40 protein-coding genes and 8 tRNA genes are annotated in these 42,811 nt (G+C 34.4%); 11 read left to right on the forward strand and 37 right to left on the reverse strand.

All coding sequences use genetic code 11. The annotated features are described in order from the left end of the window. Positions 1 to 383: 383 nt before the first annotated feature. Positions 384 to 2,426 (forward strand): heavy metal translocating P-type ATPase, encoded by a 2,043-nt coding sequence (locus tag KRR19_RS10880; RefSeq protein ID WP_216733625.1) that lies wholly within the window; start codon positions 384 to 386, stop codon positions 2,424 to 2,426. A gap of 445 nt (positions 2,427 to 2,871) precedes the next feature. Then, complete coding sequence (locus tag KRR19_RS10885) at positions 2,872 to 3,474, forward strand: hypothetical protein (RefSeq protein WP_070626277.1); 603 nt, start codon at positions 2,872 to 2,874, stop codon at positions 3,472 to 3,474. A 266-nt stretch (positions 3,475 to 3,740) separates the two neighbouring features. Here KRR19_RS10885 and KRR19_RS12385 read toward each other — a convergent pair whose 3' ends face one another. The 13 genes from KRR19_RS12385 to KRR19_RS10945 all read right to left on the reverse strand — a co-directional run bounded on the left by KRR19_RS12385 (position 3,741) and on the right by KRR19_RS10945 (position 7,227). After that, positions 3,741 to 3,791, reverse strand: coding sequence for a hypothetical protein (locus KRR19_RS12385; protein ID WP_371099750.1), 51 nt, complete (start codon positions 3,789 to 3,791; stop codon positions 3,741 to 3,743). 34 nt (positions 3,792 to 3,825) lie between these two features. Beyond that, entirely contained in the window at positions 3,826 to 3,966 is a 141-nt protein-coding gene (locus tag KRR19_RS12390; RefSeq protein WP_372514647.1) for a type II toxin-antitoxin system YoeB family toxin, read from the reverse strand. 41 nt (positions 3,967 to 4,007) lie between these two features. Continuing rightward, positions 4,008 to 4,166: a hypothetical protein gene (locus KRR19_RS10895; protein WP_242543508.1), complete on the reverse strand. Its 159-nt coding sequence runs from the start codon at positions 4,164 to 4,166 to the stop codon at positions 4,008 to 4,010. A 291-nt stretch (positions 4,167 to 4,457) separates the two neighbouring features. Continuing rightward, positions 4,458 to 4,546 (reverse strand) — tRNA-Ser (locus tag KRR19_RS10900). Positions 4,547 to 4,594: 48 nt separating this feature from the next. Further along, positions 4,595 to 4,666: transfer RNA gene (locus KRR19_RS10905), tRNA-Glu, on the reverse strand. 1 nt (position 4,667) lies between these two features. Further along, a tRNA-Asn gene (locus KRR19_RS10910) sits at positions 4,668 to 4,742 on the reverse strand. A 13-nt stretch (positions 4,743 to 4,755) separates the two neighbouring features. Continuing rightward, positions 4,756 to 4,829: transfer RNA gene (locus tag KRR19_RS10915), tRNA-Gly, on the reverse strand. Positions 4,830 to 4,840: 11 nt separating this feature from the next. Continuing rightward, a tRNA-His gene (locus KRR19_RS10920) sits at positions 4,841 to 4,916 on the reverse strand. 23 nt (positions 4,917 to 4,939) lie between these two features. Then, a tRNA-Phe gene (locus KRR19_RS10925) sits at positions 4,940 to 5,012 on the reverse strand. An 11-nt stretch (positions 5,013 to 5,023) separates the two neighbouring features. After that, positions 5,024 to 5,099, reverse strand: a tRNA-Asp gene (locus tag KRR19_RS10930). Between the two features lie 19 nt (positions 5,100 to 5,118). Beyond that, positions 5,119 to 5,192: transfer RNA gene (locus tag KRR19_RS10935), tRNA-Met, on the reverse strand. Positions 5,193 to 5,603: 411 nt separating this feature from the next. After that, entirely contained in the window at positions 5,604 to 6,137 is a 534-nt protein-coding gene (locus KRR19_RS10940; RefSeq protein WP_002481268.1) for a transcription repressor NadR, read from the reverse strand. Further along, complete coding sequence (locus tag KRR19_RS10945) at positions 6,109 to 7,227, reverse strand: cysteine desulfurase family protein (RefSeq protein ID WP_105978484.1); 1,119 nt, start codon at positions 7,225 to 7,227, stop codon at positions 6,109 to 6,111. Before KRR19_RS10945 ends, KRR19_RS10940 begins: the two co-directional genes overlap by 29 nt. A gap of 103 nt (positions 7,228 to 7,330) precedes the next feature. Between KRR19_RS10945 and KRR19_RS10950 the strand changes: the two genes are divergently transcribed. From KRR19_RS10950 to nadA, 3 genes are read left to right on the forward strand one after another with little or no spacing between them, the layout of a single operon-like run. Further along, a complete protein-coding gene (locus tag KRR19_RS10950; RefSeq protein WP_156666677.1) occupies positions 7,331 to 8,905 on the forward strand; it encodes an L-aspartate oxidase in 1,575 nt (524 codons plus the stop codon). Further along, a complete protein-coding gene (nadC, locus tag KRR19_RS10955; protein ID WP_023016248.1) occupies positions 8,856 to 9,689 on the forward strand; it encodes a carboxylating nicotinate-nucleotide diphosphorylase in 834 nt (277 codons plus the stop codon). Before KRR19_RS10950 ends, nadC begins: the two co-directional genes overlap by 50 nt. After that, positions 9,690 to 10,790: a quinolinate synthase NadA gene (gene nadA, locus KRR19_RS10960; RefSeq protein ID WP_216733626.1), complete on the forward strand. Its 1,101-nt coding sequence runs from the start codon at positions 9,690 to 9,692 to the stop codon at positions 10,788 to 10,790. A 63-nt stretch (positions 10,791 to 10,853) separates the two neighbouring features. Here the strand turns inward: nadA and KRR19_RS10965 are convergent, their stop codons facing one another. From KRR19_RS10965 to hemE, 4 genes are all read right to left on the reverse strand, one after another. Beyond that, on the reverse strand, positions 10,854 to 11,411 hold the full coding sequence (locus tag KRR19_RS10965) for an RBBP9/YdeN family alpha/beta hydrolase (protein ID WP_060804845.1): 558 nt from the start codon (positions 11,409 to 11,411) through the stop codon (positions 10,854 to 10,856). A 272-nt stretch (positions 11,412 to 11,683) separates the two neighbouring features. Continuing rightward, positions 11,684 to 13,081: a protoporphyrinogen oxidase gene (hemY, locus tag KRR19_RS10970; protein ID WP_207021387.1), complete on the reverse strand. Its 1,398-nt coding sequence runs from the start codon at positions 13,079 to 13,081 to the stop codon at positions 11,684 to 11,686. Then, entirely contained in the window at positions 13,074 to 14,030 is a 957-nt protein-coding gene (gene hemH, locus KRR19_RS10975; RefSeq protein ID WP_002481275.1) for a ferrochelatase, read from the reverse strand. Before hemH ends, hemY begins: the two co-directional genes overlap by 8 nt. Positions 14,031 to 14,067: 37 nt before the next feature. Further along, on the reverse strand, positions 14,068 to 15,108 hold the full coding sequence (hemE, locus tag KRR19_RS10980; protein WP_105966662.1) for a uroporphyrinogen decarboxylase: 1,041 nt from the start codon (positions 15,106 to 15,108) through the stop codon (positions 14,068 to 14,070). 333 nt (positions 15,109 to 15,441) lie between these two features. On the opposite strand from hemE, the gene KRR19_RS10985 reads away from it, so the two are divergent. After that, positions 15,442 to 15,945, forward strand: a complete 504-nt coding sequence (locus KRR19_RS10985; protein WP_002481277.1) for a hypothetical protein — start codon at positions 15,442 to 15,444, stop codon at positions 15,943 to 15,945. Between the two features lie 76 nt (positions 15,946 to 16,021). Here the strand turns inward: KRR19_RS10985 and ecsB are convergent, their stop codons facing one another. After that, positions 16,022 to 17,248, reverse strand: coding sequence for an ABC transporter permease EcsB (gene ecsB / locus KRR19_RS10990; RefSeq protein ID WP_216733627.1), 1,227 nt, complete (start codon positions 17,246 to 17,248; stop codon positions 16,022 to 16,024). Further along, entirely contained in the window at positions 17,245 to 17,982 is a 738-nt protein-coding gene (ecsA, locus tag KRR19_RS10995; RefSeq protein WP_156666682.1) for an ABC transporter ATP-binding protein EcsA, read from the reverse strand. Before ecsA ends, ecsB begins: the two co-directional genes overlap by 4 nt. 136 nt (positions 17,983 to 18,118) lie before the next feature. On the opposite strand from ecsA, the gene KRR19_RS11000 reads away from it, so the two are divergent. From KRR19_RS11000 to prsA, 4 genes are all read left to right on the forward strand, one after another. After that, on the forward strand, positions 18,119 to 18,544 hold the full coding sequence (locus KRR19_RS11000; protein WP_023016253.1) for an HIT family protein: 426 nt from the start codon (positions 18,119 to 18,121) through the stop codon (positions 18,542 to 18,544). Between the two features lie 67 nt (positions 18,545 to 18,611). Continuing rightward, the gene (locus KRR19_RS11005) at positions 18,612 to 19,082 is read left to right on the forward strand and encodes a YtxH domain-containing protein (RefSeq protein ID WP_002481281.1); all 471 of its coding nucleotides are present in this window, start codon (positions 18,612 to 18,614) and stop codon (positions 19,080 to 19,082) included. A gap of 252 nt (positions 19,083 to 19,334) precedes the next feature. Beyond that, the gene (locus KRR19_RS11010) at positions 19,335 to 19,901 is read left to right on the forward strand and encodes a DUF3267 domain-containing protein (protein WP_002481282.1); all 567 of its coding nucleotides are present in this window, start codon (positions 19,335 to 19,337) and stop codon (positions 19,899 to 19,901) included. Positions 19,902 to 20,059: 158 nt separating this feature from the next. After that, positions 20,060 to 21,019 (forward strand): peptidylprolyl isomerase PrsA, encoded by a 960-nt coding sequence (gene prsA / locus KRR19_RS11015; RefSeq protein WP_156666684.1) that lies wholly within the window; start codon positions 20,060 to 20,062, stop codon positions 21,017 to 21,019. A 67-nt stretch (positions 21,020 to 21,086) separates the two neighbouring features. Here prsA and yhaM read toward each other — a convergent pair whose 3' ends face one another. The 9 genes from yhaM to KRR19_RS11060 all read right to left on the reverse strand — a co-directional run bounded on the left by yhaM (position 21,087) and on the right by KRR19_RS11060 (position 32,194). Then, positions 21,087 to 22,028, reverse strand: a complete 942-nt coding sequence (gene yhaM, locus KRR19_RS11020) for a 3'-5' exoribonuclease YhaM (protein ID WP_023016255.1) — start codon at positions 22,026 to 22,028, stop codon at positions 21,087 to 21,089. After that, complete coding sequence (locus tag KRR19_RS11025; protein ID WP_156666685.1) at positions 22,025 to 24,961, reverse strand: AAA family ATPase; 2,937 nt, start codon at positions 24,959 to 24,961, stop codon at positions 22,025 to 22,027. The genes yhaM and KRR19_RS11025 overlap by 4 nt, the downstream gene beginning before the upstream one ends. Next, positions 24,958 to 26,148 (reverse strand): metallophosphoesterase family protein, encoded by a 1,191-nt coding sequence (locus KRR19_RS11030; RefSeq protein ID WP_216733628.1) that lies wholly within the window; start codon positions 26,146 to 26,148, stop codon positions 24,958 to 24,960. The genes KRR19_RS11025 and KRR19_RS11030 overlap by 4 nt, the downstream gene beginning before the upstream one ends. A 183-nt stretch (positions 26,149 to 26,331) precedes the next feature. After that, positions 26,332 to 26,685 (reverse strand): YlbF/YmcA family competence regulator, encoded by a 354-nt coding sequence (locus KRR19_RS11035; protein ID WP_002481287.1) that lies wholly within the window; start codon positions 26,683 to 26,685, stop codon positions 26,332 to 26,334. A 131-nt stretch (positions 26,686 to 26,816) separates the two neighbouring features. Next, positions 26,817 to 27,947, reverse strand: coding sequence for a DUF445 domain-containing protein (locus KRR19_RS11040; protein ID WP_216733629.1), 1,131 nt, complete (start codon positions 27,945 to 27,947; stop codon positions 26,817 to 26,819). Positions 27,948 to 28,145: 198 nt separating this feature from the next. Further along, positions 28,146 to 28,610, reverse strand: a complete 465-nt coding sequence (gene xdrA, locus KRR19_RS11045) for an XRE family transcriptional regulator XdrA (RefSeq protein WP_002481289.1) — start codon at positions 28,608 to 28,610, stop codon at positions 28,146 to 28,148. A 408-nt stretch (positions 28,611 to 29,018) separates the two neighbouring features. Beyond that, the gene (locus KRR19_RS11050) at positions 29,019 to 30,293 is read right to left on the reverse strand and encodes a dicarboxylate/amino acid:cation symporter (RefSeq protein WP_002481290.1); all 1,275 of its coding nucleotides are present in this window, start codon (positions 30,291 to 30,293) and stop codon (positions 29,019 to 29,021) included. A 145-nt stretch (positions 30,294 to 30,438) separates the two neighbouring features. Then, on the reverse strand, positions 30,439 to 31,065 hold the full coding sequence (locus KRR19_RS11055; protein ID WP_023016258.1) for a response regulator: 627 nt from the start codon (positions 31,063 to 31,065) through the stop codon (positions 30,439 to 30,441). Then, on the reverse strand, positions 31,040 to 32,194 hold the full coding sequence (locus KRR19_RS11060) for a GAF domain-containing sensor histidine kinase (RefSeq protein ID WP_216733630.1): 1,155 nt from the start codon (positions 32,192 to 32,194) through the stop codon (positions 31,040 to 31,042). Before KRR19_RS11060 ends, KRR19_RS11055 begins: the two co-directional genes overlap by 26 nt. Before the next feature lie 136 nt (positions 32,195 to 32,330). On the opposite strand from KRR19_RS11060, the gene KRR19_RS11065 reads away from it, so the two are divergent. Beyond that, positions 32,331 to 33,158: an RluA family pseudouridine synthase gene (locus KRR19_RS11065; RefSeq protein ID WP_216733631.1), complete on the forward strand. Its 828-nt coding sequence runs from the start codon at positions 32,331 to 32,333 to the stop codon at positions 33,156 to 33,158. A 64-nt stretch (positions 33,159 to 33,222) separates the two neighbouring features. Here KRR19_RS11065 and fumC read toward each other — a convergent pair whose 3' ends face one another. From fumC to KRR19_RS11110, 9 genes are all read right to left on the reverse strand, one after another. Further along, entirely contained in the window at positions 33,223 to 34,611 is a 1,389-nt protein-coding gene (gene fumC / locus KRR19_RS11070) for a class II fumarate hydratase (protein WP_023016261.1), read from the reverse strand. A gap of 158 nt (positions 34,612 to 34,769) precedes the next feature. Continuing rightward, complete coding sequence (locus tag KRR19_RS11075; protein WP_002481295.1) at positions 34,770 to 35,183, reverse strand: hypothetical protein; 414 nt, start codon at positions 35,181 to 35,183, stop codon at positions 34,770 to 34,772. Between the two features lie 132 nt (positions 35,184 to 35,315). Continuing rightward, positions 35,316 to 35,915 carry a 6-phosphogluconolactonase gene (locus KRR19_RS11080; protein ID WP_002481296.1) on the reverse strand — a complete coding sequence of 200 codons (600 nt, stop codon included), beginning with the start codon at positions 35,913 to 35,915 and terminating at the stop codon, positions 35,316 to 35,318. A gap of 156 nt (positions 35,916 to 36,071) precedes the next feature. After that, positions 36,072 to 36,542: a tRNA (uridine(34)/cytosine(34)/5-carboxymethylaminomethyluridine(34)-2'-O)-methyltransferase TrmL gene (gene trmL, locus KRR19_RS11085; RefSeq protein ID WP_002481297.1), complete on the reverse strand. Its 471-nt coding sequence runs from the start codon at positions 36,540 to 36,542 to the stop codon at positions 36,072 to 36,074. Positions 36,543 to 36,547: 5 nt separating this feature from the next. Continuing rightward, on the reverse strand, positions 36,548 to 37,672 hold the full coding sequence (gene queG, locus KRR19_RS11090; RefSeq protein ID WP_216733632.1) for a tRNA epoxyqueuosine(34) reductase QueG: 1,125 nt from the start codon (positions 37,670 to 37,672) through the stop codon (positions 36,548 to 36,550). Positions 37,673 to 37,794: 122 nt separating this feature from the next. After that, positions 37,795 to 38,547 (reverse strand): acetylglutamate kinase, encoded by a 753-nt coding sequence (gene argB / locus KRR19_RS11095; RefSeq protein WP_156666842.1) that lies wholly within the window; start codon positions 38,545 to 38,547, stop codon positions 37,795 to 37,797. Between the two features lie 294 nt (positions 38,548 to 38,841). Continuing rightward, positions 38,842 to 39,564, reverse strand: a complete 723-nt coding sequence (locus KRR19_RS11100; protein WP_156666843.1) for an amino acid ABC transporter ATP-binding protein — start codon at positions 39,562 to 39,564, stop codon at positions 38,842 to 38,844. Further along, positions 39,557 to 41,032, reverse strand: coding sequence for an ABC transporter substrate-binding protein/permease (locus KRR19_RS11105; RefSeq protein WP_023016265.1), 1,476 nt, complete (start codon positions 41,030 to 41,032; stop codon positions 39,557 to 39,559). The genes KRR19_RS11100 and KRR19_RS11105 overlap by 8 nt, the downstream gene beginning before the upstream one ends. Before the next feature lie 148 nt (positions 41,033 to 41,180). Next, positions 41,181 to 42,239, reverse strand: coding sequence for a PTS sugar transporter subunit IIC (locus tag KRR19_RS11110; RefSeq protein WP_002481302.1), 1,059 nt, complete (start codon positions 42,237 to 42,239; stop codon positions 41,181 to 41,183). Positions 42,240 to 42,811 lie beyond the last annotated feature (572 nt).

Here is a 42,811-nt window from a genome sequence, read left to right on the forward strand (position 1 = left end):
GCTTACATAAGAGTCCGTGAGGACTTCTATTATAAAGATTTTTATACATATTTTCGAAAATTTCATAAAAAAAATAAACTACCGTTACACTTTTTCAAGTTATAACGGTAGTTTGTCTACGGTCTGGCATCCACTTCATATCGGAGTGGATGTTTTTATTTCTTTAACTATCTACTACTTAGCATTATATGAACCTATATAGCTCATAACAAAATAAGCAAACGCTCTTTGAATGAACATAATTGCTATTGATTGAAACGTAATTCTGAGTGGATGATTGCTTAGCGAAAAAGAAACATAATTGCATATACTCTATACCCCTATACCGTATATGTTATACTAAAGTTGTATTTACTATATCAATATATTTAGGAGGTATTATTTTGTCGAATCATGAACATACACATAAAAATGGACAACATAAACACCATGAGCATACGACTGATAACGGTCACGATCATCACATGCATCATCATGGGAATTTTAAGCGTAAATTCTTTATTTCTTTAATTTTCACGATACCGATTATTATTTTATCACCTATGATGGGTATTCAATTACCATTTCAAGTTACTTTTTCTGGATCAGACTGGATTGTTTTAATTCTATCGACCATTTTATTCTTTTATGGTGGTATGCCCTTCTTATCAGGCGCTAAGGATGAAATCGCTTCTAAAAAACCAGGCATGATGACATTAGTAGCACTTGGTATTTCAGTAGCTTATTTCTATAGTTTATATGCATTTTACATGAATAACTTTAGTGATTCATCGTCGCATACAATGGATTTCTTCTGGGAGTTAGCAACTTTAATTATAATTATGTTATTAGGCCACTGGATTGAGATGAACGCAGTAGGCAGTGCTAGTAGTGCCCTTAAAAAAATGGCCGAACTACTCCCCAATACTGCAGTTAAGGTAACTGAGGATGGTCAACGTCAAAAACTTAAAATCTCGGATATTCATAATGGTGATATTGTAGAAATCAAAGCAGGTGAAAGTATTCCAACAGACGGAGTAATTGTTGAAGGTAAAACATCGATTGATGAATCATTAGTTACTGGAGAATCTAAAAAAGTTCTAAAAAACAAGAACGATAAAGTTATCGGTGGTTCAATGAATGGTTCTGGCACAATTCAAGTTAAAGTAACTGCAACTGGAGAAGATGGCTATTTATCTCAAGTTATGGGGTTAGTAAGCCAAGCTCAAAATGATAAATCAGATGCTGAACTTCTTTCTGATAAAGTCGCAGGGTACTTATTTTATTTTGCAGTAATTAGTGGATTAATTGCGTTTATTGTTTGGATACTGATACAAAACGATATTGATTTTGCGCTTGAACGCTTAGTAACTGTATTGGTCATTGCTTGTCCGCACGCTTTAGGTTTAGCTATACCCTTAGTTACAGCACGTTCTACTTCTATAAGTGCACATAATGGATTAATTATAAAAAATAGAGAATCTGTAGAAATCGCACAACACATCGATTATATTATGATGGATAAAACAGGTACATTAACTGAAGGAAATTTTTCAGTTAACCATTATGAAAGTTTTACTGACGAATTTAGTCATAAAGAAATATTAAGTTTGTTTGCTTCATTAGAAAGCAGCTCTGAACATCCGCTCGCTGTTGGAATTGTCGAATATGCAAAAGAAGAAAACATTTCTTATTCATATCCTGAAGATGTTAATAATATTTCAGGTGTGGGATTAGAAGGCAGTGTTGATGGTAAAGAAATTAAAATTGTAAATGCCTCATATTTAGATAAAAAGGATTTGAAGTATAATAAAAAACAATTTAAAGAACTTGCTCAGCAAGGTAACTCTATTAGTTATTTAATTTATGAACAACAAGTGATTGGCATTATCGCCCTAGGAGATCAAATCAAAGAAAGTTCAAAACAAATGGTCTCAGATTTAATAGCGAAAAACATCACACCAGTTATGCTTACAGGAGATAATCATGAAGTAGCACAAGCAGTGGCTAAAGAATTGGGAATTAAAGATGTTCATGCGCAATTAATGCCTGAAGATAAAGAAAGAATCATAAAAGATTATCAGAAAAAAGGCAGTAAAGTAATGATGGTCGGCGATGGCATTAATGATGCGCCAAGTTTAGTCAGAGCAGACATCGGAATGGCAATCGGTGCAGGTACAGACGTAGCTGTTGAATCAGGTGATGTCATACTTGTCAAAAGTAATCCTTCTGATATTATTAACTTCCTTACCCTATCAAAAAATACAATGCGGAAAATGGTTCAAAACTTATGGTGGGGTGCTGGATATAACATCATTGCAGTACCTCTTGCAGCTGGTGTACTAGCATTTATGGGCATAATACTCTCACCTGCTGTCGGAGCAATACTCATGTCTTTAAGTACAATTATCGTTGCGATTAATGCTTTCACATTAAAATTAAAATAAATGATTCAATGAGATATAACCACTTTCATCAACAATTTATGAAAGTGGTTATTTTTAGTAAATGCCTATTTATTTGTACTATTGACCAGTTACAAAGGGAAAGGGACTTTTCACAAAAATAAAAAAGCCAAATGATTATGCATCAATTGGCTACTACTTTTAAAAATTCAACTTAAGTAGGCATGAACTCTCCTCTTTATAAATCTTCAACTTTAAACTGGCATGAACTCTCCTTTTTGAATCATTCAACTTAAATAGGCATGAATACTCCTACTTTTATTCACATGTGTTGTATTCAAATGCATTATACACTAAGCGTTATTTTCGACACAAGAAATTTTATAATGATAACAAATAATAGTTCACATTAAAATTGATTTAGTTGATTCCTTTTAACTTAAAAGGGTATTAAACAACTAAATACATAGAAAAGGATGAACCAATCATGAAAAAGTTAATTATACCGTTATTTAGTTCCCTATTACTATTAACTGCTTGTGGTAATAGTGATGAAAGTAATAAAGAAACTGCGAAAAACGAAACTAAAACACATGAAAAAGAGAATAAAAATAAGGAAAAAAAACAGAAGAAGAAAAATGAACAAAATAATAATCAAGAAAAACAAGAAAATAGTGAATCTACAGAACAAGTTAATGAAGATTCTGTAAACGATCAAGCAAATATTGAAAATTCTTTCACACAACAAAATGTTAATGAACAAAACCAACAAAAAGTAGATTCAAATCAAGAGCACTATCAAAGCAACACACAAGAACCAACATATGAAGAGCAAATGCGTGCCAATGCAGAAGTAGCTAAACAACATGGATATACCGGAATACCTAATGGTGATATGGGGGCTACTGAAGAAATGAATGAATTTTTGCAAAATCAAAATAATAATCATGAAACAGAAAGTAAACCAAGTAATTGGATTCAGGATCAAATAGACTGGAATAATGCAACTGAGTCGGAAAAAGAACAAATTAGAAAAAACGATGCTGAAAAATATGGAGTTGAATATAATCCTGAAGATTATATTGAATAGCATTGTATAAATGTTATCTGTATAATCTACCTCAAATCATACAAAGATAAAACCATTCAAGCTTCTTGTATTTCAAGTGCTTGAATGGTTTTTAATAAAAAGAATTCAAAAATGTGAACTAATTACAAACTGCAATAAAAGAAAGTCATATAAAAAGATATAACCCTAATAACATAAAAATGTTTTAGATAAAAAATTAATTAGACAATTTTAGTACGGCGCACTTTAACAAAGATTTTCTACTGTTACTTCAACATTAATATATTTCATTCATAATGATATTTACAAGAAGCAACTAATATAGATTCATTAGTCACTTGATAAACTAATCTATATTCTTGTGTAATTCGTCTACTCTACCAACCAGTGAATTGTCCTTTTAACAATTCCTTCTAACATGCCATCTCTTTCAATGCTCTTAATCAAAACAATGATTTTCTTCCCTACTTTTTTATCTTGAACTAGCCAGTTCTTATAATCTTCAGATGTAATTACTTATCGATCCATACTTGTACCACTTTACCTTTTTCTAGTTATTCCATTGATTGTTTTAAATATGCTGTATTGGCAGAGTTCTGTTGTAAATAGAGAATTTCTATGTTTGTACTATGATCTGACCCAGAAACCAAAACACCGTTATTGTTATTTGGTGTAGTAGTATTAGCTTCATCATTTTTGTTTGGTTGATTCATTGAATGTAATTCATTAAACATGGTTATCACCACTGCTATCAAAGAAAACTTATACTTATATTGCATATATTATAATAGTATTTCTTTATAACTATAATATCCAAAAACAATGTCATGAGCTTTTTAAAACAGTCTGCATATGTCCATTTTAATAAATACTATTCTTAAAAAAGATTCTCAACCAAAAAAACTCTAACCCCTTGATATCCAAGAAGTTAGAGAAAAACAAAGCATCTATATTGAGTTAAAACGTAAGTTATAATTAATTTCAATTTAGTCTTATGATAATAACGGAGAGTGAGGGATTCGAACCCTCGAGACGCTTGTGGCGCCTACACACTTTCCAGGCGTGCTCCTTCGGCCAACTCGGACAACTCTCCATGTATACAAATTAAAAAATCAGAAACGATAATTCGTTTCTGATTGAATGACTCCTACGGGACTCGAACCCGTGTTACCGCCGTGAAAGGGCGGTGTCTTAACCGCTTGACCAAGGAGCCGTGGCTCCACAGGTAGGACTCGAACCTACGACCGATCGGTTAACAGCCGATAGCTCTACCACTGAGCTACTGTGGAATAATAAGTAATTTGGAGCGGGTGATGGGAATCGAACCCACAACATCAGCTTGGAAGGCTGAGGTTTTGCCATTAAACTACACCCGCATTAACGATTATGGGGCGGCTGATGGGAATCGAACCCACGAATGTCGGAACCACAATCCGATGTGTTAACCACTTCACCACAACCGCCAGACAAATAATAAAAATAAGAATGGTTCAGGACAGAGTCGAACTGCCGACACATGGAGCTTCAATCCATTGCTCTACCAACTGAGCTACTGAACCTTAATTAATAATGGCGGTCCCGACGGGAATCGAACCCGCGATCTCCTGCGTGACAGGCAGGCGTGTTAACCGCTACACTACGGGACCCCTTGAAAAAAGATATGTATTGCGGGAGGCGGATTTGAACCACCGACCTTCGGGTTATGAGCCCGACGAGCTACCGAACTGCTCCATCCCGCGGTAATATTATTAATCTTGCGACTTACCTATTCATCATATCACAATTTGTTAACCAATGTCAAACCTTTTTTAACAATTTGTGAATTTTATTTTCAAAACGTTAAAGTTGTTTCGAATTTGTTATCTCTTTTTTCAAGACAATACCTAGTATATCGACTTCCCTATCTTGCGTCAACCAGTTTCTGTTAGAAATAAGTGTAATAAATATATAATTGTTATAAATTTTTATTTTTAGAGTGCAAATGGTCTCTTTTTATTTACAAATCAGTGATGCTTAAGCTTTCCTTTTGTAAATTTCTTTAAGGTTACAGTAGATATTGCGTTATTTTATATCCCCTCTTAATAAAAATTCAGCAACTTAAAACGCGAATCATGCTTCAAGTTTTAAGTTACTGATTATTAATTTTATATTTAAACCATTTCTTCGCTTTCTGCGAGAAAGCCATTTCGGTTCAAATCATCTATCGCATTATCTAAGATCTTTTCAGTGTCTGCAGATAATGTATGCAGATGAATACCATCTGTTAATTTCGCTAACATTGTACCTTTAAAGCGTGTCATTTCTTCTACAAACGCTTGAATATCTTCTTCAGTTTCAATCATCAATTCAGCACGGATACTGCCATATACGGGATGCTCAACAGAAACATCATCAATCATTGCGCCATTTTCAACGATAAGTTTTAATTCTTCTTCCATCTCATCATAATCATGTTGGCACATTACCACACGTTTACAGCTTTTTCCTTGAGGTTCAATGTCCATAAAGTAACCCTTGCTTGTTGAACTGATCGCATATTCTTTCGTTTTTAAGTGTGAGATATCTTTCACGATAATTTGTCGCGAGACACCAAAACGTTCACTCAGTTCTGAACCTTTAATGGGTCGTGTCGAACTTTGTAAGAGTTCAACGATTTCAGTTCGTCGCTGATCCGCTTGACTCATGGGCAGCCACTCCTTCTAATATCTTATCTATTTCATTAAAACATGTATCAATTTCACCTAATGTTGAATTGCTTGAAAATGAAATACGTACATATTGATCCGCTTCATGTTCTGTTTGTTTAATCTTCTCAATTAAACCCTCACTCAATAATAAACCATGACCGCATGCTGTACCAGTTGAGATACATATATTACGGCTAGATAAAGATTGCATAATATATTGACCTTCAAATTGCGGTGTTAACAATCCAATAATATGAGGTGCTTGTTTATCACTTCTTAACACACTAAAACCAGATGCTAAAGCACGTTCAGTCGCATATTGATGGAGCTTTGTTAAATGTTCATAACCCGCATCTAATGATAAAGCTCTTGTCATTGCTAAGATGCCAGGCACATCTAACGTACCATTACGTGTACCTTCTTCATGGAAGTAATGTATATTTGTAGGTCGCACTGACTTGTGTTCAATCAACAATGCCCCTACACCTTTAGTACCTTTAAATTTATGCCCAGAGAACGCATATGAAGTAAAAGCTTGAATCGCTTTATCTTCAATCTTTTGTACAGCTTGTACACCATCCACATGAAATGGAATATTGTATGCTTGTGCGAATTCAGCAATTTCATGCACTGGTAGAATATAACCAATTTCAGAATTCACATGTTGTGCAATAATCAATACTGTCTCATCATCTACTAGTGCTTCTAAAGCTGCTAAGTCGATTGTACCTTCGTTTGTTAAAGGCATTTCTACGATTTCAAATTGTTTTTTATATGGTTCTAATGCTGCATAAATAGAAGGATGCTCATAAGGCGAAACTAAAACCTTTCCTTCTTGTGCTTGTGATAAATAAATATCAATTGCGATTTGGTTTGCATGTGATCCACTTGTTGAGAATAAAACTTCTTTATCCGTATTGAAATGTTTTTGAATATAGTGTCGGCTAGAATTCAAAGCTTCTCTTGCCATTTCTCCACCGACATGTAAACTCTCACTATTAAAAAACAACGTTTGTTGTGCTTCATTATATATTGCCAGCGCTTCTTTTGATGGTTGTGTTGTCGCTGCATTATCTAAATAAATCATATCTTTTCTCCCCCACTTGCAATTATCTTACTTTTATGACAAAATCATTGCATACATATATGTTAACATAATTGTATATATTAATGTAAATAGAGGTGTAAACATGAAACGTGTCATTGTCGTTGGGAGCGGAATTGCTGCACTCTCGTTTGTTCGTCAATTACAAGATGATATCGAAGTGATTTGTATCACTAAGGACAAGCTTGCTGAAAACAACAGTAATTTTGCCCAAGGTGGCATATGTTTTTCAAAAAGAGAAGAAGATGAAGCAATCAGCCATAGCCAAGATACTTATGAAGCCGGAGCTGAAATGGGAGATTTTAATGTAATCCAAGAAGTCATTACGAAAAGCTATCCTTTGATTCAAGCACTCGTAGATGAAGGTGTCCCATTCGATTCAAACCCAGTCACACATCATTTAGATTACGCAATGGAAGGCGCACACTCAGCTGCAAGAATTTTGCATGCTGGCGGTGATCAAACTGGTAAGTATATCGCACAACATATGGTAGAACATCTTTCTCATCCACACTTATCCATAATGGAATCAACAGAAGTCATTGATTTAATTTATAACCATGAACATCAAGTCTGTGGCGTACTTGTTTTAGATAGTACTGACGAACAACAAATCATTGAAGCAGATAGTGTCGTGTTCGCAACAGGAGGTATTAACAACCTCTTCCCTACTAACTCTAATATACCACATACCATTGCATCAGGATGTGTGGTCGCATTACGTCATGACATTGCTTTAGAAAGTATGGAAATGATTCAATTCCACCCTACTTTATTAGGTGAACCTGAACATGCCTATAGTTTAGTGTCTGAAGCTGTTAGAGGTGACGGTGGTGTGCTAGTCAATGAACAAGACATTCCATTTATGGATAAAATACATCCGATGAAAAGCTTGGCTCCACGTGATGTGACTAGTCGTGCAATCTATCATCAACAACAAGAAGGTCACCAAGTCTTTTTAGATATTAGTACGATTTCGAATTTTGCAGAGCGTTTCCCTACTATTTACAAAGCTGTTCAAGCACATTATCCTGAAGCGATTGCCAAACAACGTATCCCTGTTACACCAGGCGCACACTATACCGTCGGCGGCATTAAATCAGAGATTGATGGCACAACAAGTCTTGAAGGCGTGTATGCGATTGGAGAAGCGGCTTGTACAAACTTTCATGGTGCCAACCGCTTAGCCAGTAATTCATTATTAGAAGGTTTAGTTATGGGTGCTTTATGTGCCGAGAAGTTAAATCAAACTTTACAACCTGTCAGTCATAGTCATTTTAATCCAGTATTTAAAATACCTTCTATCTCAGCTGATAGAGCTGCACAATTACAACAAAAAAGTTTTGACATTTTAGGTGTGGAACGTAAAGGAATTAAAATGCAAAACTATTTGAAAGAAATTGAACAGACATTATTCGAAACATCTGAAACAGAATATGTCGATAAAGCAAAATGGCAACGTTATTGTACTGTCAAATTACTACAAATCGTCTGTACAGCAGCGCTTGCTCGTCAAGAATCAAGAGGCGTACATTACAGACTTGATTATCCACATCAAGATAAGCAATTACAATTTGAACTTATTGAAATCAATTCAGGAGGCATGGAACATGTTAAATCCACTACTCGTCAGAGAGAAAATCACTCAATATTACATTGAAGATAATCAATATGGTGATTTAGCAACACACATCTTTGATCAGACACAACAAGGTACAATGTACTTAAAATCAAAAGATAACGGTATCTTTTGCGGCGAAACTATCATCAAAGAAGGATTCAAGTTATTAAAGAGTCACATCGATATCGACCAAAAAATCAAAGATGGTGAGACAGTCAAACCTGGTGATATCATCGCTGAAATTACAGGCCCTGTTTACGTATTACTTACTATGGAACGTATTGTTCTGAACTTAATTCAACGTATGTCAGGTATTGCCACACAAACACATCGTATCGCAGAAAAAATTGCGCATACTTCTACGCGCATTGTAGATACAAGAAAAACAACACCAGGCTTAGGTATCTTTGAGAAATTTGCGGTGACTGTTGGAGGTGGTTTGAACCATCGTCGTTCTTTAAATGATGGATTGATGTTGAAAGATAACCATATCGCTTTCTCTGAATCAATGGAAATTGCGATTCAAAACGCTAAAAAAGTTGTAGGTCCAATGGATAAAATTGAAGTAGAAATTGAAAATGAAGAGATGCTTAACACAGCAATCGATCAAGATGTAGACATCATTATGTTTGATAACCAAACACCAGAATGGATTGCTGAACATATTAAAGCAGTTCCTCAACATATTCAAACTGAAGCTTCTGGTAATATTAACGAAACTAATGTCGTTGCGTACGCTGAAACTGGCGTAGATTTCATTTCAATGGGTGCTCTATTTTATGCGCAAAACGCGCTCGATATTTCTGCAAAGGTTGTGATTTAAATGTTTAACCCAATGTTATCTGTATCAAAGGAAATTCCTGAAAAGTATCTTAAAATGTCAACTGAGGAGTTAGAACAACATATTCAATCTATTAAAGATGATTTAGGTGATCGCCTATTCATGCCGACACATCATTATCAAAAAGATGAGGTCGTTCAATTTGCCGATATTACGGGTGATTCATTAGAACTTGCTCGTATCTGTAAAGAAAATACTGCTGCTGAATACTTCGTATTTAACGGTGTACACTTTATGGCAGAAACAGCAGACATCTTAACAGACGACCACCAAGACATTTATCTACCAGATTTATCTGCTGGTTGTTCTATGGCAGACATGGCAAATATCACACAAGCTTTACATGGCTATGATGTTTTAACACAAGAATTCAACTTAGATATCTTGCCATTAACTTATGTCAATTCTACTGCAGCGATTAAAAAGTTCGTTGGCGAACACGGTGGTTCATGTGTAACTAGCGGTAACGCAAAATCAGTAGTGGATTGGGCATTGAAACAAGGTAAAGTTATTTTATTCTTACCTGACCAACACTTAGGACGTAATACAGCATATGATTTAGGCATTCCACTTGAACAAATGGCAGTATGGGATCCAATTGCTAAAGAACTTGTTTATGAAGGCAAACTTGAAGATTTACGTATTGTTTTATGGAAAGGTCATTGTTCTGTACATGAGAAATTCCATAAAGCACATATCGATTTAGCACGTGAACGTGATCCTGAAATCAACGTGATTGTACACCCTGAATGTGAATTCGAAGTGGTACAAGCTGCTGATTATGCAGGCTCAACACGCTACATTATTGAAACTATCAAAAACGCACCAAAAGGTTCTCGTTGGTTAATCGGAACTGAAATAAATTTAGTGAATCGTTTAAAAGATACTTACACAGACATCACGATTGATTCATTAAACCCATTAATGTGTTCATGTTTGACTATGAACCGTATTGACCTTCCTCACCTAGCTTGGTGTTTAGATAAAATTTTAGATGGCAACCGTGATAACATCATCAAAGTTGATGCTGAAACAGCAAAATATGCGAAAGAAAGCTTAGATCGTATGTTAAGCATTACTTAATATAAAATGAAAAGGTCTCTCTGAACGAGTAAATACGTCAGAGAGACCTTTTTTATCAATGATTTAATTAGCCATGCGTTTAATCATATTATTCTTTAATGCGAGGAAAGTATCATAACCATCCTCAGTCGTAAAATGACCCGCTTCATCAATAACCTTCATATCACCATCAAAAGCTTGAACTAAACGCTCTGTATCTTGATATGGAACATTCGAATCATCTTTAGATGCGATACCATAGAAATAGTCAATACGTGATTTTAAGTCTTCAATGTCTAATGTAACATCTGGAACATGTAAATCAGGATTTACACCTTCAGCATTCGGACCAAACCCTGCAATACTGAAGAACCCTTCAATACGAATATCTGGATGTTGTTCTAAATATTTCAGCCCCGCAAGCGTACCGAAGCCATGTGTTACGAAATATGTTTCATATTGTGAAATTTCAATTTGCTCATTTAACTGCTTTAACCATTCTTCCATATTGACTGGTAAGTCATGTTGGATATTAACGATATCTGAATGATATCCTTCTAGTCTTAATGATTGTTCTAACCATTCATACCAATTTGAGTGGGCGTCAGCACCTTGAGCATGAATTAAAACAATATTAGTCATGTTCTTCACCTCTTGCTCTTTCAAAAAGAAAATGACCTGAAATATCAGTTTAAATGTATTGAAAACCGTCTCCTATCTTCTGTGCTCATCAAAAGATATTTAGCGATTTACAATCGTCATTAAAACTTAGGTTCAGGTCATCTTTCTCTTGTGTATTTCTCATACCTATAATATAAAATCCATCATATTATCTCATCGTCTTCAATTATAAGATTAATCCTATTTGATAAAAAGGTCAATCTTTTTCATTACAATTCGACATGTCAAAACATTTATTGTACAACTTCTGCTAAAGATTCTGCGGCATCTTTACCTTGTTGAATACAATCAGGTAAACCGACCGCTTCAAATGCTGCACCTGTAATACGTAAGTGCGGATACGTATGTTTGATATGATCTTGAATACGTCGCACTTGTTGAATATGACCTACATGATACTGTGGCATGCTTTTTGGCATACGATGAACAATTGAAAATTCCGGATCGCCTTTAATATCCATCATTTGACTTAAATCACGACGTACTGTCGCAACAATCTGTTCATCATCCATTTCTTCTAAAATGTTATCACCAGATTTTCCGACATAAGCACGTAACAAAACTTTGCCTTTTGGTGTTGTAAATGGCCATTTTTTGCTGGTCCATGTACAAGCGGTAATACGAGTATTAGAAGTTCTCGCAATCACAAAGCCAGTACCATCATACGTATTGACCACATCTTTTTCATCAAATGCTAAAACAACCGTCGCTACAGAAGTACTTTCCATTGTTTTAAAGTAATCTAATGCTGGATCTTCTGAGAACCATTGCATAAATGTTTGATGTGGTACTGTTACTAAGACGCCGTCATAAAAGTGTTTTTCGCCGTTATAAACAACGTTATATCCTTTTTGGAAACCAATGATATCTTCTACTTTAGTTTGATATTGGATCGTTGTACCTTGCTCAATCACTGCATGCGTTAACGCTTCGATAAAAGAAGATAAACCATGTCTGAATTGCTTAAATTGCCCTTTAGGTGCACCAGGATACAATTGTTTTTTTCGTTGTCTTAATAACTTCTCATGGCGCATACCTTTGATCAAACTGCCGAACTCCTCTTCTCTTTCTTTAAAGTTAGGAAACGTACTCATTAAGCTTAATTTATCGATATCCGTACCATAAATACCACCCATTAAAGGTTCAATCAGATTTTCCAATACTTCATCGCCTAAACGTTGTCTGAAGAAATCTCCTACAGAAATATCTCCATCCATTTCAATAGGTTTCTTAGTTAAATCCATAGCGGCACGTAATTTACCTTTTAATGAGATTAATTGTGTTGTCATAAAAGGTTTTAAATCTGTCGGTATACCCATGATAGAACCACCAGGTATCGGATATAAACGGTTACGTGCATAGATATAAGATTGTCCTGTTTGGTTGGTAATCAATTCATCACCTAAGCCCACTTCTGTCGCAAGATCAGTCATAATTGTTTTGCGACCCAAATAAGATTCTGGACCTAATTCAATCGTGAAACCATCTTTACGATACGTTTGAATTTTACCACCCGTACGATTTGTAGCTTCAATTATTGTGACATCATATTCAGGATGTTCTTTTTTTAAATAATATGCTGCGGAAAGCCCTGTAATCCCTCCGCCGATGACTGCGATGTTCTTACTCATTTGCATCCTCTTCTTTCGTTGTTAAAACATAATAAACTTCATCTGCCATAGCACCGATAAAGAGCGGATGTGTATTTGGCATCGGTGGACGATGATAAGTTGCGCCTACTTCGTCACATACCACTTTACATTCATAATCATTATCATAAAGGACTTCTAAATGATCACAAACAAAACCAACTGGCGTATAAATAAAATGTTCATAGCCATATTCAGCTTTTAAACTTCTTGTTAAATCTTGTACATCCGGTCCGAGCCATGGTGTGCCTGTATTACCTTCAGACTGCCATCCTCTTGCTGTGTGTTGAATATTTGATAGTTCTTCTAATAATCTTGTGTTGTCTTTTAATTGCTCTGGATATGGATCATTTGATTCTAATATCATCTTCTCAGGTAAACTGTGTGCTGAAACCACCAAAACAGTACGATCATGTTCTGCTTCAGGTATGTCTGAAAGTGTTTGATTAATTTGTTTCACCCAGTATTGAATAAATTTTGGTTGTTGATAGAAGCTGTTCACATGCGTCAATTTAATACCATGTGTTTGTGCCGCTTTCGCTGCACGTTTGTTATATGAACCTACAGAGAAATTAGAGAAATGCGGCGCTAAGACAATCGTAATCGCTTCTGTAATACCATCTTGATGCATACGTTCAACTGCATCTTCAATAAATGGATGAATATGTTTTAAACCGACATAGACTTTAAACTCAATATCTTGTTCTTCATACATTAAGTTCAATCTATCTTTTAATGCCTCCGCTTGTTCATCTGTAATTCTAGCTAATGGAGACATCCCACCTATAAATTCATAGCGATCTTTTAAATTTTGAACTTCTTCTGGTGTCGGTTTTTTACCGTGACGAATATCTGTGTAGTACGGCTCTATATCACTTTCTTGATAAGGCGTACCATACGCCATCACGAGTAGTCCAATAGTTCGAGTCATATTAAACCCTTCCTTTACCGTTCATTTTGCATTTAAATTATTTTCGTTTTGTATATTCATGGACATAATCAGCAATTTTCTTCAACGTTTCTGGTTTCACTTCTGGGAATACCCCGTGTCCTAAGTTGAAAATGTGTTTGCCGTAAGCCATTCCTTGATCTAAGATTTCATCTAAGCGCGGTTGAATCACTTCCCATGGTGCCAATAACAATGAAGGATCTAAGTTGCCTTGAATTGTTTTTGTAACCCCTGCATCAGCAGTATCTTTGATTGTTGTACGCCAATCAATACCTAATACATCAATCGGAAGTGAATTCCATTCTTCAATTAAATGTGTAGCATTCACACCGAATAAGATAACCGGCACATCATGTTCTGCTTTAATCCCTTTAATTAAGCGTTCCATATGCGGCTTAATGTAATATCTGAAATCAGGGGCATTTAATGCGCCAATCCACGAATCAAAGATTTGAATCAACTCTGCACCCGCTTCGATTTGTGCATTCGCATACGTGATAGACATATCTACTAAATGATTCATTAACGCAAACCATGTTGCCTCATCACGATACATCATAGCTTTAGTGAAGTGATAATTTTTAGAAGGTCCACCTTCAATCATATAACTTGCTAAAGTAAATGGTGCGCCGACAAAACCAATTAAAGGCACATTCAATTTTTCTTCCGTCAAGAGCTTAATCGTATCTAACACGTAAGGTACATCGCGTTTTGGATCAATTTGTCCTAGCTTTTCTACATCTTGAATCGTTTTGATTGTATTCTCAATCACAGGACCGATACCAGATTTAATCTCTACATCTACACCAATCGGTTTTAATGGTGTCATGATATCTTTATATAAAATTGCTGCGTCAGTTTGATAGTGATCTACTGGTAAATGTGTAACATAAGCACACAATTCAGGTTGGTGTGTAATTTCAAATAACGAATATTTCTCTTTTAAGGCACGATATTCAGGTTGAGAACGACCTGCTTGTCGCATAAACCATAATGGAGTGTGTTCAACCTCTTCTCCCTTAATCATCTTTAAAATTGTATTATTTTTTTGATGCACCACAGTATCCTCCCAAAATTATAATCATTCTAATCTATTCTAGCATATCCGTAGAATACACGTATTTTGTTGGATGTAAATGTCATAAAAAAGACATAGCAAATCACAATCGTGTAAACTTTTTCTACGTGCTTACCTTCTTTAGTTGCAACATATTACATTATGACATAATTTGTTAAAATCCTCATTGGTTCCGTTTTCAAAATCTGAAACATTTTCATCATTTCTATATCAAATTGCCCTACTAATACTATATAATGAGACTACTAGTATTTTTAATTGCTAGAAACTTATTTTTATTCTTTGTAGAATAATACAAAAAAGGAGGAACGTGCCATGAAATTATATGCATCCTATGGTACATTCGGATACCTTAACCAAATTCGATTAAACAACCCAGAGCATAACTTATTTTTATTCTCAACAAATGATTCATCAGTGATTTTTGAAGAAACTGAACAACCAACTGCTTTAAAAGAACCACTTAAATATGAAGTACTTTCAAGCATTAATGAACTTGAAGAAGAATGTTTCTATGCAGTTGTCTTTATCCCAACTTCAGAAAATCATATGTATCAATTAGAAAAACGTTTAACATCATTATCTTTAAACTTGGATAAATTCCCTGGATTCAAATGTTACCGTTTCTTAAAACCAATTAAGGGAACAACTTACAAAATCTACTTTGGTTTTGCTGAGCGTAGTAACTTTGAAGATTTCAAATCTTCTCAAGTTTATCAAGATAACTTCTCTAAAACAGCGTTATCTCAATTCTTCGGTTCTAGCGGCCAACATTCAAGTTATTTTGAACGTTTCCTCTATCCGGTGGATAAAGATTAAGCAAAAGTATCTAAAAAACAAAACAACGTCCATTAGCTTAAATTGCTAATGAGACGTTGTTTTTATATATTTAGAATTAGTCTTTTAATAAGGCTTCTTGGTATTTCAATTTCTTGATAATATTTCTGATTGTCAACCAACCCACCACAAAGAATACTAATGCCATATAAAATTGTGGCGGGAAAAGGATAGCGTATGTTAACGCTAATATTACACCGATACCAAACATAATATGATATAGAAACTGACCATAGCCTTGAATTACTCTTTCTTCAGGTACAGGCCAAACTTGCGGCCATAACCCATAAGCTTGTTGTGTATAGAACTGTGCTGTTTGCAGTAAAATTATATACATAAACAGTCCGCCTACAATTAATAAAATCCATTGATTCGAAAGCCAAATCATTAACACAAGTGCAATAATAACTAATCGTAAAATGATATTGAATGCATCTTTACCTCTTAAGAAGCTACGTTTAAATAGAAATAAATACATATGCTTTGCGTTATATTGATTTGAACGCGGTCTCGGCAATAAGAAATCCAAATAACGACGACGTACTGCCGCTGAGCGCAAGTGTTTTACATCAGTGAACATATTGACGAATTTATAGTAATTCATGTGATGTTGCTGTTCAATCGCAATCAGCGCTTCCCATGGCAATAAACGTTTTGCATTACTTTTCTTTAGAACAATAATCCATGCGATAAATACAATAACAAGCAATAAACCAAACCATTGATGTGCACCTAAAATTAAAACGTATGTGATTGCAAAGAGCAGCCATTGCAGGACTTGCATAATCCATAAAGGTCTTTTTGCCTGCATCCACTCTAATTTGGCAATTAAGCCGAGATATGGATAAATTAAAGCGGCAAACGCAAATAATGCGTAGTAAAGCAGATTGCCTGCTTCAAGTCGACTGAATAATGGAAAGAGTACAATTAATACAACCACTTGCAAAGCTATTCTATTTAAATAACTATAAATAATACTATAGTTCAAGTAGCTACGCATATGCCGTTCAAATGGTAATAGGAACAAACGATCCGCCTCTTTAAACAAAGTGCGTAAAGGAAAGATCGAAATTACAGCAACAGCGATACTTGCTAATAATGCATATGGTATGCCAGATGGAATATGTTTAAGCCAGTTACCGTAGCCTAATATAAACGCACCGAATAAAATCAATAGAAATACTGAAAAGTGCCCATTAAAAATAAATTTATTATAGTAGGCTTTTTCTTTACTGATTGCTGTTCTTCTTTGGTTAAATAATTCTATGGCGCGATGGTCTGTCATACGTTTTGACCACCTTGCGTCACATGAATATAAATTTCATCTAATGTTTTATCATGTAAACCTGTTTGTGCTCTAAGTTCATCTAAATTACCAAAAGCAACAATACGTCCTTCATCAAGGATGATGAAGCGATCACAATAACGCTCAGCTGTTGCTAATATATGTGTACTCATTAATACAGTACGCCCTTCATTCTTCTTCTCTACCATTAAATCCAACATGGATTGTATACCTAATGGATCTAAACCAAGAAATGGCTCGTCAATGATATAAAGTTCAGGGTTGACGATAAAGGCGCAAATTATCATGACCTTCTGTTTCATCCCTTTAGAAAAATGACTTGGAAAAACTTGGAGTTCTTTTTCTAAACGAAATGTTTTTAATAACGGCATGGCACGATCCATTGCAGTTTGTTTATCAATGCCGTAAGCCATTGCAGTCATATCAATATGTTCTTGTAATGTTAATTCTTCATATATGACCGGTGCTTCAGGAATATACGATAATTTATGTCTATAGGTCTCAATGTCTTCTTTGATGTTAGTACATGAAATAGAAAGTTCACCTGCAGCAGGTGTTAACAATCCGAGCATGTGCTTGATTGTCGTACTTTTCCCTGCACCGTTAAGGCCGATCAAGCCTACAATTTCACCATTTTTTAATTCAAAACTAATATCTTGAATCACAGGTTTTTTACCATAACCACCTGTGAGATGTTCTACTTTAACAGTCATATTCATAACCTCCAACTGTTCTTTATTGTACCAAAAAGCATGTATTAACTCATAGAGAAATCATTCGTGACATGACGTTTAAAGGCGGGTAATGCTATAATGTACTTTAAGTAAACCTTTTAAGGAGTGAATTGTGATGTCAGAAACAATTTTCAGCAAAATCATTGATGGTGAAATCCCAAGTTATAAAGTTTATGAAGATGATTATGTCTATGCATTCTTAGATATTTCGCAAGTAACGAAAGGTCACACTTTGCTTGTACCTAAGAAAGCTTCACCAAACATTTTCGAAACTGATCCAGAAACAATGCAGCATATCGGTGCAGCAATGCCTAAAATTGCCAACGCAATTAAAAAAGCATTTAATCCAGACGGCTTAAACATCATTCAAAACAATGGTGAATTTGCAGACCAATCTGTATTCCACTTACATTTCCACTTCTTACCAAGATACGAAAATGATGTGGATGGCTTCGGTTATAAATGGATTACACACGAAGAAGAATTAGGCGATGAAGCAAAAGCTAAAATTGCTCAAGAGATTCAAGCACATTTTGAATGATTACCTAATTTTCGGGTAATAACATACTATATCTAAACTCAACATCATTAAATAAGGAGACTAACCTATGAAAGTAATTCGCATTTTAGGTGGATTAGTTGCTGGTACTGCTGCCGGTCTTGCTGTAACTGCTTTTAATAAAAACAGTTCTAAAGCTGGCCAAACTGAATTTGACGACAGTACAAAAGCAATTAAACAACAATCATCTAATATTTCAAGCTATGTTAATCAAATTAAAGACGGTACGCAAGAAGTTAAAACTATCGTCGATGAAGTTAAAACTTTGATTAGCGACTTTATGAAAGATATTCAACCAAATATCAATCATATTCAAGAAAATATTCAAGATATCCAAAAACGCGGTGAAGTTATCGGTGAAACGGTGCAAGGCATTACGAAAAGCCCTGATAAGAAAAACATCACACCGTACACACCAAAACAACAACCTGTTGGTAAAGACCAGCGTGAAACGGTACAACAAAATCAAACAGCTGCAGTGGAACCTAAAAAGAAACAAGTGGACACTGAAGCTGAATAATGAGTATTTGAGATCAGAACAACATCGTGTTGTCCTGGTCTTTTCTTTTAAATTTTAAACTTCATGAACATGCGATATTACAGTATTCTACCCTCTTCTAAACATGCCACTTAATTAGCCTAAAATTTCCTCATAATTAATACTTGACTCTTTCATTAGAAAGATAGATAATACCTAAGTATTGATAAGAACTTAGAAAAAATATCCCAAAATAAACGAAAAAACAAATAAATAATGCGAGGAGGTATCGTGATGTTTTTATGCTCACGTCAAATTGACATTAATACAAGATTTGGCTTACCCCGTATCTTTTTTATTGCTGTTGTCACAACTATTATCACATTTTTAATCAGCTATGAAGTATTGATATTTTTATCCAATAAAGAGATCACAGACCGGTACTTTTTCGTGTTTCTAATAGCGGTGTTATTACTTTATCCAATTCATAAACTCATTCATTTAATTGTTTTAGCACCCTACTACAAACACTTTAAAAAGAAACGTCTTACTAAGCGACCATGGATACCTTTATATAACTTATATGTCAGTACGCCAGTGAATAAATATTTATTCTGCTTATGCTTAATTGCACCAGTTATCGTGATTACTGCAGCAAGTATTTATATGGCAACATTAATGCCGCAGTATGGTCATTATTTCATGTTCCTACTGTCACTAAACGCTGGTTTCTCAGTGATGGACTTTATGTATTTAAAATTGATCTTATTCTCAAATGAAGGCAGATACATTGAAGAACATTGCACAGGTTTTAATATCTTAAATAAATATGATATGCCGTTAGACACACATTTTAATTAATGATACAAGCAGCACCTTGAACATGTTATTTTATGTTTAAGGTGCTTTTATTTATCTCATTTTTAATACTTTAGTCTGAAGACAACAGTAATGAATTTGTATCAGATTCATATTATGGTATATTAACATTGTTATATTTTGAAAAAGGAGACTGCGTTATGAAATCATTAAAAAAAGTTATGATTCCAATTACAGCGAGTGCTGTGCTATTAAGTGCATGCGGGAATCATGCCACAGATTCTAAAGAAAACGTCTTAATATCTTCTAAAGCTGGAGATGTTAAAGTAGAAGATGTCATGAAAAAAATCGGTAAAGAACAAATCGCTAATAGTTCTTTTGAAATTTTGTTAGGTAAATTACTAGAGAAAAAATATGCTGACAAAGTTGATGATAAAGAAATTGATAAACAAATCAAAGATGAGCAAAAACAATATGGCGGTAAAGACCAATTTGAAAGTGCTCTAAAACAACAAGGTATGACACTTAAAGACTATAAGGAACAAAAGAAATTGCAAGCTTACCAAAAACAAATGTTAATGGATAAAGTTAAAGTTTCTGATAAAGAGCTTAAAGAAGACACTAAAAAAGCTTCTCATATCTTAATCAAAGTGAAATCTGATGATAAAGATAAAGAAGGTTTAAGTGATAAAGAAGCGAAAGCTAAAGCAGAGAAAATCCAAAAAGAAGTGAAGAAAAATCCTGATAAATTCGGAGAAATCGCTAAAAAAGAATCTATGGATGAAGCAAGTGCTAAAAAAGACGGCAGCTTAGATTATGTTATTAAAGGCCAAATGGTAAAACCATTTGATAAAGCTCTATTCAAATTGAAAGATGGCGAAATCTCAGATGTCGTTAAATCAGATTATGGTTATCATATCATCAAAGCAGATCAACCAACTGATTTCTCATCAGAAAAAGATAAGTTGAAATCACAAATCATCCAAAATAAAGTTCAAAAAAATCCTAAGATTTTAGTAGAGGCTTACAAAGACTTACTAAAAGAATTTAACGTTGATTTCAAAGATAGAGATATTAAAAAAGCAGTCGAAGACTCTATCTTGAACCCTGACAAACTTAAACAACAGTCTCAAGGCGGCGAAGGTATGCAAACGCCTTAATAAGTCTTAAAGCTAAAATAAAGCTGAATTCCACTCGGAATTCAGCTTTTTATTGTTAAGAGATAGATTAATCTAAACTCTCTGGATTATAAAATTGTCTGTTTTCCATTGCAAATAAACGTTCAGTGAACTGCCCTTTTCTTGCTTTCTTGAAAGCTTTCTCAAACATATTCATTCTAGCATCGATATTATCGATGTACGTTAGAATTTCTGCTTCTTTCAGCATCGGTAATTTAGGTGAACCATATTCTAGTTTACCATGATGTGATAAAATCATATGTTTTAGCAACATCACTTCTTCACCTTCAATACCTAACTCTTCTGCAGCTTTTGTCACTTCTTCACTTGCGATAGAGATATGGCCTAATAAGTTACCTTCAACCGTATATGACGTTGCAACCGGTCCGCTTAACTCTTTAACTTTACCGATATCATGTAAAATCACTCCACTATATAACAAACTTTTATTTAACATCGGATAGATATCGCATAAACTTTTAGCTATCTTCAGCATCGTTAAAACATGATAACTTAAACCGCTCGCAAAGTTATGATGAAAGGAACTTGCAGCTGGAAAGACATAAAACGTGTCATGATGTTTTTTCAACATATGCCTAGTTAGACGTTGAAGTTTACTATTCTCAATTTCCAATAAAAAGTAATCAATTTGTTCTTTGATTTGATCTGGGGTTAACGGCGCACCATCAATGAAATCTTTAGCTGATAATCCATCAGCAGGTTCTGCTAATTTAAACTGATTTACTTTCATTTGTTTACGGCCACGATAATTAATCACATCGCCTTTAGCATGAATGATTGTTTCTGGTTTTAGGACTTCCATATCTTGCTTTGTTACTGTCCATACTTTAGCTTCAATTTCACCGCTTTTATCTTGTAAATACAAAGTCATATAGTCTTTGCCTTGCGCAGTAACACCCTGAGCAGCTCGATGGATTAAGAAAAAATGATCTACCGAATCTCCAGGTTGAAGCTTTTCTACATTTCTCATTTTTTGCCTCCTTCTTCTAGTTTTTCTAAAATAACTGTTTGTTTAGCAGGAATATTATTATCTTTTGAACATGTAAAGTATAAAATTTGATATTCTGCTGATAAAGATTTCAAGTAGTCTATCATAGCACCTTTACGATGCTTGTCAAAATGAACGAAGGCATCATCGATAATGATTGGCATTGAATAATAAGGTTTCAAAATTTTGATTAAGCTTAAACGCAAGGCAATGTATAACGCTTCTTTCGTTGATTGACTGATTTCATTTGGCTGATACATTTGACCATTACGATGTTTAACTCTGACATCCTCATTTTCATATGTGACTTGCGTATAATTATCATGCGTCAATTGTTTAAAGATTTCAGTAGCTTCATCAATGACTTGTGGTAAACGCTTATCTTTAATTTGTTTGATATGTGCATCTACTAACGCTTGTAAATAGCTGAGGCTTGCCCAATCTTTCGCATTTTCATTCATTTGATTTCTAAGCATATAGTAACGATGACGTAATTGCGTTAATGTATCATCCGTTTCCATATGTTTGATTTGTGCAGTTAAATCGCTGACTTCTGATTGTAACGTAAGATACTTATCATTATATTCATCAACTTGTGAAGCTAATCTGTTATTTTCTTCTTCTAACTGTACTTTTGTTTTATCACTTAAATCAGATGCTTCATCGTACATCATATTTTGATTTTCTAAATATTTATTAAGATCTTGATATCTACTGTGATTATCTTTGTAAGTCACATAACGATGATGGTAACGATAATACGCTTCCTCATCCCCAACTTTCACAAAATCAAATAAGCTGTTAATAGATTGGTTATGTTCATCTAAACGCTCATTCAACTGTTTCAGTTCATTAGTTAAAAGTTGGATGTCTTCATCATTGCGATTCCATCTTGTTTGATTTTCTTCTGCTTGTTTCAACCAACGATTTGTATCATGGAAGAGTGCAGCTGATTTAAAATCACTGATTTGATTTTTTGTCACTGCTTGCGCATGATCATAGAACGCATCAACTTCTGATTTCAATGCAGAATGTTGTTCTTGTAATTCAGAAACACGTTGTTTTAACGATTGAATACGTTCGATTGTTTTAATACCATCAATCAATAAATCATCTGACATTTTTTCTGAAACATGTAAATCAGCTTTGACTTCCTGAATATTTTGGTCAAAACGTTCATGATTTTGTTGTGCTTCTGCTAACTTATCTTCAGTCAACTCAATTTTAGAATTCAAAATACCGATAGATTTATCTACACTATGATGTTGATTTCTCAAGCGAGCTTGATCATCTAAATCAAAGTCTAAGTCATATTTATCTTCGAGTGCTGCATTCTCTTGTTCTAATTGTGAAATTTCATTAGAGAATGTTTCACTATGACCGATTTCTGATGACTTGAATAAAATCGCACCTACTATAAAGCCTACCGCAGCAACAGCGAAGATAATCGCAAATAAAAGTGCTTGCGTCGCAAATGAGAAGACTGCTAAACCAGCACTGACAATTGCTAATACAATAAAGATAATTCTTGTTGTTTTTTGTTTACGGTTTCGTTCAGCCTGTTCTGAATCAAAAGCTTCTTTCATTTTTTGATAAAGATTTTTCTTTTCATTTAACTCAATGGACTTTTGATTATATTCTTTTTTCTTCTCAAATACTTCATCAGAAACGAGCGCATCTTCAACTTGTTGCTTTTCTTCTTCGTTGTTTGCTTGTTCTATTTGTTGTTCTTCTAAAGTACGTTCTAATTGAGTCATGTATGAGGCTAGATCTTGTTTCTTCGCAATTTGCTTGCTGACGAAGCTTTTCATACTTTCAGAAGTATCTATATTATCGTGATCTTCTTGCCAACCAATATTAGATTTAAGACCTTCGATTTCTCTTGATTTATCTTCAATCTCTTTATTCAGAGCTTGTAGTTGTGTTTCTTTTTGTTTAATGTCATTTTCTTGTTTAGCAATATTATTTAACGCATCGATATCAGATTGTTTTGGGACATCAATTTGTTCATTTTCTTGTTGTAACTGCGTTAATTTTTCTTGGCGTAGGCTGATATCTTTCTTCAACTGATCTCTACGTGCTTTAGATGCTTCATATCGCTCAATCCCTTGTTCTGGGAAGTCTAGCGGTTCGATGTTCAATTCATGCTCTAGTGCTTTCCATTCTTGCGCTTGATCTAATAATGCTAATTCTTTTTGTTTCGCTTCATGCATCTTAGATAATTGCATCAAGTTTTGTTGAAGATGATCTAAACGCCGTTCAGCTTTATCTCTTTCATCAATCAGACTATGATAAGATTCCAATTCGCTTTCATGCGCTCTGATTTGGTTTTGTAAATCGTTTAATTGCTCTAATTGCTGATTAATGACAGGATTCTTCCCTGAACGTTTATATAACGCTGCTTTTTGTGCTTCTAATTGTTCTCTCATGGTTGTAAATTGTGTGGATCCTAAAGCACCTGCTTGCAACAAGTATTCTTGAAGTTGTTTCTCATCCATATTGCGATTGATATTTTGTAAACCTAAAACATCGAAAGAATAAATGCCTTTATATGTATTCTTGTCGATATAATTTAATTTATTTTGCAGCCATTCTTCATCACGGATACCGCCATTTTCAAGATAGACTTTAACATCACCTTGCGCTGCACCTTTCACACGTTCAACTTGGATTTCTTGTCCATCATCTAACTTCAAATAAAGCTTGCCGCCATATTGGTTACCTAATCTCGGTTCAAAGCGCGGTTCGTTTTCTCTTTTAGTCGGAAAGCCGAATAAAATTGAATGAATAAAAGCTTGGATTGTTGATTTACCCGCTTCATTCTCACCATATATTTGTGTTAATGACTTATTAAATTTAATTGTTCTTTCAACGAACTTACCATAACCATAAATATCTAATGCTAAAATCTTCATGATTGCTCACCTCTTAAACCTGACTTAAGCAATGCTTCTGCACGATTAATCAATTCTACCTTATCAAAGTCATCATAGTTATCTAAAAACTTAGTTGCTTTAGGATTTAGGTAAAGATCACTCATCGCATTTGTAAAAATTGCGTCATCAGCTTTCAATTCTTGAGAAAATTCATGCTCAAGTGGTCTTGTGTCATCATCTTTATAAGAAACAATTAAAGATTCAATAAAAACGAAGTTATTTTCATTTTCTTCGTATTCTTTCAACATTGCTTCTACTTGCATTAAATCTTGAGAAGACACAGGCTCATCGCTATCAATCTCTAAATAAACTCTATAGATAGCTTTACCTTGTTTTCTGACTTGATTTTTAAATTTTTGTACCACATCATAAATGCCTTGCTTTGTTGTTTGTTTTGTTTCAATTTTAATTTCATCAAAACGAATAAAATGTGAAGGTACAAATTCAACATTTAATTTAAATTCGTCCCCTTCTACAAGTAGAAAACCTTTATCTCCAATTTCATTGAAATGACGGCCTTGTATATTACCAGGATAGTACGTCGGTGGCATATCATTAATTTGTTGACGTTCATGAATATGGCCGAGTGCCCAGTAATGATAAAGTTTAGAGTTTAAATCTTCTAATCGAAATTCAGTATAACGGTGCTTCGTAGAGGATTTGCTATAGGTACCATGCAGTACACCAATATGCAGGCCTTTCTCTCCTTGGCTAGAAGGATACTCATCTAATTTGTTTTCGTAACTTGCATGATCTTGATAACTGAAACCATGTAATAAAATCTTTTCACCATTCTTTGTAATGGTTTGATACGTCTCAACATTTTTATCAAACACTGAAACATTTTCTGGCCAGTCTGTTACAACACTATCTGATAGCGGATCATGATTTCCATGACACATATACACAAATATCTGCTCTTTCTTTAAGCGTTCAAATTGTTCTTTTAAAAATACTTCAGCTCTTAACGTACGGTTATGGTCATCAAAGACATCACCGGCTATGACGATAAAATCAACTTCTTCTTGTAATGCGAAATTGACAAGTGTCTTAAAACTTTCATACGTACTCTTTTTCACATCTTCATAAATGTTTTCACTTAAATGGCTATGCGTTTTAAACGGGCTATCTAGGTGTAAATCTGCACAATGAATAAATTTCACCATATATAGTAAGCTCCTTTTTCATATAATCCAAATTCTATATAAATTATGTAAATTCAATTGATTTGTAATCAAAGTATCATCTTATTTTACCATAGTCGCCTGCTATGCGTCTAAAGAACACAGATAACAAAAACATGAAAAAACTGCCGGGTGAAGTCACCCGACAGTTAAAATGTCTAATTATTATTGTTCGCCTTCAGCGTAAACTTCATCTAAAGGTTTTACGATGATTTGGTTGATTTCTTGGAAAACTTGGCTCATTTGTTGTTCAGCTTGCATTAATTCAGCAATGTTTTCGTCTTTTTCAATTGCTTGTGCTTGCTCTTGAGCTTTTTGTAAGTCTTCTTCTTCGATTTGTTGTCCTTGCATTTGCATTTGTTGGAATTTCAATTGTGTTTCACGGAACTCATCGAATAACTTTTTAGATTCTTCGTTAGCTTTAACTTTGTCATAAGCATCTTTAATTGCTTGATACTCATTGCTTTCTCTTAAAGCCTCTTCTAATTTTTGTGCTTGTTCTTTTAAATCTACTGCCATTTCAAATTCACTCCTATAAGTTATTGTTTTACTACGTCGTCAATAAACATAACATAAATATATAACAGTGTCGAAACATTTACCCAATTTCTTATTAACTGCCACTAATCACATTCCCAACACGATTCATTTTAAACGAATAATGTAATAATACCTTGGAAACAACCAATAATTCCTCCAAGTAAGAACCCGAGCATCATGATTAATTTTAATTCCTTATTCGCAATTTCAATAATCAATCGTTCAATATAGTCTAAGTCGAATGAATTGATTTGTTCTTCAACAATCGCACTTAAATTGACTTGTTTCATAATTGATGAAATATGCTCCGCTGCTTTATTTACAATTAAATCGGTAATAAAGCTTGCTGCATGTGCTTGAGCATACTGTACTAAGCCAGGTGCTAATTCAGAAATTGGTTGGTTCACCTTATGAGGGATATCGATATACGCCATCATAATTGGAGTCATTTTATCTTTGATATTTGTAAATTGCGCTTGTGATAAGACTTGATTCAAGTGTTTACCTTTTAGTGTTTGGTACTCATTTCTAATCAACTGTGCTGCAATTTGACGTGCTTTCGGATGATTTGTTAGACGAATCAATTCCACTTGAATACGCTCAGCAATGCTTGCTCTTGTCATAAACATCTCAAGCAAGCCGACAATTTTACCTTTCTCCTCAAAGAAAGTATCTAACATATTATAGATATCTTGTTCCCCTTTTTGAGAAGACAAATAGATGCGTGCACGATCACACAGTAATGGTGTTAAACTTTCGACTTTCTCATCTATCTCCGCTTCCAATGCTTTAGGTATTAAAGTGCGCAATTCGGATTGACCATGTTCTTGATAGTATTGTTGCAACTTATCTTCAATCAGTTGCTGTACCTTTTGCTGCGCTGCTGTTTCAAAATCTATATCTAATGATTGCGCAAAGTTTTGCAAAGTTGCACGATCACTGCTTAGTTTATTGATTTGCTGTGAAATAAATCCTTCAATTGCTTGTCTTGCACTCGCTGAACTGATTTTTTCTTTAATCAGTGCTTCAGTAATTAAATGTTCTTCAATAACGCGACCAATTTTATTCGCGATTTCTTCTCTACGTTTAGGTACTAATCCAGGTGTAAATGGAATACGCCACTTTCCGATATGATAAGCTTTTTGCGGATGGAATAACATTTTAATCGCAATGATATTCGTAACACCGCCAATAATTGCGCCAATTACAATCATAAATAATATGACGAAAAATGCGTGCATAATTTTTTATCTCCTTTTCAATCACTCGTAGGTTTAATATTACAATATATCTCTTTACATTCACAATTCAGATGTTTCTAAACGCAAAAAAAGATTGATGGAATAACGCCATCAATCTTTTAAGTAAAGTCATACATGGGATAAAAAGTGTATCAACCTCTATTAGAGATTCTGTTATCACTTATTTATCGTATTGAATTAAGCATGTACTAATTCATCTTTAGAGATTCTTCCGAAATATGTTTCAGCTTCTCTTAATTTAGAAGTACCAAAAATAGGTTGTTTGTTTTGATTTAATACACGGTAGATTTCACTGACTTTATTACTTTGCAGGATAAATCCATTTTTAGAATCTAATGTATTCCAGTAGATATCACTTGTTGTGGCATGTTTAGGATATGCACAGTGGTTTCTAGAAATTGTTTGGACGATTTCAAGGGGGTCACATCCAAAAGTACTATTTAAGACATCAGAGTCTCTGAATAAAGCGCAAATTGAAACACATGTAGTCCAATTTGGTAAAACGCGTTCTTTCTCAATTTGTACGAGTGTTTTCTTTGATAGTCCGATTGTTTGAGCCATCGTATCTTGAGTGTAGCCCGCTTCTATTCTCACCATCTTGAACTTAGTTTGAATTAAATCTGTAAAACTTTGTCTGTCCATTATTACTCTACCTTTCTATTGTGTAATCTTTCCGTACGCAAGAAATTGCAATAATACACAATTCTTGAAACACAAATTACATCTTAATACAAAATGCGAAAAATTAAAAGAGCGAATTTTGCTTTTATGACGTATTTTGATAAAGCCGAAATTGTCTAAATAATCAAACACGTCATAAGTTATATATTTGCCAATTCCTTACATTTTAACGGAATTGGTTACGCTTGATCTGGTGGTTTTATACCCTTATTCTATTATGGCGAAAATTTGCGATATTTCAAGTGATTTTTACATTTTAAGTTAATTTTACCTTAAAGTAGAAATATTCTTTTCACAGTTAAGTCATATTTTCACAAAATAAAAAAAAGACCGAGACGTTGCTAGAACATCTCAATCCCCTGTCATATACTATGAACTGATTGCTTTTCTATCTTCTTGCTTAGAAATCATAAACGCACATGCTGCATCCCCTGTAATATTTACAGCTGTACGTGTCATGTCTAAGAGTCGGTCAATACCAATAATAATACCAATTGCGGCAGGATTTAAATCAACAGCTGTAAGTACCATTGCTAACATAATTAATCCTACACCAGGCACCCCTGCTGTACCAATACTTGCAATGACCGCAATCACAATCACTGTTAAAATTTGTAAGATTGTTAGTTGCGCACCTGAAATTTGTGCGATAAAGACGGTTGCAACCCCCTGCATGATAGCCGTACCATCCATATTGATAGTTGCACCAAGTGGTTGTACAAACGACGCAATAGCTGGTCGTACCCCCATTTTCTTGGTACATTCCATTGAAACTGGCAGTGCCGCATTAGAACTTGAACCGCCGAAACCAATCGTAATCGCTGGAATAAATCCTTTAAAGAATTTGATTGGGCTGTCTTTAGCGATAAATTTGATTGTACCGCCATAAATTAAGAAGAAATGTAGAATTAAAGCAGCTAATACAACAATGAAGTATAAACCTAGTTGTTTGATTGCACCAAGTCCAGCTCCTGTAAATGCATGTGCTACTAAACAGAACGTTCCAATCGGCGCAAACACACGCATAATCATTGAAATAATATACATCAGTATCTCGTTAAATTGTTCAAAAAACTGTCGGACGACTAAAGCTTTATCACCTAATACCATCATCCCGATCCCAATGAAAATCGAAAACGTAATCACTTGCAACATATTACCTTGAGTCATCGATTCAATTGGATTTTTTGGAAACAGATTGATTAAAGTTTGATCAAAAGTTTGATTTGCCGGTGCTTCTGCCCCTTCACTTTGTTTATCTAACGTTTTTTGATATGAAGCTACCTCGGTACTTTTCATTAAGTCTGAATGGCCTGCGCCTGGTTTTACCACTAATGCCAATACAATCGCAATTGTAATCGCAATCGCTGTCGTACATAAGAAAAACACTAGTGTTTTTAAGCCGATACCGCCTAATAATTTCGGATCACCGACACCAACTACCCCTAATACAATCGATACAAATACGACTGGTACTACGAGCATAAAGATTAAGTTTAGAAATATTTGACCTACTGTGTTAAAGAAATATTGGTCTACCCCTTTTACTAAACTTGTGTCTGCATAAATGTCGCAAATGGATCCGATAATAATCCCTGCTACAAGTGCAATGACAATGTTCATTGTTAACTTTTTACTCTTCATATGTCTCATCCCCCTTTGTATAGTTCTATTATAGTCTAATTTTACATAAATAGTAAATATACATTTTATTGTGCTGTTTTTCACAAAATAAAAAAACGTATATGAAAGTTATTAGACTAACCTTTCAAATACGTTTAATGTTGAATTAGATAAGTTTATTTTCCATTGCATAAATAGCAGCTTGTGTACGGTCACTGACTTGTAATTTAGAGAAAATGTGACTGACATGTGTTTTAATCGTTTTTTCAGAGACATATAAAGCTTCAGCGATTTCGCGGTTCGTTTTACCTTTTGCCATTTCTTTTAAGACGTCTTTTTCACGATTAGAGAGTTTATTGACATGATGCGGTTTTTTCGCTACATCTTCCATCACTTTTTGTACTTCAGGGTGTATGATTTTTTCTCCTTGCAAAACTTTATGTATAGATGTAATTAGTTGCTCAGGCTCGACATCTTTCATTTCATATCCGTCTGCCCCTTTATTAATTGCTGAAATCACATGTTCATCATCCGCATAACTGGTTAACACTAATATTTTGATTTCAGGATAATGTGATTTAAGATATTCTGTCACTTCAATACCATTCATCTCAGGCATTACTAAATCAAGCAGTACAATATCAGGATGTTGTCCACTTTGTTCTAATTCAGCTATAAATGCCTTGCCGTTCGCAAAAGAACCTTGTACAGCTAAATCATCAATGGTTGAAATCAAAAATTCCAAACCTTGACGTACAATGTAATGATCATCTATCAAAACGACTTGATTCATGTTTTGTCTCCTTCTCTGTTTGAGTCAATGGTACACTTAAGCGTATTGTTGTCCCTTGTCCCAATTTAGAATTTATCTCCATTTTTCCTTGTATTTGTTTGATACGTTGACGCATATTATAAATACCATGGGAGGTTTGGTCAATCCAGTCAGGATTAAAACCAGCGCCCTTATCTGAGATTACCATATCAAACTTATTTTCATGTTGATGCAAGAGTACATGTGCATGATTCGTTTGTGCATGCTTTTTAATATTATTCATCGCTTCTTGCAATATACGATAACTATGCTCTTCAACACTGCTAGACAAGTCAATAAGGCCTTCTACTTCTATGTCTGGCTGAATGCCAATTAAATGACTGTATTGTTTCAATGCACTCACTAGACCATGTTCTAACCCGATTGGTTTTAACTGCCAAATCAAAGCTCTCATTTCATTTACAGCCTGCTGACTTGTAGTCTCAATTGTTTCGAAAGCTTTTTTCGCTATAGGTTCTTCTGTCATACCATGTGCTGCATGTGCAGTCAGCTTCAATGAAAATAACATCTGATTGACAGAGTCGTGTAAATCACGTGCCAGTCGGTTTCGTTCGTTCAAACGTGCCGCTTCTTTCTCTTTATTCGTTAATTCAATACGCTTAATCGTAGAACCGATTTGAAATGCAACAGATTCTAATAGTTCTAAATCTTCTTCTGAATACTTTACTGTATCAGGAGAAGCTACATTTAATAAACCAAATCGTTCATTACCTGAACGTAGCGGAACTGTCGCATGATGTGTAATGCCTCCAGATTCATCAGCGTATTCTTGATTTGCGGCACTGATTCTTGAACAATGAATAATATTAGAGGCTTTCATCAACTTTTCACTGTGATAAGCTTGTACACACCAACAAGTGCCTTCTCGCATACTTTGGCAATCATGTTTCGTTAAAGAACGTGGTAATTGGTAATCAGCTGCCATTTCATGTTCTCCGGCTTCATTGATGAAGAAAATCCAGCCTGTTGTAAATGCACTGCCTTCAATGAGCAGCTTTAATGCGCCATGCATCATAGTATAAATTTCTGTTTCTTCATTCAGATATTCTGCAATTTCTTTTAATAATGCCAAACGTGTCGGTTTAACCACAGTGTTCACCTCTCTTATCTATAATCTATTTTTATTATACCGATTCAATCTCTATAACGATAGCATTCCACTTGCACACGCAACTATCACAACGCAGAATATGTTATGATATTAAGTAATAATCGAGGAGGAAGTTATGGAATTTAAAGTACCTGAACAATATAACGGCTATACATTAAGAGAAATTTTCCAAGATGTGAAATTACCGAAGAAAGAACTGCATCAATTAAATATGTCAAAAGCCATTACCATTAATCAAGAACCTGCACAGCTTTCAGCAAAAGTGCAACAAGGAGATCAAGTGTTTGTCCCGACTCCAGATGAAACAAGTAATTATTTACCAAGTTATCGTTACGCAGATGTCTATTATGAAGACGCAGACATTGCGATAATCAAAAAGCCTAAAGGGGTAAAAACACATCCTAACGACTTAAAAGAAAGCAATACATTGATGAATCATGTCATATATACACTTGATAGTGATTATGCAGAACCTATTCATCGCCTAGACCAAGAAACAGTCGGTTTACTGATTGTGGCGAAAAATCCATTGATGAAAAAATTACTAGATCGCATGTTAGAGGAAAATCAAATATCACGAATTTATAAAGCAGTAGTTAAAAGCTTACTACCGCTTAAACCGCAAACTATCGATAAACCTATCGGTAAAGACAAGTTCCATCCTAACCGCAGACGTGTTTCACCGACGGGTCAACAAGCCATCACTCATATCTTAGATGCACGTATGTTAAAAGAAAATGAATGTGAATTGGATATTAAATTGGACACAGGGCGTACACATCAAATCCGTGTACATTTAGCCGCAATCGGCCATCCAGTTATTGGAGATTCTTTATATGGTGATTCTAAATTACGTCAATTACGTTTACACAGTCATAAAATTGAATTTGTACATCCGTTAACGAAAGAAAAGATTTCTGTTTCATTGGATGACAAAAAATAATGGAGAAGGCAAATGCCCTCTCCATTTTTGTTTACTTAATTTCAATTTATCTTTTGATAATTGATTATTCTTTTGGTTCAACCATGTTTTCTGGTTTGATCCACTCATCAAATTGTTCTTCTGTTAAATAGCCAGAATCAATAGCTGATTGTTTTAGTGTAATACCTTGTTTGTGTGCGTTTTTCGCAATTTTAGCTGCTTTTTCATAACCGATATGTGGGTTTAAAGCAGTTACTAACATTAATGAACGGTTTAGATACTGATCGATATTTTCTTCGATTGGTTCAATACCTTGCGCACAGTTTTCATCAAATGTACGCATACCGTCTGCGAGTAAATAGATAGATTGTAATGTGTTGTCCATGATTACTGGTTTGAATACGTTTAGTTCAAAGTTACCTTGAGAAGCGGCAATGCCAACTACCGTATCGTTACCCATTACTTGTACAGAAACCATTGTTAACATTTCACATTGTGTTGGGTTAACTTTACCAGGCATGATTGAAGAACCTGGTTCGTTCTCAGGAATGCTGATTTCAGCTAATCCAGCTCTTGGACCAGATGCTAACCAGCGAATATCATTTGCGATTTTCATTAAATCAGCTGCTAAAGCTTTTAATGAACCATGCAATTGAACCACTTCATCATGTGCTGTTAATGCATGGAATTTATTTTCAGAAGATACAAATGGATAGCCTGTATTTTCTTTAATATTCGCAGCAACCATATCACCGAATTTAGGGTGTGCGTTAATACCTGTACCTACTGCAGTACCGCCGATTGCTAAACTTAATAAATGCGCTTTAGATTCACCTAATAATTGGTCGCATTTATCAAGCATATAACGCCAACCACTGATTTCTTGACCTAAGCGAATTGGTGTCGCATCTTGTAAATGTGTACGACCAATTTTGATAATGTCATGGAAATCTTTTTCTTTTTTCGCAAATGTATCACGTAATTGTTTTAATGCTGGTTCTAAGTTAGCTTCAATTTCATGATATAACGCAACATGCATTGCAGTTGGGAAAGTATCATTAGAACTTTGTGATTTATTCACGTCATCATTTGGATGTACTGTTTCTTCACTGCCATGTTTTTTCAAGTAATCGTTAGCTACATAGCTGACTACTTCGTTGACGTTCATATTACTTTGCGTTCCGCTTCCTGTTTGCCATACAACGAGTGGGAAGTGTTCATCGAGTTCCCCTTTAATTACACGATCGCACGCAAAGACAATTGCGTCTTTTTTCGCTTCACTTAATTTACCTAATTCAAAGTTAGCTAATGCTGCTGCACGTTTTAATTGTGCAAAGCCGTATACCACTTCAATCGGCATACGCTCTTTACCTACTGGGAAATTACGTTTACTTCTTTCAGTTTGTGCACCCCAGAACTTATCACCAGGTACTTCAATTTCTCCGAATGTATCATGTTCAATTCTTACTGACATTTGACTTGTCTCCCCTTTATGATTGGTATTTATCATAAGTATAGCATTAAATGTTTTTAAATTAAATCTCTATATAGTTAACGCTTTCATGTCTGACTATGACTTAAAAACGTATTAAAAAAAAGAGCCTAGTGAGCTAGACTCCTTATATATACATATTATTTAGTTTCAACACTTTTAAAGTGAAGTTTAACAGCTTTAATAACCGCAACAGCAGTTAAAATATATAAAATAATACTGATTACTAATAAAATAGGACTGATGTTAATCAATGTTCCTAAAAAGCCCGTTAAACTGTTATAAAAATCACCTAAAGGCTTAAATAAAATAAATGTAATCGCAATACAACAAATCACACTGATAATGACACCTTTTTGGTTACTCTTGATAAACATTTGCGGATCTCGTTGACTTACTAATCCTTCAGATAAATTCATTTGTAGTTTGACTACACGAAAGAGTACTGGTAAATATAGTGCGCCTAACGCAATTGGAAAACCTTTGATAGATAACAATCCAAAAATTACAGTAGCTAACATTAAGAGTTTCCAATGTTTATGTAGATTTTGCATGGAAATGTTCCTTTCTGAAATTACTCATTCAACAAAATAATAAAGGAAATACACTCTGAATACAAATTAAAATCCGAGTTATGTTTCAATTCATCAACATAACTCGGATTTATTGATAATGCATTATTCAGCTTAAGCGAAGCGTTCAGTGAAGTACTGACGTACATCCTCTGGTAAACCAGCTGCTGCTGCTTCATCTAAAATAACATTTACCATACGGTGTGCTTTTAAATCAGATGGTACATAGCTTGAGTTGCCGTTTTCGTTATATAATTTGTTCACTAAGTCAGCTTTTTCAGCACCAGTGACAACTAAAATAACTTCACGAGCAGGCATTACACCTGATTTTACCGCAACATCTAGATTGCCTTTATCATTAATAGTTAAAACTTGTAATGTGAATTTAGCTTTATTTTCTTTAGACTTAATGTTTTCTTCGATAAAATCAACGACACCATCGTTATATGATAATTCATAAACTTGTGAATCTGGTACACCAAGTGTTTGGTAGTATGATTTGTTGTCATCATAATCTAAAATGTTGATTTGACTGAAATCAACTGGGTGACGCAACACGTTTTGTTTTAAGTCTTCTAAAACAGGCGCGTTGTCATCTGCTAGATGCACACCCATGATTGTTGTCGGATTATTATTAAATGTCTTTCTGATAATATCTGCAGAATAGCGTGCAGCTTTATCTGCAGTTGGAAAAACCTTAAAGTTCATTGCCATAATGTACACTCCTCTAATTGTTCTCAGTTCGTATATCACTTCGATTGCTACATTATTTACCCTGTTCTTAAAAGAAGTAAACGCAATAGATACACGTAATAGTTAATTCTATTATACCTGTTTCATTAATTGATTTCACTCAAACCCAAATATCCATTAATGTAAATGTGGATAATTCTGTTGTCTCAATGCTTCATAGACTAAGATTGCGGCTGTATTAGATAGGTTTAATGAACGAATATGATCGTTCATCGGAATTCTTAATGCTGTTTCAGCATATTTTTCTTTTACCCAATCTGGTAACCCTGTCGTTTCACGCCCAAATACAAAATAATGATCTTCATCAGAATTTGAATAATCAAAATCAGTAAAGGTCGTTTGACCGAATTTAGTGATGAGATAATAATGTCCATCAGTTTTCTCAAAAAACTCTTCAATACTTTCATAATAAGTAATATTCACATGCACCCAGTAATCTAGGCCGGCACGTTTCAGCATTTTATCATCTGTACTGAACCCTAGGGGTTTAATTAGATGTAAATGTGCATCTGTACCTGCACATGTTCTAGCTATGTTCCCTGTATTTGCAGGAATTTGGGGTTGATATAATACGACATGGTTTGTCATGTTACTTAATTCCTCTTTTCTAATCCTTTTAACATTTCTTCTTGTACTTCATCTAATTCATCGGCGAGATGTGCTTCGATAAAATCACGTTCATCCTCACCTGCAATTTGGCCAATTACCCAGTAAGCAGTTGCCCGAATCATCGGTCTTGGATCATTTAACGCTACTTCTTTTAGTTCTGGCAATGCAGCTGTTTCATTAAAGTGTGCTAATGCGATAATCGCATTACGTTGAATTGGTTTCTTACCTCTCCAAGCACCTGCTAAATGTCCATACGTATTCTTAAATTCTTTATTACTCATTTGTAGTAAAGGAATTAAACGTGGTTTTAATATTTCAGGTTCTAAAACGATATCATCGTGTTCTTTGTTAATCCCCCTATTTTTAGGACACACTTGCTGACACGTATCGCAACCATATAGACGATTGCCGATTTTATAGCGATATTCATCTGGTAAATAACCTTTTGTTTGAGTCAGGAATGAAATACATTTCTGACTGTTTAATTGTCCGTTCCCAACTAATGCACCAGTTGGACAACGGTCAACACAAATCGTACAATCTCCACAACTGTCGAGCAATGGGTCGTCTGGCTCAAATGGAATACTGACTAACATTTCACCTAAATAGGTCCATGTCCCTAAGTCAGGATTGATAACAAAGCCATTTCTTCCTGTAAAACCTAATCCGGCACGTTCAGCCACAGCACGATCTGATAATACACCTGTATCTACCATAGATAACATTTCTACATCAGGTACGCGTGACTTGATATACTCACCTAATTTATCCAAGCGTTTTCGCATGATTGTATGATAATCCTGTCCCCATGAAGCACGCGCAAACATCCCTCTACGATCGCCTCGAACACTTTTCGGTGCACCCTTCAATTTGTTTGGGTAACCTACTGCGATAGCAATAATGGATCTTGCAGTCGGCATAGACAACTTAGGATTCACTCTTAATTCAATATCTGATTCCTCAAAACCAGATGCATATCCTTTGGCATGATAGTCCACTAACTTTTGTTTAAGCTCATCAAATGGATCAGCAGTTGTAAAACCGATACTGTCTATCCCGATTTGATGGGCATATTCAATAATATCTTTTTTTAATTGTTTATTATCCACCATAATGCCTCCATATCCATGGTCCATTTTGTATTTTAACACACAATACATAGATACAAGTTAAATTTTCTTCAAAAATTAAAGCTGATACCTTTCTGTAGATATCAGCTTGTTGATAATTATTAATGAATTTTTGTGCCGACGGGTTGTCCATCAAAATACTGTCTCATCATATTCTCTTCATAACCTGGCGCAATCACGATTTCTTTAACGCCTGCACTAAGTGCTTTCGATGCGTCTTTCAACTTTGGAATCATATCATCACTAATCATCTTAGAGTTGATTAATTTGTCTAATTCAGAAAGTTGAATATCAAAAATAACCTCACCTTGATTTTGTACACCTGGTATATCACTTAAAATGATTAAAGGTGATTGTAATGTTGCGGCAATTTTATAAGCAAGTGTTTCTGCATTAATACTATAAAATTGATTATGATAGCGACCGATAGAAGCAACGACTGGAATATAATTCGTGCAAAGTTGTTTAAAAACTTCTCGATTGATATTTTCTGGTTCGGCTACGAAACCTAGTTCTTTAGAAATAGGACGACAATCAAATATTGGAAAATATGCCCCGTTAATGCCAATGAAATCTTGTGCAACTTCATTTGCTTCTTCCACTACGTCAACATTGACTTTGCATAATAAAGTATTGGCTATAATATTTAAGGTTGGAAGATTGATTTTCCTAATGCCATTGATATATTCCGCTTCAATACCATTTTCTATTAATGCTTCATTTACCTTCGGACCGCCATCATGCACAATAATTGGATACAGTCCGTTACTTCTAAGATCAGCAATTTGTTTAAATGTCGTAGATGCTAATTGATTGATAATACTACCACTGATTTTTATAACAATGAATTTCATGAATCAATCACTTTTATCCCTTTCTCTAGTTGAATGACATATACCTATACTTATCTTTTAAACTGGTTTAAAAAGTTAACGCCATAATCTATTTTGATTTTTGTTAATCAGTAAACATAATATCTTTATAATAGAGGTATAGAAATGTGTCTTTTACTGGATGATATGTTTTATAAAGTGATGCATATATTTAAGCATCACAGCAAGAAGATGATGAAATAACTAATTTAGTTTAAAAGGGTCATTGCTCTAAACAATAACGTTATATTCATCATCATGGCTGCTTGCTGTTCGTTATAATACACGTTTTAAAAATTGTTGCGTTCTTTCATTTTGCGGATTACCGAAAATTTGTGAAGGCGTACCTGCTTCAGCTACAATGCCATCTGCCATAAATACCACTTTGTCACTGACATCACGCGCAAACTGCATTTCGTGTGTTACCACAACCATGGTCATGCCTTCTTTCGCAAGGTCTTTCATAACTTGAAGCACATCTCCAACTACTTCTGGATCAAGTGCAGAAGTCGGTTCATCAAAGAGTAATACATCTGGATGCATTGCCAACGCTCTAGCAATCGCAACCCTTTGTTTCTGACCTCCTGATAATTGTGCTGGATAACTATTTCCTTTATCTGATAAACCTACTTTATCTAAAAGTTCTTGTGCTTCTTGTTTTAAACTTGTTGAATCTGTATGTTTTAGTAACTTCGGTGCTAACATGATATTCTCTAAGACGGTTTTATGCGGAAATAAATTGAAGTTTTGAAAAACCATGCCCATTTTTTGGCGTAATTCATTTACTTTCACATCTTTACCTAAAATATTAGTACCTTCAAAGTTAATTTCTCCGCCATCTGGTTGCTCTAAAAGATTAATACATCTTAATAAAGTACTTTTACCTCCACCAGATGGTCCTATAATCGCCACTACTTCTCCTGCGTTAATTTCTAGTTCAATGTCTTTTAAAACTTCATTACTGCCGAAGTTTTTCTTTAAATGTTTAATATTAATCACTGACTTTCATTCTCCCTTCAAAGAAGTTCATGACTCTTGATAATACAAAGGTCAATACAAAGTAAAGAATTGCTGCTACAAGTAATGGCGTAAATGGATCAAAAGATGCACCTTGGACAACTTGGGCATTAAACATAATCTCACTGACACCGATAACTGACACAATAGATGATTCTTTAATAACTGTCACAAACTCATTACCTAATGCTGGTAAAATATTTTTAATTGCTTGAGGTAAAATAATTGTTTTCATTGTTTGGCCATAGCTTAAACCTAAACTTCTGGCTGCTTCTGTTTGGCCTTTATCAACAGCGTTAATACCCGCTCTAATTATTTCTGCAATATATGCAGCACAGTTGATAACCATCGCAATCATACCGCAAATTAGCGCTGAGATATCCCAACCCAATACAGCAGTTGTACCGAAGAACACTAAGAATACTTGTACAAGTAATGGTGTACCTCTGATAAATTCAATGTATACAGAAGCTAACCATTTTAAAGGTTTTATTGAACTTAATTTCATTAAAGCGAAGAATGCGCCAAATAAAGCACCAAATACTACACCGACTATAGAAATTAAAATTGTATTTTTAATACCTGTTAAAAAGAATGAACCGTACTTAGTAAAGAAGTTTCCTTCTTCTTCCATAGATTGTGCTGCGATATCTTTATATTTCGGAATCAAGTTTTGATCTTTTACATCTTTAACTGATTTGTTTACTTGCGCTAGTAATACCGGCGCATTTTTAGGTATCGCAATTGAATTATCTTTATCAGGTTCATGGAATTTAACTTTCGCAAATCCTAATTCAGGATTTTGTTGTAAGTAAGCCTCTGCTACAGGTCTTTCAATAATTGCACCATCTACTTTGCCGCTTTTTAAAGACATGATTGCTTCTGGTAGACGTGTTAATGAGTGAACATCAGCATTTTCGATTTCTGTTTTTGCTAACTGCTCTTGAGTCGTTTGTTTTTGTGCTGCGATTCTTTTATTGTCAAAATCACGTAATGATTTATATTTATCGATCTCAGTTTTTTTAACAATGATGGATTGTCCAGACTTCATATAAAAATCTGAGAAGTCTACTTCTTTTTTACGTTCTGGTGTTGGTGTCATTCCAGAAATAATCATATCGATTTTTCCTGTTTTCAAAGCACCTAGTAAACTATCAAATGACATGTTTTCAATTTTTAGCTTTAGATGATTGTCTTTAGCAATTTTCTTAGCTAATTCAACGTCAATGCCGACATATTCTCGTTTTCCATTTTTCGAAGATTCGAATTCATATGGCGCATAGTCAGCAGATAGTCCTACTCTTAATTCCCCTCTTTGTTTAATCTTTTCCCATACGGGGTCTTGTGCCTCAGCATTTGCCTTTAAATTAAATAGCGGTAAAATGATGCCGAGTAAAAATACCGTACATATGAATACTTTAATTATGTTTAATGCTTTATGTTGTATCATAGCGATGTCCTCCTTAACTTATGGAATTATTATACATATAGTTGTATCAATATGCAATAGGTATTTTTAAATTTTCTGAAAACTTGAGTTACTCATATAAAAAACTGCATAAAAATAGCCTTGTTCGGATTTGAACAAGGCCAAAGATTTATTGTTTAGGTATATCAAATTTATAAATTTCATTGTTATAACCTGGTAAAATTCTCTTACATACTTGATGGATAATAAAACCAGAAACAAATGGGATGATAAAGTAACCAAATGCTAATAATACAATATTTGTAAATGAATCGCCTTCCATTCGGTTAAACGCATTGATCGGGCCTACAAGTCCTGTATAGCCAAATCCTGCTGACATTGGTGTTCCTTGGATGCCGATAAAGTATGCTACAAGACCAGCAACTAAACCATTTAAAGCTAATGGTACTGCGATAATCAAATGTTTGAAATATACAGGAATCATCATTTTAGCTGCACCAATGATCAATACGATATTGACACCTGCTTTATTGACTGGCAACGAGCCCCAAATGAATGTTACACATGCTGCAACGATACCTAAGTTTGCTGCACCACTGCCTAAGCCTGATAACGAAATGGCAGTCGCAATCGCTACCAATGAAATTGGCGTAACCATTAACAAAGCATAAGTCATTGCGATTAAGATACTCATCAATAATGGATTTAATTCCGTAAATGAATGAATCATTGCACCTAATGCTTTAGTGATATGAGATACAAATGGTAAAATCATTAAACCGATAAAACCAGAAACGACAGGAATCACTACAGGTAAAATGATCATTTCAAGTGAACCTAATTTACCACTTAAAAGCAATACAAGCACACATGCAATCATCACAACGATAATGATATTGATAATATCCCCAATACCTTTTAAAGCTAAGCCTTTCGAAGTGAATTGTACTGCACCAGAACCTATCATTGCAGAAGTACCTATCATGACAGCAGACGGACCGCTGAATTTAAATTGATGTGCCGCTAAGACACCTATAATAAACGCCATAAAAGATTGTATTGCTATAACGATTTGAAAAATTAATTCTAAATAATGATTTCCATTCATGAAAAACTTAAGGATTTCACCTAGTAATGCGTTCGGTAACAAAGCAACTACAACGCCTGCTCCTACCGCATTCAATATGTTACTAAAAAATACTTTTGTGTTTAACTCTGATTTAGCCATAAGATGTAAATTTATCCTCCGTTCTTTAACTATTGCTTTTATTCTATAATAATTCTATCAAAGCAACAATACGAAAAACGGAACAAAGGTAACATAAAGTTACATATGCATATCAAATCATATATTTAATAAGTATAGTTAATGCGCTTTCTATATAAGTTTTTAAATTTTTGTATCAGATAATTAAAACAACTTCACTTCTAGAATGGAATAAACAAGGTAATTCTTGAATATCTTAAAAGTCCAGACTATACATCAACAGATATTACTTTACGTCAATATAGTCATTGCTTTAAGGAAAAGTTTGAAACAGTCAATGTAAAGCCTTTAAATATAACCAGTTATTTATAATCAATAACTATGATCAAAATATCTATTAACAATACTATAAGTGTCCATAACGTGACCAAAATTATATATTTAAACGTTACTTAGTATATAAAAAAGGCTCTATACTATTTAGGACTGGTGATAATCACTAGTCCTATTTTTGATACAAAAAAAGCGCAATTATCTCTATAATTAGAAGTATCCTACAACCAATAATTAAGGAGATAATGCGCCTATGTCTA

Source organism: Staphylococcus sp. CWZ226 (assembly GCF_018986355.1).
GTDB classification, from domain to species: domain Bacteria; phylum Bacillota; class Bacilli; order Staphylococcales; family Staphylococcaceae; genus Staphylococcus; species Staphylococcus simulans.

What these genes read in the sequence shown, in the direction of transcription:
- KRR19_RS10885 (WP_070626277.1), top strand. Translation starts at nt 2,872, where the DNA reads ATGAAAAAGTTAATTATACCGTTATTTAGTTCCCTATTACTATTAACT.
- KRR19_RS10895 (WP_242543508.1), bottom strand. Translation starts at nt 4,166, where the DNA reads ATGAATCAACCAAACAAAAATGATGAAGCTAATACTACTACACCAAAT.
- KRR19_RS10940 (WP_002481268.1), bottom strand. Translation starts at nt 6,137, where the DNA reads ATGAGTCAAGCGGATCAGCGACGAACTGAAATCGTTGAACTCTTACAA.
- KRR19_RS10945 (WP_105978484.1), bottom strand. Translation starts at nt 7,227, where the DNA reads ATGATTTATTTAGATAATGCAGCGACAACACAACCATCAAAAGAAGCG.
- KRR19_RS10950 (WP_156666677.1), top strand. Translation starts at nt 7,331, where the DNA reads ATGAAACGTGTCATTGTCGTTGGGAGCGGAATTGCTGCACTCTCGTTT.
- nadC (WP_023016248.1), top strand. Translation starts at nt 8,856, where the DNA reads ATGTTAAATCCACTACTCGTCAGAGAGAAAATCACTCAATATTACATT.
- nadA (WP_216733626.1), top strand. Translation starts at nt 9,690, where the DNA reads ATGTTTAACCCAATGTTATCTGTATCAAAGGAAATTCCTGAAAAGTAT.
- KRR19_RS10965 (WP_060804845.1), bottom strand. Translation starts at nt 11,411, where the DNA reads ATGACTAATATTGTTTTAATTCATGCTCAAGGTGCTGACGCCCACTCA.
- hemY (WP_207021387.1), bottom strand. Translation starts at nt 13,081, where the DNA reads ATGAGTAAGAACATCGCAGTCATCGGCGGAGGGATTACAGGGCTTTCC.
- hemH (WP_002481275.1), bottom strand. Translation starts at nt 14,030, where the DNA reads ATGACTCGAACTATTGGACTACTCGTGATGGCGTATGGTACGCCTTAT.
- KRR19_RS10985 (WP_002481277.1), top strand. Translation starts at nt 15,442, where the DNA reads ATGAAATTATATGCATCCTATGGTACATTCGGATACCTTAACCAAATT.
- ecsB (WP_216733627.1), bottom strand. Translation starts at nt 17,248, where the DNA reads ATGACAGACCATCGCGCCATAGAATTATTTAACCAAAGAAGAACAGCA.
- ecsA (WP_156666682.1), bottom strand. Translation starts at nt 17,982, where the DNA reads ATGACTGTTAAAGTAGAACATCTCACAGGTGGTTATGGTAAAAAACCT.
- KRR19_RS11000 (WP_023016253.1), top strand. Translation starts at nt 18,119, where the DNA reads ATGTCAGAAACAATTTTCAGCAAAATCATTGATGGTGAAATCCCAAGT.
- KRR19_RS11005 (WP_002481281.1), top strand. Translation starts at nt 18,612, where the DNA reads ATGAAAGTAATTCGCATTTTAGGTGGATTAGTTGCTGGTACTGCTGCC.
- KRR19_RS11010 (WP_002481282.1), top strand. Translation starts at nt 19,335, where the DNA reads ATGTTTTTATGCTCACGTCAAATTGACATTAATACAAGATTTGGCTTA.
- prsA (WP_156666684.1), top strand. Translation starts at nt 20,060, where the DNA reads ATGAAATCATTAAAAAAAGTTATGATTCCAATTACAGCGAGTGCTGTG.
- yhaM (WP_023016255.1), bottom strand. Translation starts at nt 22,028, where the DNA reads ATGAGAAATGTAGAAAAGCTTCAACCTGGAGATTCGGTAGATCATTTT.
- KRR19_RS11025 (WP_156666685.1), bottom strand. Translation starts at nt 24,961, where the DNA reads ATGAAGATTTTAGCATTAGATATTTATGGTTATGGTAAGTTCGTTGAA.
- KRR19_RS11030 (WP_216733628.1), bottom strand. Translation starts at nt 26,148, where the DNA reads ATGGTGAAATTTATTCATTGTGCAGATTTACACCTAGATAGCCCGTTT.
- KRR19_RS11035 (WP_002481287.1), bottom strand. Translation starts at nt 26,685, where the DNA reads ATGGCAGTAGATTTAAAAGAACAAGCACAAAAATTAGAAGAGGCTTTA.
- KRR19_RS11040 (WP_216733629.1), bottom strand. Translation starts at nt 27,947, where the DNA reads ATGCACGCATTTTTCGTCATATTATTTATGATTGTAATTGGCGCAATT.
- xdrA (WP_002481289.1), bottom strand. Translation starts at nt 28,610, where the DNA reads ATGGACAGACAAAGTTTTACAGATTTAATTCAAACTAAGTTCAAGATG.
- KRR19_RS11050 (WP_002481290.1), bottom strand. Translation starts at nt 30,293, where the DNA reads ATGAAGAGTAAAAAGTTAACAATGAACATTGTCATTGCACTTGTAGCA.
- KRR19_RS11055 (WP_023016258.1), bottom strand. Translation starts at nt 31,065, where the DNA reads ATGAATCAAGTCGTTTTGATAGATGATCATTACATTGTACGTCAAGGT.
- KRR19_RS11065 (WP_216733631.1), top strand. Translation starts at nt 32,331, where the DNA reads ATGGAATTTAAAGTACCTGAACAATATAACGGCTATACATTAAGAGAA.
- fumC (WP_023016261.1), bottom strand. Translation starts at nt 34,611, where the DNA reads ATGTCAGTAAGAATTGAACATGATACATTCGGAGAAATTGAAGTACCT.
- KRR19_RS11075 (WP_002481295.1), bottom strand. Translation starts at nt 35,183, where the DNA reads ATGCAAAATCTACATAAACATTGGAAACTCTTAATGTTAGCTACTGTA.
- KRR19_RS11080 (WP_002481296.1), bottom strand. Translation starts at nt 35,915, where the DNA reads ATGGCAATGAACTTTAAGGTTTTTCCAACTGCAGATAAAGCTGCACGC.
- trmL (WP_002481297.1), bottom strand. Translation starts at nt 36,542, where the DNA reads ATGACAAACCATGTCGTATTATATCAACCCCAAATTCCTGCAAATACA.
- argB (WP_156666842.1), bottom strand. Translation starts at nt 38,547, where the DNA reads ATGAAATTCATTGTTATAAAAATCAGTGGTAGTATTATCAATCAATTA.
- KRR19_RS11105 (WP_023016265.1), bottom strand. Translation starts at nt 41,032, where the DNA reads ATGATACAACATAAAGCATTAAACATAATTAAAGTATTCATATGTACG.
- KRR19_RS11110 (WP_002481302.1), bottom strand. Translation starts at nt 42,239, where the DNA reads ATGGCTAAATCAGAGTTAAACACAAAAGTATTTTTTAGTAACATATTG.